The 56,393-nt window shown below is 64.0% G+C and carries 54 protein-coding genes and 1 pseudogene (1 of these 55 running past the window's edge); 23 read left to right on the top strand and 32 right to left on the bottom strand.

All coding sequences use genetic code 11. The features are described 5' to 3' along the window. The 3 genes from H512_RS0111265 to H512_RS0111255 form a co-directional block, all read right to left on the bottom strand. Positions 1 to 654: the 5' portion of a Gfo/Idh/MocA family protein gene (locus H512_RS0111265; RefSeq protein WP_026783541.1), read on the bottom strand. 339 nt of this gene lie to the left of the window's left edge; only the first 654 of its 993 coding nucleotides appear in the window; it begins with the start codon at positions 652 to 654; its stop codon lies beyond the left edge, outside the window. Positions 655 to 783: 129 nt separating this feature from the next. After that, positions 784 to 1,203: a VOC family protein gene (locus tag H512_RS0111260; protein WP_026783540.1), complete on the bottom strand. Its 420-nt coding sequence runs from the start codon at positions 1,201 to 1,203 to the stop codon at positions 784 to 786. A 91-nt stretch (positions 1,204 to 1,294) separates the two neighbouring features. Beyond that, positions 1,295 to 1,636: a hypothetical protein gene (locus tag H512_RS0111255; protein WP_026783539.1), complete on the bottom strand. Its 342-nt coding sequence runs from the start codon at positions 1,634 to 1,636 to the stop codon at positions 1,295 to 1,297. Positions 1,637 to 2,054: 418 nt separating this feature from the next. Here H512_RS0111255 and H512_RS27760 point away from each other — a divergent pair, with 418 nt between their 5' ends. The 9 genes from H512_RS27760 to H512_RS0111205 all read left to right on the top strand — a co-directional run bounded on the left by H512_RS27760 (position 2,055) and on the right by H512_RS0111205 (position 11,919). Next, on the top strand, positions 2,055 to 3,740 hold the full coding sequence (locus H512_RS27760; RefSeq protein WP_026783538.1) for a methyl-accepting chemotaxis protein: 1,686 nt from the start codon (positions 2,055 to 2,057) through the stop codon (positions 3,738 to 3,740). Between the two features lie 812 nt (positions 3,741 to 4,552). After that, positions 4,553 to 5,344 carry a transporter substrate-binding domain-containing protein gene (locus H512_RS0111240; RefSeq protein ID WP_210162681.1) on the top strand — a complete coding sequence of 264 codons (792 nt, stop codon included), beginning with the start codon at positions 4,553 to 4,555 and terminating at the stop codon, positions 5,342 to 5,344. Next, on the top strand, positions 5,334 to 6,176 hold the full coding sequence (locus tag H512_RS23620; RefSeq protein WP_084798429.1) for an amino acid ABC transporter permease: 843 nt from the start codon (positions 5,334 to 5,336) through the stop codon (positions 6,174 to 6,176). The genes H512_RS0111240 and H512_RS23620 overlap by 11 nt, the downstream gene beginning before the upstream one ends. Positions 6,177 to 6,192: 16 nt before the next feature. Next, positions 6,193 to 7,113, top strand: coding sequence for a homocysteine S-methyltransferase family protein (locus H512_RS0111230; RefSeq protein ID WP_026783536.1), 921 nt, complete (start codon positions 6,193 to 6,195; stop codon positions 7,111 to 7,113). 321 nt (positions 7,114 to 7,434) lie between these two features. Beyond that, on the top strand, positions 7,435 to 8,481 hold the full coding sequence (locus H512_RS23615; RefSeq protein WP_053239774.1) for an ABC transporter substrate-binding protein: 1,047 nt from the start codon (positions 7,435 to 7,437) through the stop codon (positions 8,479 to 8,481). A 49-nt stretch (positions 8,482 to 8,530) separates the two neighbouring features. Beyond that, positions 8,531 to 9,529, top strand: a complete 999-nt coding sequence (locus H512_RS0111220; protein WP_036791292.1) for an ABC transporter permease — start codon at positions 8,531 to 8,533, stop codon at positions 9,527 to 9,529. After that, the gene (locus H512_RS0111215) at positions 9,529 to 10,314 is read left to right on the top strand and encodes an ABC transporter ATP-binding protein (protein ID WP_026783534.1); all 786 of its coding nucleotides are present in this window, start codon (positions 9,529 to 9,531) and stop codon (positions 10,312 to 10,314) included. The genes H512_RS0111220 and H512_RS0111215 overlap by 1 nt, the downstream gene beginning before the upstream one ends. Next, positions 10,307 to 10,612, top strand: a complete 306-nt coding sequence (locus H512_RS0111210) for a hypothetical protein (protein WP_026783533.1) — start codon at positions 10,307 to 10,309, stop codon at positions 10,610 to 10,612. The genes H512_RS0111215 and H512_RS0111210 overlap by 8 nt, the downstream gene beginning before the upstream one ends. Then, positions 10,609 to 11,919, top strand: coding sequence for an O-acetylhomoserine aminocarboxypropyltransferase/cysteine synthase family protein (locus H512_RS0111205; protein WP_036791289.1), 1,311 nt, complete (start codon positions 10,609 to 10,611; stop codon positions 11,917 to 11,919). Before H512_RS0111210 ends, H512_RS0111205 begins: the two co-directional genes overlap by 4 nt. 66 nt (positions 11,920 to 11,985) lie before the next feature. On the opposite strand, the pseudogene H512_RS23610 reads toward H512_RS0111205, so the two are convergent. Continuing rightward, positions 11,986 to 12,333 (bottom strand): annotated as a pseudogene (locus H512_RS23610) (ABC transporter permease subunit); the annotation flags it as partial. A 218-nt stretch (positions 12,334 to 12,551) separates the two neighbouring features. On the opposite strand from H512_RS23610, the gene H512_RS23605 reads away from it, so the two are divergent. Both H512_RS23605 and H512_RS0111190 read left to right on the top strand, forming a co-directional pair. Next, the gene (locus H512_RS23605) at positions 12,552 to 13,169 is read left to right on the top strand and encodes an RBBP9/YdeN family alpha/beta hydrolase (RefSeq protein ID WP_084798427.1); all 618 of its coding nucleotides are present in this window, start codon (positions 12,552 to 12,554) and stop codon (positions 13,167 to 13,169) included. Positions 13,170 to 13,279: 110 nt separating this feature from the next. Continuing rightward, a complete protein-coding gene (locus tag H512_RS0111190) occupies positions 13,280 to 14,335 on the top strand; it encodes an isopenicillin N synthase family dioxygenase (RefSeq protein WP_026783531.1) in 1,056 nt (351 codons plus the stop codon). 4 nt (positions 14,336 to 14,339) lie between these two features. On the opposite strand, the gene H512_RS0111185 is transcribed toward H512_RS0111190, so the two are convergent. Beyond that, positions 14,340 to 14,783: an RrF2 family transcriptional regulator gene (locus H512_RS0111185; RefSeq protein ID WP_026783530.1), complete on the bottom strand. Its 444-nt coding sequence runs from the start codon at positions 14,781 to 14,783 to the stop codon at positions 14,340 to 14,342. A gap of 287 nt (positions 14,784 to 15,070) precedes the next feature. On the opposite strand from H512_RS0111185, the gene H512_RS0111180 reads away from it, so the two are divergent. From H512_RS0111180 to H512_RS0111160, 5 genes are all read left to right on the top strand, one after another. After that, positions 15,071 to 16,108, top strand: a complete 1,038-nt coding sequence (locus tag H512_RS0111180; protein ID WP_026783529.1) for an amino acid ABC transporter substrate-binding protein — start codon at positions 15,071 to 15,073, stop codon at positions 16,106 to 16,108. Between the two features lie 12 nt (positions 16,109 to 16,120). Continuing rightward, a complete protein-coding gene (locus H512_RS0111175; RefSeq protein WP_036791286.1) occupies positions 16,121 to 17,332 on the top strand; it encodes an amino acid ABC transporter permease in 1,212 nt (403 codons plus the stop codon). Further along, complete coding sequence (locus H512_RS23600; RefSeq protein ID WP_036791282.1) at positions 17,329 to 18,384, top strand: amino acid ABC transporter permease; 1,056 nt, start codon at positions 17,329 to 17,331, stop codon at positions 18,382 to 18,384. Before H512_RS0111175 ends, H512_RS23600 begins: the two co-directional genes overlap by 4 nt. A gap of 473 nt (positions 18,385 to 18,857) precedes the next feature. Then, positions 18,858 to 20,243: a pyridoxal-phosphate dependent enzyme gene (locus tag H512_RS0111165; protein ID WP_036791279.1), complete on the top strand. Its 1,386-nt coding sequence runs from the start codon at positions 18,858 to 18,860 to the stop codon at positions 20,241 to 20,243. Beyond that, a complete protein-coding gene (locus H512_RS0111160; protein ID WP_026783526.1) occupies positions 20,240 to 21,418 on the top strand; it encodes a trans-sulfuration enzyme family protein in 1,179 nt (392 codons plus the stop codon). Before H512_RS0111165 ends, H512_RS0111160 begins: the two co-directional genes overlap by 4 nt. A 73-nt stretch (positions 21,419 to 21,491) precedes the next feature. Here the strand turns inward: H512_RS0111160 and nifH (H512_RS0111155) are convergent, their stop codons facing one another. The 5 genes from nifH (H512_RS0111155) to H512_RS0111135 are packed head-to-tail and all read right to left on the bottom strand — an operon-like array spanning position 21,492 to position 26,652. After that, on the bottom strand, positions 21,492 to 22,361 hold the full coding sequence (gene nifH / locus H512_RS0111155; RefSeq protein ID WP_026783525.1) for a nitrogenase iron protein: 870 nt from the start codon (positions 22,359 to 22,361) through the stop codon (positions 21,492 to 21,494). 32 nt (positions 22,362 to 22,393) lie between these two features. Continuing rightward, positions 22,394 to 23,335 (bottom strand): radical SAM protein, encoded by a 942-nt coding sequence (locus H512_RS0111150; protein WP_084798426.1) that lies wholly within the window; start codon positions 23,333 to 23,335, stop codon positions 22,394 to 22,396. Then, entirely contained in the window at positions 23,332 to 23,724 is a 393-nt protein-coding gene (locus tag H512_RS23595; RefSeq protein WP_053239773.1) for a NifB/NifX family molybdenum-iron cluster-binding protein, read from the bottom strand. Before H512_RS23595 ends, H512_RS0111150 begins: the two co-directional genes overlap by 4 nt. Beyond that, positions 23,721 to 25,124, bottom strand: coding sequence for a nitrogenase component 1 (locus tag H512_RS0111140; protein WP_036791276.1), 1,404 nt, complete (start codon positions 25,122 to 25,124; stop codon positions 23,721 to 23,723). Before H512_RS0111140 ends, H512_RS23595 begins: the two co-directional genes overlap by 4 nt. A 13-nt stretch (positions 25,125 to 25,137) precedes the next feature. Next, the gene (locus tag H512_RS0111135; protein WP_026783522.1) at positions 25,138 to 26,652 is read right to left on the bottom strand and encodes a nitrogenase component 1; all 1,515 of its coding nucleotides are present in this window, start codon (positions 26,650 to 26,652) and stop codon (positions 25,138 to 25,140) included. A gap of 465 nt (positions 26,653 to 27,117) precedes the next feature. Between H512_RS0111135 and H512_RS0111130 the strand changes: the two genes are divergently transcribed. From H512_RS0111130 to H512_RS0111110, 5 genes are all read left to right on the top strand, one after another. Further along, a complete protein-coding gene (locus H512_RS0111130) occupies positions 27,118 to 28,503 on the top strand; it encodes an aminotransferase family protein (protein ID WP_026783521.1) in 1,386 nt (461 codons plus the stop codon). A gap of 18 nt (positions 28,504 to 28,521) precedes the next feature. Continuing rightward, a complete protein-coding gene (gene xsc / locus H512_RS0111125; protein ID WP_026783520.1) occupies positions 28,522 to 30,291 on the top strand; it encodes a sulfoacetaldehyde acetyltransferase in 1,770 nt (589 codons plus the stop codon). Between the two features lie 265 nt (positions 30,292 to 30,556). Then, positions 30,557 to 31,516 (top strand): taurine ABC transporter substrate-binding protein, encoded by a 960-nt coding sequence (tauA, locus tag H512_RS0111120; protein WP_245585399.1) that lies wholly within the window; start codon positions 30,557 to 30,559, stop codon positions 31,514 to 31,516. A gap of 108 nt (positions 31,517 to 31,624) precedes the next feature. Then, positions 31,625 to 32,401 (top strand): taurine ABC transporter ATP-binding protein, encoded by a 777-nt coding sequence (locus H512_RS0111115; protein ID WP_026783518.1) that lies wholly within the window; start codon positions 31,625 to 31,627, stop codon positions 32,399 to 32,401. Positions 32,402 to 32,403: 2 nt separating this feature from the next. Continuing rightward, complete coding sequence (locus H512_RS0111110) at positions 32,404 to 33,234, top strand: ABC transporter permease subunit (RefSeq protein ID WP_026783517.1); 831 nt, start codon at positions 32,404 to 32,406, stop codon at positions 33,232 to 33,234. A 438-nt stretch (positions 33,235 to 33,672) separates the two neighbouring features. Here H512_RS0111110 and draG read toward each other — a convergent pair whose 3' ends face one another. From draG to H512_RS0111075, 7 genes are all read right to left on the bottom strand, one after another. After that, a complete protein-coding gene (gene draG / locus H512_RS0111105; protein ID WP_026783516.1) occupies positions 33,673 to 34,551 on the bottom strand; it encodes an ADP-ribosyl-[dinitrogen reductase] hydrolase in 879 nt (292 codons plus the stop codon). Beyond that, the gene (locus tag H512_RS0111100) at positions 34,548 to 35,381 is read right to left on the bottom strand and encodes an NAD(+)--dinitrogen-reductase ADP-D-ribosyltransferase (RefSeq protein ID WP_053239772.1); all 834 of its coding nucleotides are present in this window, start codon (positions 35,379 to 35,381) and stop codon (positions 34,548 to 34,550) included. Before H512_RS0111100 ends, draG begins: the two co-directional genes overlap by 4 nt. Before the next feature lie 10 nt (positions 35,382 to 35,391). Continuing rightward, positions 35,392 to 36,912 (bottom strand): homocitrate synthase, encoded by a 1,521-nt coding sequence (nifV, locus tag H512_RS23590; protein ID WP_084798425.1) that lies wholly within the window; start codon positions 36,910 to 36,912, stop codon positions 35,392 to 35,394. After that, complete coding sequence (locus tag H512_RS0111090) at positions 36,909 to 38,066, bottom strand: cysteine desulfurase family protein (RefSeq protein ID WP_026783514.1); 1,158 nt, start codon at positions 38,064 to 38,066, stop codon at positions 36,909 to 36,911. Before H512_RS0111090 ends, nifV begins: the two co-directional genes overlap by 4 nt. Before the next feature lie 9 nt (positions 38,067 to 38,075). Continuing rightward, the gene (locus tag H512_RS0111085; protein ID WP_026783513.1) at positions 38,076 to 38,396 is read right to left on the bottom strand and encodes a HesB/IscA family protein; all 321 of its coding nucleotides are present in this window, start codon (positions 38,394 to 38,396) and stop codon (positions 38,076 to 38,078) included. Positions 38,397 to 38,528: 132 nt separating this feature from the next. Further along, the gene (locus H512_RS23585) at positions 38,529 to 39,158 is read right to left on the bottom strand and encodes a nitrogen fixation protein NifQ (RefSeq protein WP_084798424.1); all 630 of its coding nucleotides are present in this window, start codon (positions 39,156 to 39,158) and stop codon (positions 38,529 to 38,531) included. Positions 39,159 to 39,262: 104 nt separating this feature from the next. Next, positions 39,263 to 39,475 (bottom strand): TOBE domain-containing protein, encoded by a 213-nt coding sequence (locus tag H512_RS0111075; RefSeq protein ID WP_026783512.1) that lies wholly within the window; start codon positions 39,473 to 39,475, stop codon positions 39,263 to 39,265. A gap of 123 nt (positions 39,476 to 39,598) precedes the next feature. Between H512_RS0111075 and H512_RS0111070 the strand changes: the two genes are divergently transcribed. Further along, positions 39,599 to 40,204, top strand: a complete 606-nt coding sequence (locus tag H512_RS0111070; protein ID WP_026783511.1) for a DUF2478 domain-containing protein — start codon at positions 39,599 to 39,601, stop codon at positions 40,202 to 40,204. A gap of 16 nt (positions 40,205 to 40,220) precedes the next feature. Here the strand turns inward: H512_RS0111070 and fdxB are convergent, their stop codons facing one another. The 15 genes from fdxB to H512_RS0110995 all read right to left on the bottom strand — a co-directional run bounded on the left by fdxB (position 40,221) and on the right by H512_RS0110995 (position 55,598). Then, complete coding sequence (gene fdxB, locus H512_RS0111065) at positions 40,221 to 40,538, bottom strand: ferredoxin III, nif-specific (protein ID WP_026783510.1); 318 nt, start codon at positions 40,536 to 40,538, stop codon at positions 40,221 to 40,223. Positions 40,539 to 40,570: 32 nt separating this feature from the next. Further along, entirely contained in the window at positions 40,571 to 41,032 is a 462-nt protein-coding gene (locus tag H512_RS0111060) for a NifX-associated nitrogen fixation protein (RefSeq protein WP_026783509.1), read from the bottom strand. A 2-nt stretch (positions 41,033 to 41,034) separates the two neighbouring features. Then, positions 41,035 to 41,523 (bottom strand): nitrogen fixation protein NifX, encoded by a 489-nt coding sequence (gene nifX, locus H512_RS0111055; RefSeq protein WP_026783508.1) that lies wholly within the window; start codon positions 41,521 to 41,523, stop codon positions 41,035 to 41,037. Continuing rightward, on the bottom strand, positions 41,486 to 42,862 hold the full coding sequence (gene nifN, locus H512_RS0111050) for a nitrogenase iron-molybdenum cofactor biosynthesis protein NifN (protein ID WP_026783507.1): 1,377 nt from the start codon (positions 42,860 to 42,862) through the stop codon (positions 41,486 to 41,488). The genes nifX and nifN overlap by 38 nt, the downstream gene beginning before the upstream one ends. Before the next feature lie 10 nt (positions 42,863 to 42,872). After that, entirely contained in the window at positions 42,873 to 44,351 is a 1,479-nt protein-coding gene (nifE, locus tag H512_RS0111045) for a nitrogenase iron-molybdenum cofactor biosynthesis protein NifE (RefSeq protein ID WP_026783506.1), read from the bottom strand. Positions 44,352 to 44,591: 240 nt separating this feature from the next. Then, a complete protein-coding gene (nifK, locus tag H512_RS0111040; protein WP_026783505.1) occupies positions 44,592 to 46,133 on the bottom strand; it encodes a nitrogenase molybdenum-iron protein subunit beta in 1,542 nt (513 codons plus the stop codon). A 137-nt stretch (positions 46,134 to 46,270) separates the two neighbouring features. Beyond that, positions 46,271 to 47,785, bottom strand: coding sequence for a nitrogenase molybdenum-iron protein alpha chain (nifD, locus tag H512_RS0111035; RefSeq protein ID WP_026783504.1), 1,515 nt, complete (start codon positions 47,783 to 47,785; stop codon positions 46,271 to 46,273). A 79-nt stretch (positions 47,786 to 47,864) separates the two neighbouring features. Further along, on the bottom strand, positions 47,865 to 48,764 hold the full coding sequence (nifH, locus tag H512_RS0111030) for a nitrogenase iron protein (RefSeq protein ID WP_026783503.1): 900 nt from the start codon (positions 48,762 to 48,764) through the stop codon (positions 47,865 to 47,867). 316 nt (positions 48,765 to 49,080) lie between these two features. Then, entirely contained in the window at positions 49,081 to 49,950 is an 870-nt protein-coding gene (locus H512_RS0111025; protein WP_026783502.1) for an SIR2 family protein, read from the bottom strand. Between the two features lies 1 nt (position 49,951). Further along, positions 49,952 to 50,164, bottom strand: a complete 213-nt coding sequence (gene nifT / locus H512_RS0111020) for a putative nitrogen fixation protein NifT (RefSeq protein WP_026783501.1) — start codon at positions 50,162 to 50,164, stop codon at positions 49,952 to 49,954. Then, on the bottom strand, positions 50,161 to 50,460 hold the full coding sequence (locus H512_RS0111015) for a nitrogen fixation protein NifZ (protein ID WP_036791272.1): 300 nt from the start codon (positions 50,458 to 50,460) through the stop codon (positions 50,161 to 50,163). The genes nifT and H512_RS0111015 overlap by 4 nt, the downstream gene beginning before the upstream one ends. 1 nt (position 50,461) lies before the next feature. Then, positions 50,462 to 50,656 carry a 4Fe-4S binding protein gene (locus H512_RS0111010; RefSeq protein ID WP_026783499.1) on the bottom strand — a complete coding sequence of 65 codons (195 nt, stop codon included), beginning with the start codon at positions 50,654 to 50,656 and terminating at the stop codon, positions 50,462 to 50,464. A 19-nt stretch (positions 50,657 to 50,675) separates the two neighbouring features. After that, positions 50,676 to 52,124 (bottom strand): nitrogenase cofactor biosynthesis protein NifB, encoded by a 1,449-nt coding sequence (nifB, locus tag H512_RS0111005; protein WP_026783498.1) that lies wholly within the window; start codon positions 52,122 to 52,124, stop codon positions 50,676 to 50,678. Between the two features lie 222 nt (positions 52,125 to 52,346). Continuing rightward, complete coding sequence (gene nifA / locus H512_RS23580) at positions 52,347 to 54,116, bottom strand: nif-specific transcriptional activator NifA (protein WP_084798423.1); 1,770 nt, start codon at positions 54,114 to 54,116, stop codon at positions 52,347 to 52,349. A 465-nt stretch (positions 54,117 to 54,581) separates the two neighbouring features. After that, positions 54,582 to 55,598: a LacI family DNA-binding transcriptional regulator gene (locus H512_RS0110995; protein ID WP_026783497.1), complete on the bottom strand. Its 1,017-nt coding sequence runs from the start codon at positions 55,596 to 55,598 to the stop codon at positions 54,582 to 54,584. Between the two features lie 274 nt (positions 55,599 to 55,872). Between H512_RS0110995 and H512_RS23575 the strand changes: the two genes are divergently transcribed. Continuing rightward, positions 55,873 to 56,393: extracellular solute-binding protein (locus H512_RS23575; RefSeq protein ID WP_156899461.1), on the top strand; the 521-nt coding region annotated here is incomplete at its 3' end.

Below are 56,393 nucleotides of genomic sequence, written 5' to 3'. Positions count from 1 at the left end.
ATTGGCATAGCGGAAGATGGTGGACACCTCGGCATCGGCGCCGGTCGCCTTCAGGCGGCCCGAAGCGAGGACCTCTGTCGGCTCTCCTAGAATGTCGAAGGCAAAGGAGATCGGATAGATGCCAAGATCGAGCAGCGCGCCGCCGCCGAGTTCCAGCGCGTTGAGGCGGTGGCCGGGATCGTCCGGCAGATCCTGGGTATGGGTGGCCACCAGGGTGCGGATTTCGCCGATCATGCCGCTGGCCAGCGCCTCGCGCAGCCGGACCATATGCGGCAGAAAGCGCGTCCACATGGCCTCGAGGACGACGACATCATGCTTGCGGGACAGATCCAGGAGACGCCGGGCTTCCGCCCCGTTCAGCGTGAAGGACTTTTCGACGAGGACGTGCTTGCCGGCGGCGATGCAAAGCTCCGCGGCGGCGGCGTGGAACGGGTGCGGCGTCGCGATATAGACGACGTCGACCTCGGGATCGTCGGCAAGCGCCTGATAGCTGCCGTGTGCCCGCGCAATGCCGTGCCTGGCGGCAAAGTCGACCGCCTTGTCGATCGACCGCGAGGCGACGGCGGTCACCGTCATGCCGTTGTCCAGCAGATCCTGCACAAAGAGGTCGGCGATCCATCCGGTCGCCAGAATGCCCCAACGCAGCTTAGTCATCGGCAGTCCTCTCCCCCTGGCCATTCGGGCGTTGCCCGTCCGATAGCAGTAGTCGATTTCCCGGCGCGCGGCCACCGATGATCCGGCATTCCCGATGAAGCTGGCCCGATGAAGCCGGCACGGCCGGTTTCATGCCACGCCGGTGTCGATGACCACCGACGGCGCCGAGCGGCGCGCCGGGCCGTGGAAAACGGCCTCGATGTTGCTGCCATCAGGATCGAACAGAAAGGCCGCGTAATAGCCGGGATGATAGGATCGCTCGCCGGGGGCGCCATTGTCCCGGCCGCCGGCGGCCAGTCCCGCCTGATGGAACCGCCGGACCGCCTCGCGGTCCTGGGCCTGGAACGCCAGGTGAACATGCGTCGCCGCACCGCTGTCCTCTCCCAGTGCATCGATCCAGAGTTCATCGCAGGCAAGATGCTGCTCGTCGTCCGCCAGCAGCGGAATGCCGAGCGCTCCGAGCACCGCCCGGTAGAATGCTGCGGTGGCGGCAAGATCCTTCGACCTGAGGTGGATATGGTCGATCAGACGGCCTTGATGCAGTTTCATGTGCAACTCCTCCTGGTCTCCACCGGCCGTCCAGCGGGCGAGGCGCTCGTCCGTCAGGACGCATGCTGCCGCATCATCCTGACGGCGTCTCTCACCCGTTGAGCATCGTCACGCGCCATGCCGACGAACGGAGCCGCACGGCCAGGAGATATGTTTCATCCGAGCATGCAGGGCGAAGCCGACGCTTTCGATACGGTTGGCCGATGACCTGGAGGTCGTTCTTGATCGGCCGGCTGGGCTCGTGAACGGCCGGCATACCCGCGAACAGCGGATCGGCGGCGGTATCCTGCACCACCAGCGAGGTCTGGGTCGCGACAACGCGGTCGTGGACGACCTGCGGCAGGCTGTCGATCGGCCTGCCCTTCACCTCGCCGGTCCAACCGGCGGTCGCGACAACCTCCGGCTCGCCATAAAGCGGAACGTCATTGATCAAAGCAGCATGGGCACTAAGTATTATTATCCATGTCATAGATGCTACCCGGGACGCGATCATTCAACGCCCGTCCCAGAGTGCAACTTCGCGTCGGACAGAATTGAATTATTGATAAAAAGAAATAATCGCCTCCATGTACGAGATGGCCGGAAGTAAGCCGATTATTCTATCCAGCATATCCGGCATTTGATTTAAATAATTTTCAATATCAATTATTGAATATATTTGCCCCCGCTTTTCCCTAGATACACCAAGTTCCAACAAGTTCTCAATATTTATTATCTAAGAGAAAGTTTATACGTGAGTTCAGCATATTGAAATGCATGATCTACACATTGATGGAGCGCGATACACCTCAATATTAACGACACATCAACACCAGAATAATTAGCATATGCGGAATTTATGGGGGAACGACATGCTTCTTGCCAACCTTTCGCTTCTCAAGAAAGTTACGGCACTCATCGTCCTGGCGGCTGTCGTGGCCATCGCCGGCGCCGTCTATTCGGCGTTGCAGATGAAGCAGATCGAGACACGCTTCGAGGTGCTGCTCGACGGCAAGTCGCAGGCGGCGCTCAACATCATCAAGGCCAATCGTCGCATGTCCGATATTGCGGCCTCGTTATACATGACCGCCGGCGCCGAGACCGGGGATCTCAGAGAGACCGCCGCAGGCGCGCGCGAAACATCGCTGATCGAGTTCGAGCAGTTCAACATGATGGCCGCCGAGGCGGACCCCACGTACGCAGAGGTGATCGCTTCGTCCCAGGCCGAGTTCAAGGCGCTGCTGGACGGCGTTTGCAGCGAGGTGGTGACGCTGGCCAGCGCCGGCGAGGCCGGCCGGGCGATGGAGGTCATGAACGGCGCCTGCAAGCCGGCCATCTCCGAGGTCCAGGAGAAGGGTGCCGAGTTCAACGACACGATCGTGATGGAGCTCGACGATGCCAAGACGCTCATCAAGAACTCCACCGATCGGACCATCTACATGACCTTCGGCATGATGGTTCTGGCCAGCGTCCTGATCGTCATCCTTTCGGTGATCGTGACGCGGAAGACTGTCACCAATCCGCTGTCCCGACTGCTCGGTCAGATGCAGGAGCTGCGCGAGGGCCACTATCAGATCGACATCGCCGGCAAGGATCGCACCGAGGAGATCGGCCGTCTGGCGGTCGGACTCGAGGAGTTCAGGAAGAGCCTCGACGCGGCCGAGCGGATGCGCCTCGCCGCCGACGAGGCCAAGAGCGCCGAAGAAGCCGGGATTCGCCGCCGCCTGACCGTCACCGAGGCATTCGCGTCCGACATGGAATCGCTGGCCGAAAGCTTCGGCCGCTCCTCCGGCGAGGTCGCCGACAGCGCCAGGAATTTCTCGGCCACGGCCGAGGAGACATCCCGCCAGGCACAATCGGTTGCCTCTGCCGCTGGAGAGGCCGCTGCCAACGTGCAGACGGTGGCCGCCGGCGCCGAGGAGCTGACGGCGTCCATCCAGGAAATCGCGCAGCAGGTCGCCCATTCCTCGCGCATCGCCCGCGAGGCGGCCGAGGAGGCTTCGGCCAGCAGCCGCCACATCCAGTCGCTGTCCTCCTCTGCCCAGCATATCGGCGAAGGGGTCGAACTGATCAACAACATCGCCGACCAGACCAACCTCCTGGCGCTCAACGCCACCATCGAGGCCGCCCGCGCCGGCGAGGCCGGCAAGGGCTTCGCCGTCGTCGCCGCCGAGGTCAAGCAGCTGGCCGACCAAACGTCGAGGGCAACCGGCGAGATCGGCCGCAAGATCAACGACGTACAAACGGCGACCGGCCTTGTCGTCGATTCCATCACCAGGATCGTCCGAACCATCGATACGATCCAGCACGCCTCCGAGGCGATCGCCGGCGCCGTCGAGGAGCAAGGCGCCGCCACCGGGGAAATCGCCGCCAACACCCAGAAGGCTTCGCAGGGCACCGCCGACGTCACGCAGAACATCGCCGGCGTCGGTACGTCCGCCGAGATGACCGGATCGGCCTCCACGCAGCTGCTGAAGCTCTCCGACCATCTCAATGCGCAGTCTCTCACCCTGCAGGACCGGGTGCGTCGGTTCGTTCAGGACCTGGACGTCGCCTGACCCTGCTTCTCTTCCTGCCGGATCGAATACGGCCGGCTCCTTCGATAGAATGCCGGGAATGCCAATTGGGCAGGCGAAGGACTTGGCCCGCATTTTCGAGTGGCCCAGCGCTTCAAGCCGGGGCTCGAACCGCGCACGCTTGGTGGCGCTGCCAGCACCGGCCCAACAACGGCCCAAGGGCCGCGCATCAGTTCGGTGACGTCGTACCCAGTCGCCATGAGAGCCAAGGCGCGCTGGATCCGCCTCAAGCTCCGCCGCCCACCGCCGATCGTGCCGGAAATGGCGCCACCCGCGAGCCACAATGAGACGCGCCCCCGCCTCACGCGGCGCAGACCCGGCAAAGCCCGATGAGAGCCCACAATCGGAAAGTAGCGCCGTCCGAGCACAGGCGGCCGGATGGAGTTTCAAGGAGAGCTGCATGCGAGGCACCAGATTCAAACACACCACGCTGGCCGCATCGGCCGTCCGGCTGATGGGGGCTGTCCGGAGCAAGACTTGCCAATCGAAATAGCTGTCGCCGAGGCGACGGCTGACAGGACAAGAGGAAGAATCCCAACGTCCGGAAACGAGTGCCAATCTAGTTGATGGCTCTCAAGGTCCTGGCAGGGTTCGCCACCCTCTCCTAGACCTTAGTGACGACGCAAATCCCGGAAAATACTGCCGTTCTGCCGCTGGCCGATAGCAAGATATTTCCGCGGCGGGCCAGGAATTGAACCGCCTGATGTCGGCGGCGGCACGAGAAAGCTGCATCATGGGAACATACCAATGACACTGGACCGACCGCCATGATGACGCCGCGCATACTTATTCTGATGACCGCTCTTGCCTTTCCCGCCGTGGCCTTTGCCGGAGAAACGTTCGACCGCGTCCACTCCAAGGGCGAAGTCGTCGATGTGCTGGTCAACGACTACCCACCTTTCGGCTTCATCAACGACAAGAACGAACTCGACGGCTTCGACGTCGATGTCGCCCGTGCCTTCGCCGAGAAGCTCGGCGTCAAGCTGAAGCTGGAAACGCCCGGTTGGGAAACCATCATCGGCGGCAAGTGGGCTGGACGCTGGGATCTCGCCATCTCCTCGGCAACGCCGACCGAAGAGCGGGCCAAGGTCGTGAACTTCCCGGCAATCTACTACAGCCTGCCAGCCGTGCTGGTGGTCAACAAGAACGAGACGGCCATCCAGTCCGCCAGGGACCTCACCGGCAAGAAGGTGGGCGTCGGCACCGGCTCGTCCTATGAAGCCTATCTCAACCGCAACTTCGTCATTCCCGGTCAGACGGCCATCGACTTCCCCTTCAGCAATGTCGAAGTGGTACCGGGCGATGAGACGGTCAACTTCCAGAACCTCGCCCTCGGCGCCGGCGTGCGGCTCGACGCCATCGTCGCCTCGGCCGGCACGGCGCAAGGTCAGATCGAGGCGACCGGCAAGCTGAAGGTGGTCGGCAAACCGCTGTTCGCCGAGCCGAATGCCGTGGTCACCGACAAGGGCGACTCCGAGTGGGACGCCGAGGTCGCCCGCGTCATCAAAGAGCTGAAGGCCGACGGCACGATCGCACGCATTTCCCAGAAGTGGTTCCATACGGACATCACCCAAGATGCCCAGTGACATCACGGAAATCTTGGTACCCGTCGTTGCGCGGCCGGTGAAAACTCACCGGCTGCGTTTCGATTTCCGGCTACGGGTCTGGTTGACCTGGGCGCTGCTGTTCATCGTCCTCATCGGCGGGCTGCAGCATCTCGGCCTCGACTTCGGGCTGATCCAGGCCAAGCTGCCCTTCATGCTGGGCCTTCATCTGTCACCCAACGGTTTCGTTCAGGGCGTGGTGCTGACCCTCTTGGTGACGGCGATGTCGATGGTGTTCGCGGTGGGGCTGGCGATCCTGACGGCGCTCGGCCGGCTGTCGCGCAATCCGGTCGCCTTTGCCATCGCTACCTTCTACGCGTCTTTCTTTCGCGGCACGCCACTTCTGGTGCAGGTGCTGCTGATCTACCTCGCCCTGCCGCAGTTCGGCATCATCCTGTCGGCGCTGACCTCGGGCGTGATGGCGCTGTCGCTCAATTACGCCGCCTACCTGGCCGAGACCATCCGCGCCGGCATCACGGCGGTGCCACGAGGGCAGCGCGAGGCGGCCATGGCCCTCGGCTTGCCACCACTGCTGATCGCCTTCAAGATCATCGCGCCACAGGCGGCACGGGTGATCATTCCGCCAGCCGGCGCCCAGTTCGTCTCGATGCTGAAGGATTCGTCGCTGGTGTCGCTGATGGGGCTCTGGGAGCTTAACTTCCTCGCCCAGTCCTATGGCCGGTCGACCTATCACTACATGGAAATGCTGCTGACGGCGGCCTTCATCTATTGGCTGCTGTCCATCCTGTTCGAGATCGTTCAGCATCGTCTGGAGGTGCGCTTCGGCCGCGCCTACGGTGCTGCCCGCGGATGACAAGAAAGAGAATGCTATGACTGTCAAAACGCCTGTCACCATCCTTGACGGCGGCATGGGCCGCCTGCTCGAGCAGCTGGGCGCGCCGTTTCGCCTGCCTGAATGGTCGGCGCTGTCGCTGATCGAGGCGCCCGATTACGTGCGTCGCGCCCATCAAGCCTATGTCGATGCCGGTGCCGAGATCCTCACCACCAACTCCTATGGCCTGGTGCCGCACATGATCGGCGAGGAGCGCTTCTGGAAGGAGGGCCGCGTGCTCGCTGACCGCGCCGGTTCGATCGCCCGCGCCGTCGCCGACGCGGCGCCGCACAAGGTGATCGTTGCCGGATCATTGCCGCCGATCTTCGAGAGCTATCGTCCGGACAAGTTCATCGAGGAACAGGCGCCGCCGATCCTCGCCGAACTGGTGGCGGGACTTTCGCCGCATGTCGACGTCTGGCTCATTGAGACGCAGAGTTCCACGGCCGAGGCGCTGACCGCCTTCGCCGCGGCGAAGGTGACCGGCAAGCCGATCTACATCTCCTACACGCTGCGTGACGAGCGTGGCCGCACGGGCCCTGCCGAGCTGCGGTCTTGGGAGCCGGTCGGAGAGGCCGTGCTGAAGACGCTGGTCGCCGGCGCTTCAGCCATTCTGTTCAACTGCAGCCAGCCCGAGGTGATGAGCGCGGCGCTGAAGGCAGCCCGCGTCGCCATCGACTCCTTCGGCAAGCCGGGCATCGGCCTTGGCGTCTACGCCAACGCCTTCGTGCCGGAACCGCCGTCGGACGAACCCTACGCCGGAATCTCCGAACTCAGGCCCGATCTCGATCCGCCCAACTATCTCAAGTGGATCGACCGCTGGATCGACGATGGCGCCACCATCGTCGGCGGCTGCTGCGGCATCGGGCCGGAGCATATCGAGGCCATCGCCAAGAGCCGGGCAAAAAAGGCGGCCTGACAAGCAGGCCGGACACGGCCATTCACAGAAGGGCTCGACACCGCTTCGCGGCTGGCGAGCCCAGGGGGCGATGGTGTCCGATCACCATTCCCACGCCGAGTCCCCTGTTACCTGAGAAGCAAGGCAAGCTGCTCCCAAAGGCATATTTCCCCGGATTCCAGCCTATTTTTCCAACCCGAGCCTTTCGCAGCACGGCCTCACAACAGAGCCAACGTAATTAGAATACTATTTTAGTAGTCTATATGGACAACCATCCCCTCGAGATTATCCTTCTGGTTGATGGGCCGCAGCGTGACGCGGCCGCAAACGGGAGCATGGGGCATGGCAGATACCTCACATCAATCGTCTTCGACGGCGCCGGGGCCATCGCGGCGCGACATCCTGAAGCGGACGGCGCTCGGCGCCGGTGTGGTGGCGCTCGGCGCGACCGCCGGCAGCCGCCTTTTCACGCCGGCCGTCGCTGCACCGGCGACCAAGGTGCGTCTTGCCTGGACGGAAGTGGCGGCATGCCACTCTCCGCTCGGCTTCGGTGTCGCCAAGGGCATCTATGCCAAGCACAATGTCGACGTGGAGCTGTTCTACCAGGGATCCAGTGGCCAGACGCTGATCCAGGCACTTGCCACCGGCAAGGCCGATGCCGGCGCCGGTCTGGTCGGTGACTGGCTGAAACCACTGGAACAGGGCTTCGACGTCAAGCTGTTCGTCGGCTCGCATGGCGGCTGCCTGCGCCTGCTGGCGCCTGAGAAATCGGGCATCAAGACGCTCGCAGACGTCAAAGGCAAGACCATCTCGGTGGCCGGTCTCGGCACCTCGCCGCACCTGCAGTTTCAGGTGGCGCTCGCCAAGGCCGGCGTCGATGTGCAGAACGACATCACCTGGAAGGTCGTCCCCTTCGAGCTGGTCGGCGAGGCGGTCGTCAAGGGTGAGGCCGATGCCGTCGCCCATCTCGATCCCTGGGCCTATTCCATCCAGAAGCAGCATGGCTTCAACCTGATCGCCGACAGCCAGACCGGCTACTTCGAGGGGCGCTCCTGCTGCGTGCTGGGCGCCAACGGTCCGTTCCTCGAGGACAACAAGGACGCCATTCGCCGGCTCGCCGAGGGCAACATCGAGCTGCACGAATATACCTCGGCCCATCCGGACGAGGTCGCCGCCTGGTATCTCGAAAACCTCAAGCCGGCCGGCCTCGACCTCCAGAGCCTCACCGAGATCATCGGCCACCTGACAACGCACAACCATCCGGTCGGTTCGGAACTTGTCGATCAGGTTCGTCGCGGCGCCGAGGACCTGAAGTTCATCAACGTGCTCGATCCCGCCACCGACCCGAAGGAACTGGCCGAGCGGGTGACGATCAACATTCTCGCCTGACGCCGGAGGCGGCCCGGCCGCCTCCCTTCCTTTTCCCAGGAGACATGCCGTGAGCGATCTGGCTCAAACCGCCGATGGCCGCGTGACCGCGACTTCGGTGACATCCCCACCCATATGGTACCAGGGCCTCGTGGCGTCGGTGTTCTGGTTGCTGACCGCCGCCGTCACCTGGGGCTTGCCCGACGTCATTCCCTGGGGCAGCGCCGGGCTGTTCGCGGCGATCACCGCCGCCGGCGGCATCGCGCTCTTGACACTGGGCTTGACCCGTTACCGGCTCGGCGGCCTTGGCGACCGCATCGCTGTCTGGGGACCGTGGCTGATTGCCCTCGGCGTCTGGTTTCTCCTCTGGGAGTTCACCACCGCCAAGACGGGCTGGCTGCCAAAGCCGTTCTTCTCGCCGCCGCACGGTCTGTTGCAGGTCTATGTCGCCGACTGGTCGCGCCTTCTGGTCTGCATCGGCTATTCGCTGCGTCTCTGGGGCCTCGGCTTCTTCTCGGGCATCAGCCTTGGCTTTGTCATCGGTGTGGCACTCGGATGGTCGCACCGCTTCAATTACTGGGGCATGCCGATCCTGAAGCTGATCGGTCCGGTACCAGCAACGGCCTGGATTCCGGCCACCTTCTTCTTCTTTCCGACCACCTTTCACGCCTCGATCTTTCTGGTCGCCCTATCCTGCGGCATTCCCGTCGCCATCCAGACGGCGGCCGGCGTCTCGCAGGTCAACCGCGCCTATTACGACGTGGCCAGAACGCTCGGCGCCAACGAACGTTTCCTGGTGCTGAAGGTGGCCGTTCCCGCCTCCCTCAACCACGTGTTCGTCGGTCTGTTCATGGGACTCTACTACTCCTTCGCCGTGCTGGTTGTGGCTGAGATGCTAGGCGCCAAATACGGCCTCGGCTGGTACATCGCTTTCCAGAGCGCCTACTCGGCCTATGCCAACGTCTACGCCACCATCGTCATCATGGCGGTCCTCTGTTCGGGTATCGTCAAACTGCTGTTCGTGGCGCGCGACAGACTGCTCCTCTGGCAGGAAAGGGGGCTGATCTGATGTCCGTCCTCGCTGCAACCGATGGTACGACACGCGCCCTGTCGCTCGACATTCGTTCCGTCTCCCACCACTACGACATCGCCGGCACGCGCTTCGATGTGCTCGATGACATCAGCCTGTCGGTGGCGCCGGGCGAGTTCGTCGCCCTGCTCGGCCCGTCGGGCTGCGGCAAATCGACGCTGCTGCGCCTGGCGGCCGGTCTTGAAGCACCACGCCGCGGCGTGCTGCTCGAAGATGGCGACCAGATCGTGACACCCGATCCGTCACGTCTCCTGGTCTTTCAGGATCCGACGCTGTTTCCCTGGCGCACGGTTCGCAAGAACATTGCCACTGGACTTGAGGCGCGCGGGCTGCTGCCGCAGAAGGCGCACCGCATCGACGAGGCGCTGTCGCTTGTCCGCCTCGAGGATTTCGCTGACGCTTATCCGCGCCAGCTGTCCGGCGGCATGGCCCAACGCGTGGCACTCGCCCGGGCACTGGTCAACGATCCCGGCCTGCTCTTGCTCGACGAACCCTTCGGCAAGCTCGACTCGCTGACACGCCTGTCCTTGCAGAACGAGCTTTTGAAGCTCTGGCAGACGACCGGCTTCACGGCGCTCTTGGTCACCCACGACGTCGAGGAAGCGCTGCTGCTCGCCAACCGCGTGGTGGTGTTGTCCGACCGGCCAGCCCGCATCCTCGCCGAGTTCAACATTGTGGCGGACTACCCGCGCCATCGCGACGACCCAGACTTCATTCGGCTGCGCCGAGAAATCCTGCATGAACTGGGGGTGCAGAATGTCTAGACGTCTACCCGTCGCGCTCGCCGGCAGCGGCCTGATCGCCGGTCTTCTGACAACCGCCTGGTGGTGGATCGTCTACAGCCGCCAGATCGACGCCGGCAGTATGCCAATCGCCAACGCCCTGCCCTGCCTCGCCCGCAAGACCGACGTCTGCTCGCTGGCCGAGGCGCTGTGCGCTCAAACCCACTTTCTCGGCATCACCCGCTATGCGCCGGCCGCCTTCTGGCTGTCGGCCGCCCTCCTCGCCGCCGGTCTCATCCTCATCGGCCGGCGCTCCCTATCTCAGGAGACGCAGACATGAACGCTCCCACCCCGATCAAACCGCCGCTGGCCAGCGATACGCTGGTGCTGCACGGCGGCAGCTTCCGCACCGATCCGGCAACTTCCGCTGTCGCGGTACCCATCTACCAGACCACATCCTTCGCCTTCGAAAGCACGGCCAAGGCCAAGCGCATCTCCGCCTTCGAGGAGATCGCCTACACCTACTCTCGCGTCGCCAATCCGACTGTCGATGCCTTCGAACAGCGGCTGGCCGAGCTTGACGGCGGCGTCGCGGCGCTGGGCGTCGCCTCCGGTCAGGCAGCCACGGCGGTTGCTGTGCTGTCGCTGGTCAAGGCGGGAGACAACATCGTCGCCTCGCGCGGGCTTTACGGTGGCACGGTCAACTTCTTCCGCGAGCGGCTGAAGCAATTCGGCGTCGAAGCGCGCTTCGTCGACAGCGATGACCCCGAGAATTTCCGTCGGGCGACCGATGATCGCACGCGCCTCTATTTCGGCGAGACGCTGCCCAATCCCCGGCTGACCGTGTTTCCGATCCGCGAGGTGGCCGATATCGGCCGGCCGCTCGGCATTCCGCTCATCATCGACAACACGGCCTCGCCGCTCGCCGCCCGACCGCTCGATCACGGCGCGGCCATCGTCGTCTACTCGGCCACCAAATACATCGGCGGCCACGGCACCACCATCGGCGGCGCCATTGTCGACGGCGGTTTCCCCTGGGCCGACTTCCCGGACCGGCAGCCGCTGATCAACAGCCCAGACCCGGCCTATGACAACCGCTCCTACATCGATCTCGCCAACGCGCTCGGCGGACCGATCGCCTTCATCGTCCGTGCCCGCGCCGCCATCGTCCGCGATCTCGGCCCGTCGCTGTCGCCGCAGAATGCCTTTCAATTGATCCAAGGATTGGAAACCCTGCCTCTGCGCCTCGAACGCCATTTCAGCAATGCCGCCAGGGTGGCCGAGTTTCTGTCGCAGCACCCCAAGGTCGAGCGCACCGTCTATCCCGGTCTTCAGAGCGGCGAGGATCGGCGACGCGCCGACACCTATCTCAAGGGCGGCTACGGCGCGCTGATCGGCTTCGAGCCCAAGGGCGGCGAGGACGCGGCGCTCGCCTTCATCGATCGGCTGAAGCTGATTTATCATCTCGCCAACATCGGCGACGCCCGCACGCTGGCCATCCATCCCCACTCGACGACGCATGGCCAGTTGTCGGAGGAGGAGAAGCTGGCGGCCGGCGTGACGCCGTCTTTCGTCCGGCTCTCCATCGGCATCGAAAACCCGGCCGACATCATCGCCGACATCGATCAGGCCCTCACTGGACTGTAGCGAACATGAACGCCCCTCGGGTCGGTCCTGCCGGCCCGAGGGCAAAATCGTCCGGATCGTCCGTCTTCAGGACAGGCGACGCCGGCGCGCCGGGCGATGGTTGACCGCGAAGGCGGCACGATCGCCGGCAAATTGGATCACCCGAACCAGCACCACCAGAATGACGACGACGATCAGCATCACCTCCGGCATGAAGCGCTGGTAACCGTAGCGGATGCCGAGATCACCGAGCCCGCCGCCACCCACCGTACCGGCCGTGGTGGAATAGCCGACCAGGCCGACCAGCGTCACCGTAACGCCGGCGACGACGCCCGGCAGCGCCTCGGGACTGATTACCTTGACGATGATCTGAAAGGGCGTGGCGCCGATCGCCTCGGCCGCCTCGATCAGCCCGTGGTCGACCTCGCGCATCGCCGTTCCAGCCATGGCCTTCGACGGAACCATTTCGGAACCTCCTGGCCCGGATCACGCCTTCGTCTTCCCGAGCGCCGTACGCTGCAACAGCGATCCCCCTTCTGCGCCGAAAACGAAAAATCCGACCACTACAAGAACCGGTGCCTCACCTACCCTTCGGTGGCATGCGGCGGATGCCTTCCGGCCTCCGCCCCCGTTCTGGCAAAGGGAGATACGCGATGACGACGCTCATCCTTCCGGGCTGGCAGGGCTCCGGACCGGAACATTGGCAAGCGCACTGGCTGGACCTGATGGAAAAGACGGTGCTGGTGCGGCAACGCGACTGGCAGCATCCCGATCTCGGCGACTGGCTCGCTGCGGCGATCGAAGCAATCGAGCGCCATCCCAACGCCATCCTGGTGGGCCACAGTCTCGGCGCCGCTCTGATCGCGCACCTTGCGAACCGCCGCCCTGATCTGCCGATGGCCGGCGCGCTGCTGGTGGCACCGGCCGACGTGGACAATCGGGCGGCGCAAGTGCTGGAAATCGCTTCCTTTGCTCCGCTTCCTACGGCGCCGTTCGGCTTTCCCGCCATCGTCGTCGGCAGTCGCAACGATCCCTGGATGCCGCCGGCCCGCGCCCGCATTCTCGCGCGCATGTGGGAAGCCGAGTATGTCGACGCCGGCTATGCCGGCCATATCAACGCCGCTGCCGACCTTGGCGCCTGGCCCGAAGGCCAGAGGTTGCTCGCTCGGCTGGCCACGGTGGCGCAGGGAAAACCGCTGCCTCACGGCAGCGGATTCTCCGGCGGCGCGCTGCGCAAGCCGATTTTCCCGGTGGCCGCGATAGCGAACTGAAAATGCGACGTAGGGGCGATCTAAAGAATACTAAATCTGTCGTCTATGCGGAGGTCGTGCTCGAATAAAGCAAGACGCCGGTGCGGCGCCGATCTTCGAGGAGCATATCCATGACCTATCAGCCGACCTCCGTCACCCTGCCCTTCGTGGACATTTCCCGATTCCGCGGGCCGGCCGAGGAACGGGGCCGCTTCATTGACGAGCTTCGGCGCATTCTCTACGACCATGGCTTCTTCTACCTGACGGGCCATGGCGTGCCGCAGTCGCTGATCGACGACGTTCTCGCCCAATCCCAGCGCTTCTTCGCCCAGCCCATCGAGGAGAAGCTGAAGGTCGAAATGGCCAACTCGCCGCATTTTCGTGGCTACAACCGGCCGGGCTGGGAGCTGACACGCGGCGAAAAGGACTGGCGCGAACAGATCGATATCGCCACCGAAGCGGAACGGCTGCCGGAAGATCCCGAGAAGCCCTGGAACCGGCTGACCGGCCCCAACCAGTGGCCGGAGGCGCTTCCCGACTTCAAGCCGCTGATCCTGCGCTACCAGGCGGAAGTGACGCGCATCGGCCTCGAGGTTCTCAAGGCAATCTCCGTAGCGCTCGGTCAGGACGAAGATGTCTTCTCCGATATTTACACGCCACTGCCGACGCAGCTCCTGAAGCTGATCCGCTATCCGGGCCGGGATGTCGCCGAGAGTTCACAGGGCGTCGGCGCTCACAAGGACGGCGGCTTCGTCACCGTGCTCCTGCAGGACAAGGTGGGCGGACTGCGCGTCCGTACCGAAGACGGCGAGTGGATCGAGGCGCCGCCGGTACCGGGTACCTTCATCATCAACACCGGTGAAGTGCTGGAGTTGGCAACGCAGGGCTATGTTCGCGCCGATGTGCATGATGTCGTAGCGCCGCCTGCTGGCAGTGAGCGCTATTCGGTAGCCTTCTTCCTGGGCGCCCGCATCGACTCGACGGTGCCGGTCATCGAGCTGCCCGAAGAGATCAAGGACAAGCGGCGCGGCGTGACGGTCGATGCACTCAATCCGATCTTCCAGCAGGTGGGCCGCAACGCGCTAAAGAGCCGGCTCCGCTCTCACCCTGATGTCGCCAAGCGGCATCACGCCGACCTCCTGACCGAGGCCGAGCGTGCCGCGTCCGGCCCCGGCTCGGCTTACTGAGGCTTCAGCTGGCGAGCATCGTGGCCGCTGCGCTGGATTTGGCGACCATATCCGCGAGCGTTGTGCGGTCGAGCACTTCGGCCATGGCATCTCTCACCTCGGTCATGACGATGCGGACCGAGCAGGTCGAGAGGTCGCCACAGTCATCGCAAGGCTGGAAGGCGGTACGGCTGGCGCAGGCGATCGGCGCCAGCGGACCGTCGAGCGCGCGAACGACCGGACCAATGACGATCTCGGCGGCCGGCCGGCTCAAAGCGAAGCCGCCACCAGGGCCTTTCCAGGACCGAACGAAGCCGGCGTTCTTGAGATCGCGCATGATGGCGTCGAGAAACTTCTTGGAGATGTTCTCCTGCGTCGCGATTTCGGCGACCTGAACCGCCTTGCCCGGCTCCGATCGGGCAAGGTGGACCAGTGCCTTGAGCCCGTATTTGCCCTTCTTGGTCAGCATCGATCGCCTCCGGACGCGTCAAGCCGGGATAGCGGCCCGCATTAAGGGCGTCAATCGACCGAGAGCCGGCGCAGCGCTTCTCATGCGGAAAACTGGCAATCTCGACGGCCTTCCAGCCCGAATGGAACGAATTTCGCCATTATGCTATAATTTTGATAGTTTATATTTTGGCACCGTCGGCCGGACCTGCTCAATTTGGCGCCAGAGCCCGCCTCGGTCGGAAGGTTCTCTCCCCTCTTCGACCCCCAGCGTTTTGGCGGGCTCGTTCTTCTTCGATAGGTGCTCTCATGTCATTTCATTTCGGGTTCGCCCAGGGCCTGCGCGCGGCGACCGTGGCCCTCGCCATCAGCGGTGCGTTTCTTACGGCGGCCAAGGCCGGCCCCACCCTCGACGCCATTCAGCAGCGCGGTGTCATCAAGGTCGGCGTCGGCACGTCGCCGGGCTTCTTCGCCCCCGATTCCGGCGGCAAGTGGCAGGGCTTCTTCGTCGACTTCGGACGGGCGCTGGCGGTGACCGTATTCAACGATCCCAGCAAGGTGGAGTTTACTTCGTCGTCGCCTCAGCAGCGCCTGCCGGCGCTTCAGGCCGGCGAGTTCGACATCCTTCTGTCCGGCGTGACGCAGACCATCACACGCGCCTTCAAGCTCGGCTTCCACTTCGGTCCGGTGCTTTTCTATGATGGCCAGGGCATCCTGGTGAAAAAGTCGCTCGGCGTCGAGAAGGCCGTCGACCTCGATGGCGCAACCATTGGCGTGCAGTCCGGCACCACCGGCGAGCTCAACATCGCCGACTTCTTCCGCAAGACGGGAAAGAAGTACACCCCGGTGGTCATCGAGGACTCCAAGGAGTTCGTCGCGGCCCTCGAATCCGGCCGTGTCGATGCCCTGACACAGGACAGCTCCGACCTCGCCATCCGCCGCAGCCAGCTCGCCAAGCCCGACGACTACGTGGTACTGCCAGAACGCCTCTCCAAGGAACCGCTGGTTCCCGCCGTTCGCGCTGGCGACGATCGCTGGCTGGAGATCGTCAACTGGACGGTCTACGCCACCATTCAGGCCGAGGAATTCGGCATCACGCAAGCCAACGTCGACGAGTTCCTGAAGAGCGACGATCCCTCGATCAAGCGCTTCCTTGGCGTCGATACCTCGCTCGGCGAAGCCATCGGCCTCGATCCGAAGTTCGCCTACAACATCATCAAGGCGGTGGGCAATTACGGCGAAATCTTCGAGCGCAACATCGGCCCGAAGACGCCTGTGGCCTTCGAGCGTGGTTACAACCAGCTCTGGACCAAGGGTGGCCTGATCTACTCGCCGCCGTTCCGCTGAGAGGCGCGAACCATGGTCGACGGCGTCATCAACGCCTCTGCCGCAGACGAGGAACCGGGCCGCACGCGGCCCGGAGTTCCCGCGTTCATTCGCCTGTGGTTGGGCGGCTGGCCGCTGGCCCAGCTCGCCCTTTACCTCGGAACGCTGCTCGTCTTCATCTGGCTTGGCCGAAATCTCCTCGCCAACATGGCCCGGCTCGGCCTCACGCCCGGCTTCGCGTTCATGGGGCACACCGCCAACTATGAGATTGGCGAGAGCTTCATCGCCTATGCCGCCGGCGACAGTTATGCCCGCGCCGCGCTGGTCGGCCTCCTCAACACCATCGCCGTCTCGGCGCTGGGCTGCCTCGTCGCGACGGGGCTCGGGGTCAGCCTCGGCATTGCCCGCCTGTCGCCCAATCCGCTGATTTCCCGCCTCGTGCAGGCCTATGTCGAGCTGTTGCGCAACACGCCCCTGCTGCTGCAGCTGTTCGCCTGGAACACGGTGATCCATCTCTTGCCCGTGCCCAAGCAGGCGCTGTCGCCGCTCCCTGGCATCCTCCTCAGCAATCGCGGCCTGTTCCTGCCGGCCATCGATACCGGAGGCCACGGCCTGCCCATGCTGGCCGTAGTATCGGCAAGCCTCATCGCGACGTGGGCGATATTGCGCCGCCGCCGCAGGCTGGCCGGCCCCTCTCCGCGTCGTGTGGTTGCTCTGGCCTATCTGGCTGCTCTCTCGGTTCCCCTTGCCGTCGCAGCCGGTTTTGGAATTGCCTTCACCCCCGACATCCCAGCGCTCAAGGGCTTCAACATTCGCGGCGGCGCTTCCATGACACCGGAATTCGCCGCGCTGATGCTGGGGCTGGCCGTCAATGCCTCCGCCTCGATTGCCGAAACGGTCCGTGCCGGCATCCTCGCCATACCCAACGGTCAATGGGAAGCCGCCCGATCCCTGGGTCTCCGCCCGCTTGCGGTGATGCGCCTCGTCATCCTGCCGCAGGCACTCAGGATCATCATCCCGGTGATGACGTCGAGTTATCTGAGCCTCACCAAGAATTCGTCGCTCGCCGTCGCCATCGGCTTTCCGGACCTCGTCAGCATCCTCAACACCACGGCCAACGTCTCGGGACAGGCGCTGGAGGTGATTGCACTGATGCTCGGCGCCTATCTGACGCTCAGCCTCGCGACTTCCGCCGTCATGAACGCCTACAACCGAAGCCATGTCCTGCGGAGCGAGCGGCGATGAGCACATTGCGCCCGCCATCCCTCCTCGACAGATCGCCCTTCCTGAAGGCGACCGTCGGCAGTGGCGGCAACCTCATCCTGTCGGTTGCCGTGCTGATCGTCGCGGCCTTGCTGGCACCGCCGCTGATCCGCTGGCTGCTGATCGACGCCACCTTCACCGGCACGGCCGAAAGCTGCAAGGCGGCGTCGGGCGCTTGCTGGGCCTTCGTCGGCGAGAAGCTGAAGTTCATCGTCCTGGGCTTCTATCCGCAGGATCAGGCGTCGCGCGCCTATGCGGCCAGCGCGCTTCTCATGGCACTCCTGGCGCTGTCGGCCGCGCCGCGCCTCTGGGGGCGCTGGCTGGCCGGCGGCTGGATCGCGGGCCTTCTCGCCGCCATCTGGATGCTCGGCGGCGGCGGACCGCTTTCGCCGATCCCGACCGAGAAGTGGGGCGGCCTGCCGGTGACGTTGCTGCTGTCGCTCGGCAGCTTCGTCCTCGCCTTCCCGCTCGCCATTTTACTGGCGCTCGCCCGCCGCTCGAAGCTCGGCGGCATCCGCCTCTACGCGGTGGTGTTGATCGAGACGGTGCGCGGCGTACCGTTCATCGCCATCCTCTACGCGGCAACGCTCTTGTTCCCGCTGATGCTGCCGGCTGGAGCTGCCATCGACAAGTTCGCGCGCGCCGCCGTGGCGCTGTCCATCTTCGTTTCGGCCTACCTGGCGGAAATCATTCGCGCCGGCCTGCAGGCCGTGCCAAGCGGCCAGGCGGAGGCGGCGGCATCGCTCGGCCTCACGCAGTGGCAGACGTTGCGCCTCGTGGTGTTGCCACAAGCCCTGAAGCAGGTGATCGCCCCCATCGTCAACTTGGCGGTCGGCATCTTCCAGGACACGACGCTGGTGGCGATCATCGGCATGTTCGACCTGCTCAACGCGGCACGCGCCGCCGCCACCGATCCCAACTGGATCGGCTTCTACGCTGAAGCCTATGTGTTCGCGGCGGCCATCTACTTCGCCTTCTGCTTTGTCGCCGCGCGCTACAGCCTGTGGCTGGAGCGACATCTCAGAACACCGTGAGGGAGCAGGCAAACTCCGTGCAATAAAACCGGCCTGTCGCGGCATATCGTTCCGTCTTCTTCCCACAAAAGGAAAACAAAAGCCTGATGGCGGGGAAGAATATTGGCTAGCATTCTTCACGAAAGCTGGCCAAGCCGGCGTCATTGATCGATCCGGAGCATTCAGAATGTCCGAAGGCCGAATGCCGAGCGCCCTGTCGACGATCAGCGCAGCGGCGCGGTCGTGGGCGGGGCGGGGCGTTGGCAGCCTTGACCGCAGCCGCGTGAGCGAACTCTGCGAGACGAACCGGAACCACTTCCGGCGTTCTGTGAAAACCGGCATCTCCCTCTACGCTCGATGTCGTGACTGCACCCACACCGGCGCAGCCATTCGTTTGCGCTGCCTGCCGACACGGCGTGTCGATCTCCGCGCCATTCGTCGTTCCAATCGGTTCGCCAGGGCCGCGTAGCCTGCCATTTTCCAAGGATAATCCCATGTCCGCTCTTCGGAAGCCCGCCCGCTCGGCGCTCGACCTGATCGGCGCCACGCCGGTGGTTGAACTTACCCGCTTCAACACCGGCCTCTGCCGCCTGTTCGTCAAACTCGAAAGTGCCAATCCGGGCGGCTCGATCAAGGATCGCGTCGCCCTGTCGATGATCTCGGCCGCCGAGGCGGACGGCCGGCTCAAGCCGGGCGGTACGATCATCGAGGCAACGGCCGGCAATACCGGTCTTGGCCTCGCCCAGGTCGGCCTGCCCAAGGGCTACAAGGTGATCCTTGTGGTGCCCGACAAGATGTCGCGCGAGAAGATCGCCCACCTGCGCGCACTCGGCACCGATGTGCGTCTCACCCGCTCGGATGTCGGCAAGGGCCATCCCGCCTACTACCAGGACATGGCGGAGCGTCTCGCCGGCGAGCTTGGCGCCTTCTATGTCAACCAATTCGCCAACCCCGCCAATCCGGCCGCCCACGAGACGACCACCGCGCCGGAAATTCACAGCCAGCTCGACGGCGACGTCGACGCCATCGTGGTCGGCGTCGGTTCGGGCGGCACGCTCTCGGGCATCGGACGCTACTTCAAGCGCGTATCGCCGAAGACTGGGATGGTGCTCGCCGATCCCGAGGGGTCGGTGCTGGCGCCGCTCGTCAACACAGGCAAGCTGATCGAGGCCGGGTCCTGGGCTGTCGAGGGTATTGGCGAGGACTTCGTGCCGGACAACTGCGACCTGTCGCTGGTGTCGTCGGCCTACACCGTCACCGATGCCGAAAGCTTTGCCGCCGCCCGCGAACTCCTCGCCAAGGAAGGCATCCTGGCCGGCTCGTCGTCGGGCACGCTGCTCGCTGCCGCACTCAAGTACTGCCGGGCTCAGACGATGCCGAAGCGCGTCGTCACGCTGGTCTGCGACACCGGCGCCAAGTATCTCTCCAAGGTCTACGACGACGGCTGGCTGGCCGAGCAGGGCCTCGCCGACCGTCCGGTTCGCGGCAACCTCTCGGATCTGGTCATCCGTCGCCAGCAGGACGGCTCCACCGTCACCGTCGCTCCCGACGATACGCTCGCCACCGCCTACAAGCGGATGCGTCAGGCCGACGTGTCGCAACTGCCGGTCGTCGCCGGCGGCCGTCTCGTCGGCATCATCGACGAGGGCGATCTCTATGTCGCGCTGGGGCGCGGGACCGCGGCCGGCCAAGCCCGTTTCGGCGAAACGGTCGGCGAGCACATGATCACCGACCTGCACACGCTGCAATCCATCGATCCCGTCAGCGCCGCCCTCCCCCTGTTCGAGCGCGGCGAAGTCGCCCTGGTGCTCGACGGCAGCGACTTCCTCGGCGTGGTCACCCGCGTCGATCTCATCAATCACCTGAGGCTTCATTCGTGACCTATCAGCCCCCGCGCATCAATCATCGGCTCGCCTTCTCGACCCGCACCATCCACGGCGGCCAGAGCCATGATCCGACCACCGGCGCCGTCATGGTGCCGATCTACGCCACCTCCACCTTCGCCCAGTCGAGCCCCGGCGTTCACAAGGGCTGGGAATATGGCCGCACCCACAACCCGACCAGGCAGGCCTTCGAGCGGGCCATTGCCGACCTCGAAAGCGGCACCGCCGGCTTTGCCTTCGCCTCGGGCCTTGCCGCCATCGCCAACATCCTGGAAACGCTGGACCACGGCACCCACATCGTCGCCTCCGACGATCTCTATGGCGGCACCTTCCGGCTGATCGACAAGGTACGCCGCCGCTCGGCCGGCCTCGACGTTTCCTTTGCCGATTTCCGCGACCCGACGGCCATCGAGGCGGCCATCCGGCCTGAGACGAAGCTGATCTGGGTGGAAACGCCCACCAACCCGATGCTGAAGATCGTCGATCTCCAGACGATCGCCGTCATCGGGCGCAAGCACGGCATCGTCACCGTGGCCGACAACACCTTTGCCAGCCCCGCCATCCAGCGACCGCTGGAGCTTGGCATCGACCTCGTCGTCCACTCGACGACCAAGTATCTCAACGGCCACTCCGACATGATCGGCGGCGCCGTGGTGGTGGGCGACAACGCCGAGTTGCGCGAACGGCTGACCTTCCTGCAGAATGCCGTCGGCGCCGTCTCCGGCCCGTTCGACAGCTTCCTGGCGTTGCGCGGCCTCAAGACGCTGGCGCTCAGGATCGAGCGGCATTCTTCCAATGCGCTGGCGATCGCTCGCTATCTCGAAGGGCGCAAGGACGTGCGGCGGGTGATCTATCCCGGCCTCGAAAGCCATCCGCAGCACGCGCTCGCCAAATCGCAGATGTCGGTCTTCGGCGGCATCATCAGCGTCGAGCTCGACCGTGATCTTCAGGGCACCAAGCGCTTCCTTGAGAACACGCGGCTGTTCACGCTGGCCGAAAGCCTCGGCGGCGTCGAGAGCCTGATCGAGCATCCGGCCATCATGACCCACGCCTCGATCCCGGCCGAACAGCGCGCCGCCCTCGGCATTTCCGATGGTCTGGTGCGGCTCTCGGCCGGCATCGAGAACGGCAACGACCTGATCGAGGATCTGAAAGTCGCCCTCGACGTCTGAGCGGGCCGGCATCAAATGCAGCGGGGCCGGAGGTCATCCCTCCGGCCCCGCACTTTTGCGCCATAGCGCCCGATCAGGCCACGGCGCGTGCCCGTTCAACCCGTTCCATCTGGACAATGTGCTCGGCCCAGCGCGCCGACCAATCGCGCAGTTCGGACTGGCTGAGCGGCGTCGGCACCTTCGATTGTTCGTGGCCGGCGATGTGGCGGGCGAGCGCACGGTAGACGTCGGCCTGCTCGGAGTGCGGCGCCGCTTCGATGGTCGTCTTGCCCGAGAGTTCGGCCTGGGTGACGGTCAGCGAGCGCGGCACGAACTGGACGATCGGTGTCGAGGTCTTGGCGGAGAAGTCCTCGATGATCTCGCGCTGGAAGTCGGTGTTGATCGAATTGGCGATGATGCCGCCCAACAGCGCGCCGCCGCTCGATGAGAATTTCTCGATGCCGCGGAACAGGTTGTTGGCGGCGTAGATGGCCATGAAGTCCGCCGAGGAGACGGTGAACACATGTTCGGCGATGCCCTCGCGCACCGGCACGGCAAAGCCGCCACACACGACGTCGCCCAGCACATCGAAGATGACGAAGTCGAGATCGAGATCCTCGAACACCCGCTGCTGCTTCAGGAGCTCGACGGCGGTGATGATGCCGCGACCGGCACAGCCGACGCCCGGCGCCGGGCCGCCGGCTTCCACACAATAGATGCCGGCAAAGCCCTTGAACACGGCATCGCGGGCATCGACCCGGCGCTTCTCGGCCAGAAGGTCGAGCACCGAGGGAATGTACTCGCCGCCGCGCAGCGTCGTCGTGGAGTCGGCCTTGGGATCGCAGCCGAACTGCATCACCTTGTAGCCCGCCTCGGCGAGGGCGGCGGAAATGTTGGAGGTGGTGGTCGACTTGCCGATGCCGCCCTTGCCGTAAATGGCGATCTGCTTGGGTTTGCGGGACATGAAATACTCCTTGAGGGATGAAAAGCGGGCGGTCAGCCGTGTGAGAACGTCGGCTCAGCGACTAGATCGTCGCCGTAGAGGTCGCGCGCGTAATCGGTGAGGCCGGGCACGCCGGCGGCATCCGCCCGGCAGCGCTGGCAGTGGGTGAACACCTTGAGGTGGCGGGCGGCAGCGGCGCGCGCCTTGTGCCGCTCGATGAAGGTCGGTTCCTTCAAATGGGCGAGCTGATGCTCGGGAATGAGCGGGATGACGTTGATCATCCGGGCGCCGGCCACCGCCACCATTTCCGCCACCGCGCCGATGTGGTGATCGTTGATGGTGGGGATCAGCACCGTGTTGATCTTGATGGTGAAGCCCAGTTCGGCGGCGCGGGCGATGCCCTTGAGCTGGTTGTCGATCAGACGTCGGGCCGCCACGACGCCATCGAGCCGCTTGCGCTCCCAGGCGAGCTTCGGCGTGATCATCGCCTGGATCTCAGGATCGACCGCATTGACCGTTACGGTCAGCGTGGTCACACCGGCCGCATGAAGGTCATCGACGCGCGCCGGAAGTTGCAGACCGTTGGTGGAGACGCAGAGCGTCAGATCGGGCCAGCGGGCGTGGATTGCGGCGAAGGCCTCGATCGCATGGTCGGAGGCGAGCGGATCGCCGGGACCGGCAATGCCGACGACGGCGAGATTGGGGATCAGCCGCAGCGCCCGCTCGACAACCGCCACGGCTTCCTTGGGCTTGAGCAATCGGGCCGCGACGCCGGGCCGCTGCTCGATGCGGTTGAAGTCGCGACGACAGAAGGCGCAGGCGATGTTGCAGAGCGGCGAGACGGGAAGATGCAGGCGCGCCGCCCTGGCATGGCCCTCCGCCGTGGTCGAAAAGCAAGGATGCTTGCCTTCGAGATCGGGGAACGCCGGCTGCATGGCGGCCTGCCGCATGCCGTGCGCCGTGCAGGCCGGGGAGGCCATGCCGGATACGCTCATGCCATGGCCTCCGCGCTGAACAGGCCGTCGAAAGCGGCGAGCTGACGAACGGTGTCGTCCACCGTGTCGTCGGTCTCGAAGGCGAGAATACCCAGTCTGGTCAGCCTGTTGATGGCGCACTCGCCGAGCCGCGACACCACCACGGCCTTGCAGTCGGCGATCAGCGTCACCGAGGCATCCATCACCTCCTCGGCCCGATCACCGCAGCCGGAGCCGCAGGCGGGGCGGTTGCTGCGCGATTCGAGATAGCGGGAGCCGGCGGGACTGACTTCCCAGATCTCGAAGCGGGTGGCGTGGCCGAAATGCTCGCTCACCCTGGCACCGGTCGAGGTGCCGATGGCCACGCGCACCGCGCCGGGGGAAAGGCTTGGATCGGAGGGGGCCGTCATGGTGCGGCGACCTCCGGATTCTCCTCGGTCGACTGGCGGACGACCGTCGTATAGGTGCGCTCGATGAGCTGCAACGCGCCACGATAGCCGATGTAGGAGCGCGACAGGACCACTTCGTCGGTCACCGGATAGCTGATCTCGACGAGCGGCGCGTCGATCTCGCCGGCAAGCCCCGCCTCCCAGGTCGAACCGAAGACGATTGGCAGTTCGCCGATCCTGGCGTGGGCGCGAATTGCCACATGCGCCTTGTGCCCGTCGGACTCGAACAGCGGATCGGCGTCGATGCCGGGCGCTAGGTTGCGGAAGGCGGCACGGATCGCCTCGCGCTCGGTCTCCGGCGGATTCTCGGTGATGACGATGACGCCGGGATTGAGGCCGAGATCGCCAACCAGAAACTTGGTGATGGCCAACCCATAGGCGCTGTCGGCGACGACGTTCACTTCGGACGGCAGCCGATACTGACTGGTACAGCCGGCGTAGAAAGTCGCGAAGTCGCGCAGGTAATGATAGTAGGTCCTCTCTTCGCGGGCGATGAAGGCGTCCACCTTCTTCCGGTCGATGCCCGCATAATCGCCGACCTTGCGCAGAAAGGCCGCCGTCTGGCGCGCGCCCACCGGCAGGGCCGGGATGTGCAGCGTGCTCTGGCCGTAGGCGGCCTCGAGATCGCGGGCGATTGAAAGGCCGAGCCAGGGGCCGAGCACGAGGTTGAACGCGGCGGCGGGGATGGCGCGCCACTCCGAAAGGCCGGCCGAGGCCGGGCCGAACAGGATGTTCACCTCAAGGCCGATGCCCTCGAGGATGCGCCTGAGTTCGGTAAGATCGCCGCGCCAGAACGGGTTCTGGTAGGGCAGCAGCGCCCAGACGTTGACGAGGCCGGCCTGCTTTGGCTTTTCCGGTTGCTTTGCCACATATTGTTCGATGATGGCTTTCACCACCGTCTCGTGGCCGGTGAAGTTGGTGCCGCGATAGCCAAGGGTTTCGGCGAACACGATGGGCACGCCGCGCCGCCGGTAGCCCTTCACCAGGTTCTCGACGTCGTCGCCGACGAGGCCGGGAATGCATCCGGACTGCACGACGTAGAGCTTGGCCTCCATCACCTTCAGCGTCGAGGAGATCAGCTCGTCGAGCCGGTCGGCGCCGCCGAAGATCACCTCCTTGTTGCCGATATTGCTGGAGGGGACGTGGAACTCCCCGCCCTGATAGCCGGAGATGCCGGATAATGCCTGAAACTGCTTGGAAGCGCAGCCGGGACCGCAATGGGTGATGGGTATCGCCTCTTCGATGGCGATCACCGAGGTGAGCGCGCCGAGGGCGCAAGCATAGCGCACCTGCTCGATCGGCCCCGGCGGAGCCGCGAAGGAGCCGGAGGTGTCGGTGGTGATGGGGCTGACGACGTTCATCGATCTCTCCGGCTCACTCGGCGGCTTCGGCGGTGTCGAGGGCGTAGGGGTTGGTCTCTTCCAGCCACCATTTCTGGTAGGGGAAGGACGAGTGCGCGGCGACGTCCTCGTAGAAGCGTCGGCGCGGCAACACGCGCAGGATGGCGCGGCCGATGGTGAGGAGGCCCTCGTAGCCGAGGCCGTCGTTGGAATAGAAGATCGGCAGCACCGGAATGCCCAGCCGGCCGGCCAGCGTCGCCGTGGTGCCGGAATGGCGGCAGATGACGAAGTCCGGATTGGAGCGCTTCAGCGCCGCGTGCGTCTGGAAATGCTGGTCGGGGCTGACGGTAAAGTTCTCGATGTCGCCGGTGGCCTGAATGAGATGGCCGAGTGAGTCCTGCTCCGGATCGCGGCTGTCGGTCGAGGGATCGTGGTGGAAGGAATAGGCGTCGTCGACGGTGACGCCGAGCTCGCGCAGGTCGGCGATCAGGCCATGGGCAAAGGCGGCGCCGGCGGCGACGAAGCCCTTCTTGCCCTTCAGCAGACCGCGCAACCGTTCCAGCTCCGGCGCGATGCGGGCGCGCTCGGAGGCAATCACCGCTTCGACCAGATGCGTCCGTCCGGTGACGCGGGCGATGTCGCGCAGCCAGTTGTCGGTGGCGTCCTGCCCGTAGGGCAGCGGCGCGCGGATTTCCGGCACGCCGTACTCCTGCTCAAGCCCCGTCGCGAGATAGCTGAGCACGAAGCACATGGTCACCGTTGCCGCCGCCGTGGAGAGATCGGCGAGGCGTTCGAGCGAATTGCCGCCCATGATCAGGTTGACCTTGAGGCCCAGGGGCCCGACCAGCGGCGTGAACACATCCGGCCCGCCGAGGTGGATGACGTTGAGAAGATCGGGGTTCTTCTCGTGCGTCCAGTCCGGCACCAGGCGGCGCAGGATGCCGTGTTCGATGACGTCCCAGCCCGACGACCAGTGCCGCGACTTGAAGCCCTCGCAGTGCAGGGCGACCACGGGAATGCCCAGCTCGTCTTCGAGCTGGCGGACCGTACCGTCGACGTCGTCGCCGATAATGCCGGTGGCGCAGGAGGTGGCGACGAAGATGACGCGCGGCTTATGCCGCTGATAGGCGTCGCGGATGGTTTCGGCGAGGCGGTCGACGCCGCCAAACACCATGTCCTGCTCGCCGAGGTTGGTGCAGATCGACTTGGGATCCTCGGGCTTCCAGCCGCGCCGGGCGGCAAGGTCGCGGGAATAGCGCGAGGTGAACGACTGGCTTGAGGCGCAGCCGATCGGCGAATGCTGGATGACCACCGTGTCCTTGATAATGGTGGCGTTGGTGACCGCGATCTGCTCGGCGCACATCGAGGCCTGCGAATAGGGGCTGTTCAACTCGCAGAGCCGCTTGCCGCCGGGACCGCAGTCGCGACCGCAGCCGAAGGTGAAGGCCGAGTCCTTCGCGAGCTGGGAGGCGCGACCATCCCACTGGGTGATGGTGCCGAGGCGCTGATCGCGCGTCTCGGCCTGCGGAGTACGTAGATTGATCGGCATGTGGCGCTATCCCCTGTCGGCGGGCCGCTTGGAATGGAAGCGGTCGCGAAGGGATGTGCTCAATGCTCTCTCGCGACCTCTGACATTCAGGAGATCACGGGTGAAGAATAGATGATAGATTTAGTATTTTAAATAGCGCAAAACGAGAGCAGTTTTTGCCCTGAAACCGCGCGAAGGCGAGAACGCATTTTCATGATAATTATTTAATATCAATTACTTAAGTTATTTTACATAGCCATCGACACAGGAAAGCCGCCGGATTCACTCTGCCCGTGCCCGCCGAAGCCCGGAGAAAAAGCGCATCGTCTTCGCCGGCAATTTTGGAAAGCAAAACCTGTCGCCGCCCATGGCGAACCACCATGATCACGCGCCGTCACCGCTTGCCGCCAAATAGGGGCAAACGGCACGGGGGGAACAGGTGGCTTCGGCACTTTGTCCGGCTAGCCAAGGGAAAGATGGACATCCATGCAGCTCAACTCAGCGCTCGCGTCGAACGATCCGCAGGCGATCATCGATGCTGATCGCGCCCATGTCTGGCACCACCTCATTCAACACAAGGCCTTCGAGACGGCGGCGCCCCGCATCATCGTCGAGGGCAAGGGCATGCGGGTGTGGGATATTGCCGGCCAGGAATATCTTGATGCCGTTTCCGGCGGAGTCTGGACCGTCAACGTCGGCTACGGCCGCACCTCGATCGCCGACGCCGTGCGCGACCAGCTCGTCCGCCTCAACTATTTCGCCAATACCGCCGGCTCCATTCCGGGAGCCCTGTTCGCGGAGAAACTCATCTCCAGGATGCCCGGCCTGTCCCGCGTCTATTTCTCGAACTCCGGCTCGGAAGCCAACGAGAAGGTGTTCAAGATGGTGCGGCAGGTCGCCCACAGGCACCATGGCGGCCGCAAGTCGAAGATCCTCTACCGCGAGCGCGACTATCACGGCACCACCTTCGGCGCCCTGTCTGCCAGCGGCCAGAACGAGCGCACCGCTCAATACGGCCCGCTGCTCTCCGGCTTCGTCGCCGTGCCGCACGCCCTCGAATACCGCAGCGAACAGCGCGGCGCCCGCTATGGCGAAGCCGCCGCCGATGCCATAGAAGAGGTCATTCTTCGCGAGGGGCCCGATACCATCGGCGCCATCTGCCTCGAGCCGATCACGGCCGGCGGCGGCGTCATCGTACCGCCCGACGGCTACTGGCAGCGCGTCGAGGACATCTGCCGCCGCCACGATATCCTGATCCACATCGATGAAGTGGTGTGCGGCCTCGGACGCACCGGCGCCTGGTTCGGCTATCAGCATTACGGCGTCAGGCCGGATTTCGTCACCATGGCCAAGGGCGTTGCCTCGGGCTATGCCGCCATCTCCTGCACCGTCACCACGGAGGCAGTGTTCGATCTGTTCAAGGACGCACCGGACGATCCGCTCAGCCATTTTCGCGACATCTCGACCTTCGGCGGCTGCGCGTCCGGTCCGGCGGCGGCGCTCGAAAACCTTCGCATCATCGAGGAGGAGGCGCTCGTTGAGAACTCGGCGCTTCAGGGCGGGCGGCTGATCGCCAACCTCGGAGCACTTCAGGACAAGCATCCCGCCATCGGCGACGTGCGCGGCAAGGGATTGTTCGCCGGCGTCGAGCTGGTCGCCGACCGGCAGAGCCGCGAACCGGCCGCCGAGAAGCAGGTCCAGGCCGTCGTCGCCGAGTGCGGCACCCAAGGGGTGATCATTGGTTCCACCAACCGCTCGATCACCGGCTTCAACAACACGCTCTGTCTCGCGCCGGCGCTGATCGCCACGCCTGACGACATCGACACCATCACCGATACGATCGGCCGCGCCATCGAGCGCGTCTTCGGCTGATCGCAGGAGAGATCCGAAATGCGGATGACCACCGAGGAAGCCTTCGTCAAAGTCCTGCAGCGCCACGGCATCCGCCATGCCTTCGGCATCATCGGCTCGGCCTTCATGCCGATCTCCGACCTGTTCCCCAAAGCCGGCATCACCTTCTGGGACGTGGCGCACGAGGGCTCGGGCGCCATGATGGCAGACGGCTACAGCCGTGCCACCGGCAAGGTGTCTCTCGTCATCGCCCAGAATGGCCCTGGCGTCACCAACCTCGTGACGGCCGTGAAGACCGCCTACTGGAACCATACGCCGCTGCTGGTGATTACGCCGCAATCGGCCAACAAGACCCTCGGCCAGGGCGGCTTCCAGGAAGTGCCGCAGATGGCGCTGTTCCAGGACATCGTTGCCTATCAGGAGGAGGTGCGCGACCCCTCGCGCGTCGCCGAAGTGCTCAACCGGGTGATCCTACAGGCCAAGCGCGCCTCGGGACCTGCTCAGATCAACATTCCCCGTGACATCTTCACCCAGGTGATCGACATCGAGCTGCCGCCGATCGTCGAATTCGAGCGTCCCTCGGGCGGCGAAGAAGCGCTCGCCAAGGCCGCGGATCTCTTGTCGAACGCCCGCTTCCCGGTGATCCTCAATGGCGCCGGCGTGGTGCTGGCCGGTGCGATCGCTGACAGCGTCGCCCTTGCCGAAAAGCTCGATGCGCCGGTCGCCTGCGGCTACCAGCACAACGACGCCTTCCCCGGCAACCATCCGCTCGCCGTGGGGCCGCTCGGCTACAACGGTTCCAAGGCGGCGATGCAGATCATCGCCAAGGCCGACGTCATCCTGGCGCTCGGCACCCGCCTCAATCCCTTCTCGACGCTGCCGGGCTATGGCGTCGACTACTGGCCGAAGGACGCCGGCGTCATTCAGGTGGACATCAACCCCAACCGCATCGGCCTCACCAAGAGGATCGCCGTCGGCATCGTTGGCGACGCTGGCAAGGTGGCGCGCGCGCTCACCGACAAGGTGACCTCACGCCTGACACCGGCCGGACGACAGGAGCGGCGCGGCCTTGTCGCCGCCACCCGATCGGCCTGGGCGCAGGAGCTCACCTCGCTCGATCACGAGGACGACGATCCCGGTACCAACTGGAATGCGCGGGCGCGCGCCGCCAAGCCCGACTGGCTCAGCCCCCGCAAGGCGTGGCGGGCGATTCAAGCCGCCCTGCCGCGCGAGGCGATCATCTCGTCCGACATCGGCAACAACTGCGCCATCGGCAATGCCTACCCGTCCTTCGACGACGGACGGAAATACCTGGCGCCGGGCCTGTTCGGCCCCTGCGGTTACGGCCTGCCATCCATCGTCGGTGCCAAGATCGGCCGCCCGGACCTGCCGGTGGTCGGCTTCTCCGGCGACGGCGCCTTCGGCATCGCGGTCAACGAGCTGACGGCCATCGGCCGATCCGAATGGCCGGCCATCACTCAGATCGTTTTCCGCAATTATCAGTGGGGCGCCGAGAAGCGGAATTCCACGCTTTGGTACGACGACAACTTCGTCGGCACCGAACTCGACACCAACGTCTCCTATGCGGCCATTGCCCGCGCCTGCGGCCTGAAGGGTGTCGTGGCGCGGACGGCCGACGAGTTGAGCGACCTTCTGCGGCAGGCCATCGTCGATCAGCAGGACAATGGCAAGACGACGCTGATCGAAGTTCTGATCAACCAGGAACTCGGGGAGCCCTTCCGTCGCGACGCGATGAAGAAGCCGGTGGTCATCGCCGGCATCGACCCTGCCGACACGATCGAGGCATGAACGGGAATTTTGCAACAGCAAGGAACTTGGCGCGCCGTAAAGACTATTGGAATAGTATTTTATAGTTCGTCAAACCGTAGCATGGCGTTTCTTCTAGGCAGAGCTAACCACCTGTAGCTTAGCAATATTTTCGGCAGGCCCGATCCGATCCCATGTGGAACACCCGTTCCCCCGGTCGGGAGTTCTTTGCTGACCGAGGGAGATATTGATGACGCCAGTTGCCCAGTTCATGACCCAGATCGGCAAGACGGCCGCATTCGTCGCCATGGTGGCGACCGGCCTTTCCGCCGGCTCGGCCGTAGCCGAGACGACGCTCAACATAGGCTGGCAGCAGATCGTCGAGCCGTCGCGCGTGCCGCAGGCCGATGGCGCCTATGAGAAGGCGACCGGTGCCAAGATCAACTGGCAGAAGTTCGACGGCGGCGCCGACGTGATCGCCGCCATCGCTTCCGGCTCGCTCGACATCGGTTATGTCGGCTCGTCGCCGCTCACTGCGGCGGCCAGCCGCGAAGTGCCGATCGAGACCATCTTCGTCGTCGGCCTGATCGGCCCCTCGGAAGCGCTGGCCGCCAAGGGCGTCGACAAGCCCGAGGATCTCGTCGGCAAGAAGATTGCCACGCCCTTCGTTTCCACGGCGCACTACAGCCTTCTGACCGCGCTGAAGCATTGGAACATCGATCCCAAGCAGCTCCAGATCCTCAACCTGCGCCCGCCGGAAATCGCCGCCGCCTGGGAACGCGGCGATATCGACGGCGCCTATGTCTGGGATCCGGTGCTGGCCGAGATCAAGAAGACCGGCAAGGTGGTCGCGACCTCCAGCGACGTCGCCAAGTGGGGCGGCCCGACCTTCGACGCCTGGATCGTCCGCAAGGAATATGCGGAACAGCACCCCGACGTGGTGAAGGCCTTCGTCAAGGTGACCGGCGAGGCCTACGCCTCCTACCGTGCCGACCCGAAGACGTGGGATGCCAAGTCGCCCGAGGCCGAGAAGATCGCCCGCCTGACCGGCGCCAAGCAGGACGAGGTTCCCGAACTGCTGACCGGCTATTACTTCCCGACCCTTGAAGAACAGCCGAGCGAAGCGCTGCTGGGCGGCGGCACCACGAAGGCCGTTGCCGCCACGGCCGCCTTCCTCAAGGAACAGGGCAAGATCCCCGACGTGCTCGCCGACTATTCGCCATATGTCTCCGACCGCTGGGTGAAGGACGTCGTCGCGTCCAAGTGACCGGCCGCCGCAGGCTGCCAGGCCTTGAAAGCCGCCCGTCCGCCCCTTGAGGCGGGCGGGTTTCGTTCGATCCGGTCCGGTGGAAACGCAAGGGAGACGAGACGCTCCGTGTACAAGCTTCATATCGACAAGGTCACCTTCGCCTACGGTCCGTTGCAGCCACCGGTGCTGGCTGACATCGGCCTCTCGATCGGCAGCGACGAATTCGTTGCCGTGGTCGGCCGCTCCGGCTCGGGCAAGACAAGCCTCCTGAGCCTTGCCGCCGGCTTCCTGAAGCCGACAAAAGGCCGGGTTCACATCGATGGCCGCACCGTCGAGGGACCGAGTGCCGAGCGCGCCGTGGTGTTTCAGGACGACGCCCTGTTTCCCTGGCTGACGGCGCGGCAGAATGTCGGCTTCGCCCTGAAGCTGAAGGGGATTCCGAAAGCGGAGCGCGAACGACGCGTTGCCGAACTCCTGGCCCATGTCGATCTGGCGGCTTGCGCCGACAAGGCAATCTGGGAGCTGTCTGGCGGTATGCGCCAGCGGGTCGGCATTGCCAGGGCGCTCGCCGCCGATCCGGAGTTCCTGCTGATGGACGAGCCGCTCGGTGCGCTTGACGCGCTGACGCGTGAGCGCATGCAGGAGTTCCTGCTCCATCTCTGGCAGGACAGCGGTGCCGGCGTGCTGCTGATTACCCACAGCATTGAGGAAGCGCTGTTCCTCGCCACGCGCGTCGTGGTTCTGGCCCCCTCCCCCCGTCGGATCGTGGCCGACATTCCCGTCACCTTCGGCCGCCGGCTTCTGCAGGGCGACACATCGCGCGCCATCAAGTCCGACCCGGCCTTCGTCGCGGCGCGCGAAAGGCTGCGCGACCTGATCGAATTGCAGGATTTCGAGGTTTAGCCATGAGCACGATCGAAGATATCGCCGGCCAAGACGAGCCGACCGCACCAGCTCCCATTTCGCCCGGCTTTGACTGGGTTCGCCTCGTCCCTCTGCTGACGGTCTTCGCCATCATCACGCTTTGGTCCCTGGCGGCAAGTCGCGGCTGGGTGTCGAAGGTGTTCCTGCCGTCGCCGCTCGCTGTGCTGAAGAGCGCCTATCAGGTCAGCGTCTCCGGCTTTGCCGATTCCACCCTGCTCCAGCACCTCCTCGCCAGCCTCGGCCGCGTGTTTGGTGCGCTGGCGGCGTCGATCGTCGTCGCGGTACCGATCGGCGCCATCATCGCGTCATCACGGATCGGGCGCGGCATCTTCGATCCTATCGTCGAGTTCCTGCGGCCGCTGCCGCCGCTCGCCTATCTGCCGCTGATCATCATCTGGTTCGGCATCGGCGAGGCTTCCAAGGTGCTGGTGATCGGCCTGGCCATGGCGCCGCCAATCATCATCGCCACAGCAGCCGGCGTCAGGTCGGTCTCGCGTGACCGGCTCAACGCCGCCCGCTCGCTGGGTGCCACGCGATCGCAACTTCTTCGCTTCGTGGTGCTGCCGAGTGCCCTGCCCTCGATCGTCACCGGCATTCGCATCGCGCTGGGCGCCGGCTGGTCGACGCTTGTCGCCGCCGAGCTGGTGGCTGCGAGCCGTGGCCTGGGCTTCATGATCCAATCGGCCGCTACCTTCCTCGGTACCGACGTGGTAATCCTCGGCATTGCCGTGATCGGCATCGTCGCCATCCTGCTGGAACTCTTGATGCGGGCACTGGAGCGACGCTTCGTGCCCTGGTCGACGCATCTGTAAGCTTGGTGGAAGGCGCTCGTGATACCGCCACTTTCGAGACGGTCCGCTGTCCTCTTGGTTTCATCAATGCGCCTAGGAAGGTAGACCATCGTCTGGAGCGCTGCGCATCTTCCTTAGAAGATTGACCCAAATAGCCTTCCGAGCGCCAAGGTCGAGCGCATGGAAGATTTGCTTGAACGTCATGCCTTGGTTGACATGGTGGGTTGCGCCTGCTGCGCCGGCACTGTTTTTCAAACAGTACCTCTATCAGTCCAACCCGCGAACTGGCTTTGGCCAGACCTCCCTGGACAAGGCGAGATGGTTGCGGGGGCGGGTTGCCCGGCACGGAGGAGCATGTCGGGCTTTTTCGCAGTACCGCGTAGGAGATGGTTGGTCAGTCCGTGGTGAAAGCTGGAACATCTGAGCCGGCATGGAAGGCATGAAGCCAAACGTTGGAGTCTATGAGCGATCCGGGATTGCCAGCAGCCTTGGCACCAGTGCGCGGATTGCCGCCGCCACATCTCGATCCAGAGACTTCAGCCAGCGCTTCGGAATCGCGTCGAGACCGTAGGTGGCGCCGGCGAGAGCCCCGGCAATGGCCCCGGTGGTGTCCGCGTCGCCGCCATGGTTGACCACGCGGATCAGACAATCCTCGAAAGAAGTCGTCGAGAAATAGCCGTCGAACGCCGTCTGTATCGTATCGACGACATAGGCTGAGGATATGCCAGGATAGGGTACGAAGCGGAAAGTCGGGTGGCGTGAGACCAGCTCGTCGGCACGTTCGGCCGCCGCTCCTTTGCCATTGCCACCAAGCAAGGCCACGACCATGGTCGCCAGTGTCTCGCAGGCGGCATCGGACAAGGGGTGGTTGTGAGTGGTATGCGCCTGCTCTACCGCCCAGCGCCTTGCGCGTTCAGCATTGTGATGGCTGGCAATGGCAACCGGCAGAAAGCGCATTGCAGCGCCGTTACCGGCATCTCCCTCATTCATCGGCCCTGTGACAAGGCCGCGCTGGATATAGCGGCGGATGCCGCGCCGACAGGTATTGCCAACATCGAGCGGCCCCGACCGGAGCCAGGCGGCAAATTCTTCGCAGACATCGGTGAGATCAAGACCGTTCCTGCGGACGAGCGACTTGCCGAGCGCGAGCGCCATGGCCGTATCGTCGGTTACCGCGCCGGCCTTGAGGCGGAGCCAGCCGCCACCGACGATGTCGCGCAGCACGCCATGTTCCGCAGCAATTTCGCCCCGGGTCATGAACTCGGCGGCGGCACCGAGCGCATCGCCGATGGCAAGTCCCAGAAAAGAGGCGAGCGCCCGGTCCTGCAGCCCTGTCATGGCATCACGCAAAGCTCATAATCGCCGCCGATCACCAGGAACTCGCCCTCCCCCTTCAATGGATGAGAAGCCAAGATCGTATTGAAAAACAGGATCTTCTCGCGCGGCACCCGCGCCATCAGGATAACGTCACCAAAACAGTCGGCGATCTGCCGCTCGGCTGTGAAAGAGGAGATGCTGTTGAGGCGCATCACCACGTTTCGTCGGTCGAGTTTCGCTTTGATCGGGTGCTCGTCGAAATCATTGACGCCACGGTAAAGCGTGACGTGGCTTTCTTGCGGAAAGGCAAAGCGGCGAAGCGCCCACTGGCAGAACTCATAGAGCAGATCGAGTTGCGCCAGGATCGAGTTGTTATGGAAGCGGCTGGACATTTTCTCGGCGACATAGGTCGCCCAGGCGTTGGGCGCCTGCCGTACCAGACGCGCCTTGTGGAAAGTCGGGAAGATGCCGAAGCGGCTCTCCACCCATCCCTTCAGCACCGCACCTTCCGGGCTGTTGCTGTCGTAACCCCAGCCCTTGATGAGGCGCAGATAGGACGAACGGAAGCGACGGCGTCCGGTCCGGTCGCCAGGCTCGCGCTGCTCAAGGTCGATGCCGAACATGGCCATCATGTAGTTCGTGAAGGCCTCGCCCGCCTCGCCGAGATCGGAGGCGAGATCGAGCATTTCGAACAGGCCGCCGTTCATCTCGAGAACGCCAGAGATGTGGATGGGTCGCGGCCGCGCATTGAACGCAACATCGGCCAGGATTCGCGTCGGCAGCCCGACGAGGTTGGTCGAATGGCCGATCAGGTCATCAGCCGGCACCGTGTCGATTTCCTCGCTCGCCATGGCGAGTTACTCAGGCGCCGTCCGTCGGTCGGATTATATCGGCGAGCGCAACGAAAGGACGACGCGGCGGGGCGGCCGGCCGGTTGGGATCGCGGTCCTTCAACACCTTGAACAGCCGCGTTTCGAGCGGCGAGGCGCCAACCATGTCCCGATAGGCACGCTCAAGCATGGAGCGGGCACGAGCTGCGGCGACACTGTCGGGAAGACCTTCGAGATCGTCGCCCACGAGCATTTCTCCCATCCGTCGCAGGACGTGCAGGCGACAGACGGCGAGGCGTTCGGGCTCGAAGCGGACGCCGAGAGCCTCGAAGAAGTCTTCGGCAGAGGAGAGTTGCTTCAGGCGGGCGAGAATGTTGGTCGCATCCGGCACGGGCCGATCGATCGGGCAAGCCATGGAGTGATCCTTTACGTGGGGGGTGACGAGGGCGGCGTGCAGGTGTTCAAGTTCGCCAGGGGTGAGGGCCCGCTTGTGCTCGACGGCGGCCTGTCGCACGGCGGCGACAAGCGGAGCCGCAAGATGCGGATCGAGGGTGACGCCGTTACGGGCGAGGATGTGGGCCAGCGCCTGCCCTCCTGAATGCTTGCCGACGACGATCGAATGGCAGCGACCGAGCAGCGCCGGATCGAGCCCTTGGTAGGTCTCGGCGTTCCGGAGGAGACCGGCGACATGCAGGCCGCTTTCATGGGCGAAGACGTCGCTGCCGACGATGGCCTTGGCGGGCGGCACGCTGCGCCCGGCGGCCGCGGCCACAAGATTGGCGAGAGGCATCAGCGCCGGCAGGTGGATACCGGCGCTCCTCCCGTCGAGACGTAGGAGTGCCACGGCGATTTCCTCGAGTGCCGCGTTGCCGGCCCGCTCGCCGAGACCGAGCACAGTCACGGAAGCGTCCGTGCAGCCGGCACGCAGGGCAGCAAGCGTGTTGGCCGTAGCGAGCCCCAGATCGTTGTGTCCGTGGAATTCGAGCGCAAGCGAGCTATGAGACCGAAGCGACCTCACCAGCGCCTCCGTCGAGGTGGGATCGAGAACGCCCACAGTATCGGCGATCCGAAACCTTGTGCCGCCAGCCGCTTCCACCGCTTCGGCCATGGCGGCGAGATGGTTGGGAGCGGCTCGCGAGGCGTCCTCTGCCCCCACCGATACGGCAAAGCCGAGGTCGAGGGCCATGGGGACATAACGACGAATGCGGGCAAGCGCCTGGCGTTGGTCGATGCCGAGCTTGGCGGCGAGTTGCAGTTCGGAGGCAGGAATGGAAAGGTTGATGGCCGGTGCGCCCGTCCGGGCGGCGGCCGCAAGATCAGCATCGCACATGCGGCACCAAACGGCGATGCGAGACGGCAGTGACAAACCGACCACGGCCGCGATCGCGGCGATCTCATCCTCGCCCATGGCCGGTGTTCCAACCTCGATCTCGGCGACGCCCGCCTTGGCGAGGGCCTCGGCGATGGCCAGCTTCTCCGCGACGGTGAATGCCACCCCCGGCGCCTGTTCGCCGTCGCGCAACGTCGTGTCGTTGAGGCGCACATCGGTCATGCCGGAACCTCCACGCGTGTGCCGCGCGTTTGCCTCAGGATGGATGGCAGCGCCATCAGCAGACGGTCGATGTCGGTCTTGTCATTGAAGCGGGAAAGGGAGAAACGGATCGCCGAGCCGGAAAGGTTGCCGTGCCCCATGGCGACGAGCACGCGGCCAGGCTGCCGTCCCCCTGCGGCGCAGGCGGATCCTGCCGAGGCGGCGATGCCGCTGCGGTCCAGGCGATCGAGCATCATCTCGGCGTCGAAACCTGGAAAGGCGAGACAGGACGTGTTGACCAGGCGGTGTTGCGGATCGCCGAGAACACTGGTCTCCGGCAGAATGGCGGCAACGGCCGATTCCAGACGATCGCGCAGCATCGCGACACGGCCCATATCCGATTGGGTGCGGGCGAGACCGGCGGCTACGCCGAAGCCGACAATACCCGGCACGTTTTCGGTGCCAGCCCGGCGGCCACGCTCCTGGCCACCGCCGGTCACGAGGCCGTGGAACGGAATGTCGCGCCGGACGTAAAGCGCTCCGACACCCTTGGGACCGTGCAGTTTGTGGGCGGACAGCGACAGCATGTCGACGCCGCTTTGGGCCACGTCGATCTCCGCGCGACCGGCCGCCTGCACGGCATCGGTATGAAAGAGCGCGCCGACGGCATGGGCGGCGGGAACGAGATCGGGAATCGGAAACAACGTGCCGGTCTCGTTATTCGCGGCCATCAGCGTGACGAGGGCAACGTTGGCGTCGAGGGCAGCCTGATAGGCGTTGATATCCAGCCGGCCGCTGCCATCGACGGGCACCTCGCGTACGACAATGCCGTCCGTTACCGCCAAGCGGTCGAGCGTGGCATGGATCGATGCGTGCTCGACGGCGGAGGTTACCACCGTGCGCCGACCGGGACGGGCGGCCAGCACAGCGCGAAGGGCAGTAACGTTGCTCTCGCTGCCACCGGACGTGAAGATGATTTCTCCGGAACGACCGGCACCGATTAATGCCGCGACCTCGCGCCGGGCGGACTCAACGGCGCGCCGCGCCGCTCGACCGGCCGAATGTCCAGAAGAGGGATTGCCCGGAAGCTCGATCAATGCCGCCAGCATCGCCTCGGCAACGCGCGGCTCGACCGGCGTCGTGGCATTCGCGTCGAGATAGACGGGCTCCGGCATGCATGTCTCTCAGCAGAAGGACTTGCCGCAGGAGCAGCGCGAGGCGGCGTTGGGATTGTCGAAGACGAAGCCGGACTGCTCGATGCCTTCGACGAAATCGACGACGAGGCCACCGACGTGGCGCTGGGTCAGTGCATCGAGATAAAGGCGGATACCATCCTGATCGAACACGAGATCACCGGGGCGCTCGTCCTTCTCAAGGCCCATGCGATACTTGAGACCAGCGCAGCCACCGGCTTCGACGACGATCCGCAGACCTTCCGCGCGACCGCCAGAGCCGGCGAGCACAGAGCGAACGGCATCAACGGCGCTTTCTGTGAGTTCGATCATGGTTCTGTCCTTCTTGCTTCAGGAGGATGAAGCGGGGCGACAGACGCTCTGCACACGGCATGCCACTAGCTAACCGTTTGAAATTAAAAGGCTCGTAATTCGCTTTGTTGGAAACCCGACATGCCCCGCAGATCAGGCCGCCATTTCGATCCGTCGCCGCAGCCCGGCGAGCCGGCTAAGGCCATCCTCGACACCAAAGCAATCGTTGAAATCGGTGCAGACGGTGCAGGAGGGAGCCGTGCAAAGCGAGAAGCCTTCGGCCTCGCAAAGCACGCGATAGAAGTACTTCTTCCAGCGCATGTTGCCGGTGTTGCCGGCATGCAATGTACGGAAATGGCGAGCGAGCAGGCGATTGAGCTCACCGCGGTCATTGAGGCCAAGGTCCTGCCAGAGATGATCGGGCCGCATCGCCCGGCGGGCCATCAGCACGGCGAGCCAACCGGCGATCGGTTCCGGACCGGACCGGTGGGCCAGCAGCAAGTCGGCAAGAAGAGCTTCGTCTTCCGAGGGCGGGCTCGACGCGAGGTCTTCAACGCCGGTCATGGGATAATGGGGAAAGTAAAGGCCAATCAGGCCGCCGATTTCCTCGGGAGAAAGACCCAGTCCATCGGCAAGGCCGATTCCAGACTTCTCCGCTTCGGTCAGGGCCGCCGCGAGAACGGCGGCGAGCACGTGGCTGTCAAAAGCCTCGGTTTGGTCACGAGATGGACCCGCTGCGATGCGGAGCTGCGCGTAGTGACGGGCAAAGGTTGATGCCGGCATGTGTCACCTCCTTCAATTTTGTCGGAAACCCGACAGACGAGAGACGCCTGACGGATTTCCGGGCACTTGAAAGAAGGCAGCGCAAAGACCGTGCCGGGATCACGTCACAGGTCGACGCCGATCATCACATCCGACGCCTTGATGATCGCGGCGGCGTCGACGCCGACGGCCAATCCCAGGTCATCGGCTGCTTCGTTGGTGATCGAGGCGGTAACAACCATGCCCTCGACGATCTCCACTTTGACGTGGGTTGTCGTGGCGCCTCGAGTCAATGCCACGATCTTGCCCCTCAATATGTTACGTGCCGAAAGCCGCATGATCGTCTCCTTTGGGTTGTGAAGCCTGGTTTGTTATATAGTAATTCTCACTACGCTTGAAGCAATTGGCCCAGCCCTTGCGAGGCACCGGTGGTCACCGTCCCGCACCGCCAGGAGCCCCCCATGACGCGCCGCTTGCTCGATCGCTTTCCGGCTCTCGACCCCGCCGGGATCAACGCTTCCGAACTCGCGGCGATCATCTTCGACGAGGGTGCGTCGATCGACCACCTGCTTGCCTTCTTCGCGGAAGAACTCCAGATGACCGGGCGCCGGATCGGAGGCATTGTCCATCTCCCTGACGACAGCGAGCCGCCGAGCCGAGAGGTGACGGTGGCTGACCTCCTGGCGGGCGACAGCTGGCAGCGGCCACGCGTCCCCCTCGCCCCGGTCGAGATTGCCGCAACGACGCGGCGCATCCGCATGGCCATCGAAGCGCAGGCCGATCTCGCCTTCATCCCCCGCTTCGGCGCGGTCGAGATTGCCGGAGGCGGCCATGCCGACGCCTTCGGAACCCTGGCCGCTTTCGGCCTGCCCGTTCTGACAGCCGTCCGCCGGGAGGACGTCGAGGCCTGGCTGCGGTTTACCGGCGGCATCGGCACCCTCCTCGCCTGCCGCCTGCGCGTCGTACGTGCCTGGTGGCAGGAGACGGATCGGCGGCGCCAGAAGATGCTTGCCCGGATGGAAACGGAGAGCGGCAACGTCGTGCCGCTTCTTCCGACCTTCGGGTGACGTAGACCAGGTTATTTCAGGCGGCCAGCTTGTCGGGCGCGACATGGCTCTGGCAGTTCTTCGGACAAACACGGGCGCAGGCGTTGCAACCGATGCAGGCACCGTCGTTGTCGGCGACCATGATCTTGCGGTTGAGTTCGCCGTCGAAATCGTCGTCGTCATCCTCGACCACCTTGCCGAGGATCTCACCTTCGTCGTCGACACCGTAGAGGTGCATGACGTCGCGATCGCAGACCTTGAAGCAGCGAGCGCAGCCGATGCAAGCGCCGCCATCGATCGAAACGAGGAAGAGCGGCGTCCAGGAACTGCCGTCGCGGGTCGTGTAGTCGGCCATGTAAATCTCCAGCTCGGATGGTTCGGGTAGGATCAGAGGTCGGCAACCTCGGGAAAGCGGCTGATCATGGTTGCGGCTTCATCGACCAGCTTGCCGCCGGCCGCAGCCAGCGCAGCGAAGTCGTCGAAGCCGAAGCGGTGGACGTCACGCAGCGTCCTGGAGACCACCACCAGCCGACCGGCAGTGAGCAACACACGACCAAAGCCCTCGTGGTTCAGCTTCAGTATTGGCGACGCCAGCCGGCCGGTCGCGGCTTCAGCGGCGAGGCCGACCGCGCCGTAGAAGGCCTCGACGCGATCGACGATGTCGGGATCGGGATCGTCGATGATCGGCCGCGAACGCCGTTCCTCGCGACTGACCACGAAGTCGGCCAGCACCTCGGCGTCAGACTTGCGATCCCAGACGCCGTTTGTATCGGCGGCCCGGACAAGACGGGCCAGCATTTTCACGAAGGGATGGTCGAGGGCCGCGGGTGGAGCCTCTATCTCACTCATGGTCATTCGTCCTCGAAATCAGGTCGGGGGGCAGCGACGCCAGCGGCCTGCAACACCTTGCGGAGCCAGGGGGGCGGCGCTCCGGTCAACATGACGCGCACCTTCTCGAGCACATCGTCGATGGTCGCGGCCTGCGCCTTGATCGGGTGGATGCGGTTCGCCACCGCCCTGGCCGCTGCCGGCCCGCCGATCGCCAGGCAGAACAGCAAATGACAGCCGGTAAGCGCGTCGACCTTCGGTGTGATGCGGTCGTCGCCATCGCTGCGATGGGCCCCATCCCCCTCCGTATTGCCTTCGAACTCGACGGCCTCGACGAAGCTCCAGCCGGCAGGCGTCACATCGTAGATGGCAAACTTGGGCGCGGAACCGAAGTGAGCGTTCAGCCCTTTGAGATCGGTAGACGCGATGGCCACACGCACCGCACCGGGCGGCGGCGTGGCTTCGGTTGCCGCGTCAGTGTCGACGAGGCTCAGGCGACGGACGGCTGTCATGGAACATCTCCCGGTTACGGAGCGGATCGAGGCTTTCAGGGGGGACGGGGTGATGGTCGGTGGCGATCAGCGTGTTCGCTACCTCGAAGATCAGGTCACGCGTTCCCTCGTAGAGGGCGCTGCGGCGGTGCTGGGCACCGAGACGGTCGAAAATTGGAAAGCCCACCCGGAAGAGCGGAATGCCGAGCCGTTCTGACGCCTGCCGGCCGTGGGCATGGCTGACCAGGAGATCGGCGCCCATCGCACGCTCCTCAAGGTCGCCGAGATCGCCAACCGTGACCTCGGCTGGAACGGCTTCCAGGATGGGACTGTCGGGCGTCGACGCGATGGCAACCGGGACTTCCGCCCCCATCTCCGCAAAGAAGCTGGCCATCTGGTAGAGGAGATCGGGCTCGGCGGCGATGGCGATCCGGCGTCCGCCGAAATGGAAATGGCCATCCAGCATGGCGTCCTGCAACTGTGAGCGGCGGCGGCGGATCGAGGCAGGGACGGGACGGCCGGACAGACGGGCGAGCAGTGTTATCAGGCGATCGGCAGCCGCCAACCCGGTCAACGTCGGCAGCAAGGTATAGGCAAGGCCGGTCTTCCGGCTGAGAGCTTTGGCGGGACGGCGCATATGCTCGCCAATGGCGATGCAGTGACAGGCGGCGCCCAGGCTCTCGATATCGGCAACCGACGTGCCGCCATAGGTAGAGGGTATCCAGCGGTCGGGTATCGTGCCATCGAGCGAGCTGGAAATGTCCGGCAGAATGACCGGCACGAGCCCGAAGGCTTCCACCGTCTGACGCAAGGTTTCGATGTCGCCGACCGTGAAGTGGCTGGGTGCGAGGATGACGATCCGCTCGGGATCGCGTCGGGTCGAGGGTTGGCTCAGTGCCTCGATCATCGACGTGACCGCAGCACTCCAGCCCTCCTCGATCGAGCCGCGGAAATCAGGGGTCTCGGCCAACACCACGCGACAATCGCCAAGCGTTTCAGCGCGGCGATTGATGATCGAGGCGACATCGGCGGCAAAGTCCTCACCGCGTGTTTCAACCAGCGCCGTCGTGCAGATGCCGATCAGCTGGGGGTTGGCGCGGGTTCGGATGTTGAGAATGGCCTCTTCCAGGTGATCGGCACCGCCAAGCACCGTCGACACCTCGTTCATCGCCGTCGTCTGGATGGGGATGGTTTCCTTGAAATGCCGGACGAACAACACGAGCGCGAAGGCCGTGCATCCCTGGCTGCCGTGCAGGAGCGGCATGGCCCCTTCGATACCAAGGAAGGCATAGGCGGCGCCGAGTGGTTGCGACGACTTGAGCGGATTGGTGGAGAGCGAGCGGACTTCGTTCACAGGCATGGCCGTCTCCTCAGCAATCGTCGGCATCTTCGAGAACGCCACGCGCGAACTTGCGGAAGCTGTGGGCAACTTCGTCTGGAATGTCGGGCTGAGCCATCAACTCCCCTGCCTCGTCCCATGGCGCTGGCGTCCGCAAAGCCGGGAACACCGGACTATTGACGGCGAGATCGATCCGCTTGAGCAGTTCGACGAAGCCTTCGTAGCCGGCGTAGGGGTGATGGCGTTCCTGGTTGACGTCGAGCCACGGTGTCTTTGCCTTGAGGGCAATGAACTGGGTTCGGCTGCCCGACAGCATGATGTCGGCTTCGCCCTCTACGAGCATCCGGTAGATCTCGCGCGGCGCCAGCCGATCGAACAGATGCTTTTCGTTCTTGAGCGCGGCGAGCGCTCGCGCCTTGTCTTCTTCCGTCGACTTCTTGATCGAGGTGCGGATCACCTCCATGCCGGCTTCCTGGAGGGCATCGACCATCGACCAGCTCTTGACGCCGCCGGTGTTGAGCAGCACCCGCTTGCCGACAAGACGAGGCTTCAGCGGAGCAACGCGCCGCCAGGCAATCGCCTCTTCGCGGGCGATCAGCGCGTCGGCCCGATCAAGAAGGGCGGCAGGCGCCCCCTGCTCGACCAGCAGCCCGCATATGCCGCGAATGGCCGCCGAAGTGTCGGCGATGCCGTAGAAGGAGCCTTCGAAATAGGGGATGCCCCAGCGTTCCTGCATGCCGCGCGCGAGATTGATCAGCGCCGACGAGCAGACCATCATGTTCGCCTTGGCGCGATGGGCAGCAGCGATATCGCGATAGCGGGCGTCGCCGGGGATGACGGCGCGCAAGCGGATGCCGAGTTCTTCGAGCAGCGGCTTCACGAACCAGAATTCGCCGACGAGATTGTATTCGCCGAGGATGTTGACGTCGTAAGGCGTGACATCGTCGGGCTCGATGGTGCCGATGACGTGGTCGAGAAGCGTCTGTCCGGCCAGGCGATTGCCGAGATTCTTGGAACCGACGAAGCCGGGGGCGTCAACGGGGACGACCGGACGGCCGAAACGTTCGCCCGCGCGCTTGCAGACGGCGGCAATGTCGTCGCCGATCAATGCGGTCACACAGGTGGAGTAGACGAAGACAGCGGGCGGATCGTGCCGTTCGATGATCGTCCGGATCGCCTTGAACAGCTTCTTCTCGCCATTGCCCATGACGATGTCGAGTTCGGTGAGATCGGTAGTAAACGACTTCCGCCAGAGATCGGAACCGGACGACGCGGCATGGCGGTTGTCCCAGGAGTTGCCTTCGCAGGCGAGCGGACCGTGGATCAGGTGGGCGACATCCGTCACCGGCTGCAGCACGATCTTGGCACCGTCGAAGGCACAGCCACCGGCCGCGGCGCCCGGCGTCAGCGGCTTGGAGCATCCCTTCTTGCGCGCCGTCTCAGACTTCTCCCGATTGGTCGGGCAAGCCGGTTCGTCAAACGCGTTGGCAATTCTGGCCTTGAGGGACATGGGCGCCTCTCGAGTGTTGTGGTTATTTTTGAAATCGCAAGCGCCATGCCAGGGGAGATATCAGCGCCAAGCCTTTGAAATAGTATTAGTTTTATACGCCGCCGCTATTCTTCCCAACCCTAACGCCCGAGCATGTATGGGGACCCGACACGCCATTGTCGGGTTTGCGACGCACCACGCTGAAATGAAAAAGACCGGCCCCGCTGCCAGGGCCGGCCCTTGGTCCGCGCTCGGTAGACGTCAGCGGGTCAGATCGAAGGAGATGTCGGTATCGCCGGCAATGCTTGTCTCGGCGTCGAGTTTGTCGAACAGCTTGTCGAGAATGGCGGTCAGAACCCTGAGGCCGCCCTGGTAGCCGATCACCGGGAAGCGGTGATGGTGGTGACGATCGAAGATCGGGAAAGTCAGGCGGATGAGCGGCGTTCCGGTATCGCGTTCAAGATACTTGCCGTAGCTGTTGCCGATCAGGAAATCGACCGGTTCGGTGAACAGCAGCGACCGCAGGTGCCAGAGATCCTTGTGAGCGTGCGCCTTGCAGGCCTTGCCGAAGGGCGAGCTGTCGAACAGCGCCTGCATGTCCTTCGCCCATTCCTTGCCGCCGTTGGTGGACAGGCAATGGACGGGCTCGCCGCCGGTCTCCAGGGTGAACCGCGCCATCGCCTGGACGAAATCGGGATCGCCGAAGATGGCGTAGCGCTTGCCGTGCAGATGGGCCTGGCTGTCGGCCATGGCATCGACGAGACGGCCACGCTCCAGGCGGAGAGCTTCCGGAATGGCCTTGCCGCTCAAGGCGGAGACCTTGATGAGGAGATCGTCGGTGGCCCTGATGCCGAGCGGGTAGTGGAAGCTGGCGGTCTGCTGGCCAACGCTCTCCGCATATTCCAGCGTCTTGCGGCTGTTCCACTGCTGCAGAGCGATGGTCGCCTTGGCGCCCTTGGCAGCCTTCAGCTCGTCGATGGTGGTGCCGCCATCATACATGCGATATTCGCCATCCGATGGAGTGTCGAACTGATCGGCGGCATCGCCAATGAAGGTGTAGCTGACGCCTATCAGACCGAGGATGCGGGCAAGCTCGCGGTTGTTGCCGACGCAGAAGCCATCGAAGCCCGGAACGATATTGATGGTATCGGACGAGCCGGCGGCGGCCGCATTGTCCTTCCAGAAGTGCTCCAGAATGCCCTTGATGGCGTTGTCGTAGCCATCGATGTGACTGCCGACGAAGGACGGCGTATGCGCGAAGGGCACGTCGAAGTCTTCCGGCACCGAGCCCTTGGCCTTGGCGTTGCCGATGAAGCCAAAGAGGTCGTCACCGATGACTTCGGCCATGCAGGTGGTAGAGACGGTGATCATCTTCGGCTGATAGAGCGAATAGCAGTTGGCCAAGCCGTCGATCATGTTGTTGAGACCGCCGAATACCGCCGCATCCTCGGTCATCGACGAGGAGACCGCCGTGCAGGGCTCCTTGAAGTGGCGGGAGAGATGCGAGCGGAAGTAGGCGGCGCAACCCTGCGAGCCATGGACGAAGCTCATGGTCTTCTCGAAGCCGGCGGCCGCGAACACGGCGCCGAGCGGTTGGCAGGCCTTGGCCGGGTTGATCACCAGCGCCTCACGGGCGAAGTTCTTCTCCCGGTATTCCCAGCCCTTGGTGTACTCGGACTGAAGGGCCGTCGCATCGACACTGGCGGCACCATCGCAGGCCTTCTTGCGGGCGAACATCTCCTGATATTCCGGCTCGCGGAACAGGGGACCATGGTCGAGGATCTTTTCGGCTGACTGGGGCATTGTCTGACCTCATCGCCCGCGCCGCGCCATACGGCGGCCAGACGGGCATAGGAGTATCGGTCACGCGACAGGCGCGCGGTGAAGGGAAGCAGTCTTCGAGGAGCCCCTTTCCTCGGGGGAAGGAGCAACGCATCGGGTCACTCGGCAGCGGCGAGGAGTTCACCACCGTCGGTCCAGGGAGCATCGAACAGGTCCCAGACCGGATTGTTGATGGCGAGGTCCATGTCGCGGGCGAAAATGGCGAAGCCATCATAGCCGTGGTAGGGGCCCGAATAGTCCCAGGAATGCATCTGACGGAAGGGGATGCCCATCTTCTGGACGGGATACTTTTCCTTGATGCCTGAACCGACGAGATCCGGCCGGATCTTCTCGACGAACTTCTCAAGCTCGTAGCCGGTGACGTCGTCATAGATCAGGGTGCCCGGCTTGGCGTAGTGGCCGGTGCGCTGGTAGTCGTCGTTGTGAGCGAACTCGTAGCCCGTGCCGGCGATCTCCATGCCGAGATCTTCGTAGGCGGTCATGACGTGGCGCGGCCGGAGACCGCCGACGTAAAGCATGACCTTCTTGCCCGCGAGGCGCGGGGTATACTTTTCCAGAATGCCATCCACTAGCGGCTTGTATTTGGCGATGACTTCCTCGGCCTTGGCCTCGATCTCCGGACCGAAATGCTTGGCGATCTTGCGCAGGCTGGCGGCGATCTGCGACGGGCCGAAGAAATTGTATTCCATCCACGGAACACCGTACTTCTCCTCCATGTGCCGGCAGATATAGTTCATCGAGCGGTAGCAGTGGATGAGGTTGAGCTTGGCCTTGGGCGCGCGCTCCATCTCGGCGAGCGTGGCATCGCCCGACCAGTTGCCGCAGATGCGCAGCCCCATCTCTTCGAGCAGGCGGCGCGAAGCCCAGGCGTCGCCGCCGATGTTGTAGTCGCCGACGATGTTGACGTCGTAGGGACCGGCCTCCCATTCCGCCTCGGCGCTCTTGTCGAGCACCCAGTCGCGGATGGCGTCGTTGGCGATGTGGTGACCGAGCGACTGAGACACGCCACGGAAGCCTTCGCAACGGACGGGAACGATGGTCTTGCCGATCTCCTTGCCCTTGCGGCGGGAGACGGCTTCGATGTCATCGCCGATCAAGCCGATCGGGCATTCGGACTGCACGGAGATGCCGCCGTTGAGCGGGAACATCTCTTCGATTTCGTCGATCACCTTGTCGAGCTTCTTGTCGCCGCCAAAGACGATGTCCTTCTCCTGGAAGTCGGAGGTGATCTGCATGGTGCCGAAAGCGTCGATACCAGTGGTGCCGACGTAGTAGTTGCGGCGCTGCGACCAGGAATACTGACCGCAACCGACCGGACCATGGCTGATGTGGACCATGTCCTTGACCGGTCCCCACACCACGCCCTTCGAGCCGGCATAGGCGCAGCCACGGATGGTCATGACACCGGGGATCGACTTGATGTTCGACTTGACGTCGCACTCGGTCAGCAGCGGGCCTTCCTCGCCAACCGGCGCATCCGGCTCGGCTTCCACTGCCTTAGCAACGGAGAGGTGCTTCTTGCGCCGTTTGGCAAACTTTTCCGGATACTGGGCGAGGACCTCGGTGATGTACTGCTCGTGGGCCTTGCCGTCGTTTTCGTAACTGTCGCTCATGGATTTGTCCTCGCGGAAGGTGAAGGGAAAAGCGCGGCTACCGGGGTCAAGGCCCGGAGCCACGCGCCCTCCCCAGGGATCAGGCAGGCACGGCGGCCTGGCGGGCGGCTTCCTTGGCGGCAAGCTCGGCGATCATCTGCTCGTCAGTCTTCATGATGCCGAAGGCGAGCAGCATGTCCTCAAGCTCTTCCATGGTGATCGGCGTCGGAATGGTACCCTTGCCGCCGTTCTCGTGGATCTTGGTGGCGAGCTGACGGTATTCGTCGGCCTGCTTCGAATCCGGCGCATACTGGATGACCGTCTGCTTGCGGAGTTCGGCATGCTGGACGATGTTGTCGCGCGGCACGAAGTGGATCAGCTTGGTATTGATACGCTTGGCAAGCGCCTCGGCCAGGTCGAGCTCGCGGTCGGTCTGGCGCTCGTTGCAGATCAGACCGCCGAGGCGGACGCCGCCGGTGTTGGCGTACTTCAGGATGCCGCGTGAAATATTGTTGGCCGCGTAGAGCGCCATCATCTCGCCGGACATGACGATGTAGATTTCCTGCGCCTTGTTTTCGCGGATCGGCATGGCGAAGCCACCGCAGACGACGTCGCCGAGCACGTCGTAGGAGACGTAGTCGACGTCATCGTAGGCGCCGTTTTCCTCGAGGAAATTGATCGAGGTGATGACGCCGCGGCCGGCGCAGCCGACGCCCGGCTCCGGGCCACCGGATTCGACGCACTTGATGCCCTTGTAGCCGATCTTCAGCACGTCCTCGAGCTCGAGGTCTTCAACCGAACCTTTTTCAGCGGCGAGGTGAAGGACGGTGTCCTGAGCCTTGGCGTTGAGGATGAGACGAGTCGAGTCGGCCTTGGGGTCGCAGCCGACGATCAGGATCTTCTGGCCCATCTCGACGAGAGCGGCGAGCGTGTTCTGAGAGGTGGTCGACTTGCCGATGCCACCCTTGCCGTAAAAGGCAATCTGGCGGAGTGCTGCCATGGTCATGGTTCCTTATCTTCTCGAAAGCACCGGGAGGGGATGCCAATTCGGTCGGCAGCGACGGGCCGCCTCACGACGTCCTAATTTCAAGGGGCGTGCCAATTGATCCACGCAGAATAAAATATAATATTATCAATTATTTAATCGCATCACACAGACAAACTGGCCAGCAACAGCGGCTGTCGTGGGTCCGACAAAAGGCGACAGTCGATGTCGGAACACGGTGTGTCGGCGCCATGAAAAAATCCGCCCCGAAGGGCGGCCAGATGGGGTGGACATAGGGGGGGCGGAACACGAACTGTCCACCCGGGGAAGGTCATCCGGCGAGGTGGCGTACCGCCTCCACAAGCGGCATGTCGATCAGCACGATGTTCCCGGCAGCCAGGAAGCGTTGCTCGTTGGATGTCAGCGTCGCCGCGTCTGCCACGCAGGCATGAGGACCAGCCGAGCGCTTGATGATCTGCCGGGCGTAGGTTCGGAGCATCTGGTCATGGAAACGACAGCCCAGGAAAAGGAAGCCCCGCGTCGCCCGACGCTCTCGAACCGCTTCCGGAATGGGCGTCTGGATATCGATCTCGGTCAAAGCCTCGACATAGTCGCTGTCGGAAACCAGCACATCACCGACGGGCTGGATGCCGCCATGCGGTCTGTAGAGCAGCGTGCCGGTAGCGCTCGGCTCGGTGACGGAGCCGGTCAGATCGAAGGCATTGTACCAACGGTCCTCGCCGATGGCGGCGCGTGACATACCCTGAAGGTCGGCGACATCATCCCGGCCAGCTTCCACCATGGCAGCCGCGAGCGTGCCGTCATACCAGCTGTCGACAACCAGACTGAGCGATAGCTGCGCAAGGAAGCGATGGAAAGCGGATGGGCGCGGTTCGCCAGCGAACACCTCGGCCATCAGCTTTTTCAGGGTACGGCGATGGCGACGGCTCTCGATATACTGAGCCACTGCCCACATGTTGCCGCGGATACGTCCGGGAACCGGCACCCGCTTCTGCAGCGCGGCGGCGATCTCTTCCGGTGAGGCCGGCACGGAGGGCTTTCCCTCCAGCGCCAGTAACTCCGGCCCCAGATAGGGAACGAGCCGATCAGCCAGAAGCTCGGTCCGCAGGCCGGCGAGCGCTTCAACTGCGGCCTCTCCGGACAGCGTCTCAAGTGGTCCGCCGGCGAGAAGCGCGCTCATCTCAGTCATCCTCGCCACGCCGGCGGGCGACGACGGTTACCGGCAGCCGGGTTTCCGAGGGCATCTCCGGCAGATCGAGCACCCAGCCATTCTTGAGGGTCACACTGCCACCCCAGAGGGCCTCTCTCTCCTGAGAGACGATCGCCTCCTCGATATCCTTCTTGGCAACGTAAGCCGACAAACCTTTTGCCGATTGGCGGATTATCACCTTCATTTCACGGCGCCTTCCGTCTTCTCGACAGCATCGAGGGCATTGAGTTCGCGCGCCCGCATGCCGACCAGGATGCCGCGATCGACCCATTCGACCGCGTAGATGTAGAACTGCTGCAGGAAGGTTCCGATGTCGCGCACATAGCCGACATCACCCTTGTGAACGAGGCGCTCGCCGATGTCGCGGCCGGGGTAAGTGCCATCGTTCTTCACGTTGAGGCGTGCGACGACCTTGTCACCGGGCTGGAAGCGTGGCGGCCCGTCGATCTCGACATCCGGCTCGCGGTCGGCAAAGACCATGTCAGGCCGCCTTGGCAATCGCGCCGGACGGGCAGACCTCGTCGCATTGTGGCGCATCGGCCGCGCCCTGGCACTCCGTGCACTTCTTGGGGTCGATCACATACACCGCGCCCTGGAAGCGAATGGCCTTGGAGGGGCATTCGCTTTCGCAGGCACCACAGGCTGTGCAGTCGTCGGCATTGATGGACATGGCCATGATCGGGTCTCCTTGAAGTTCAGGCGACGGCGGCGGAGCGACCGAAACGCTCGGCGTAAAGCTTGCCGATGGCGGTCTCGATGTAGTCATAAGCGTGGGCATCGGTGACGGTTATGCCGGCCTCGGCCAATGCGTCGCGCGGGCAATCGCCGATCTTGGCGCAGAGCACGGTGTCGATGCCATCGAGGGCGGCGATGGTGGGCCCGAGCGTCGCATCCTCGCCGAAGCCGCCCATGCAATAGGCGTCGACCTTGCGGTGGCCGACGAGTGTGATGCCCTTCGGCCCGGCCTCGTAGATCTGAAATTCGCGCGTGTGACCGAAGTGTTCGTTGATGCGGGCGCCGCCCTTGGTGGCAACGGCGACGAGGAGGACGTCGTCGGCCACGGCGCTGACACTCCTGAGGGCATCGGCGCGGGCGGCGCCCCGGTCGCCGCGCTCGGCGGCGACGAAGGCGCGGTAGGCTTGACGGGGAGCGGGATCGCAGGTCGCGAACTCCGGCAGACGATCGAGCGTGAACTCCTGGCCGCGGTCCTCACCGAGCAGACCGATGGCGTCGGCGCGGCACTGGCGGCAGTGACGCATCAGCTTGGCACCGCCGTCGAGTTGGTCTTGCAGGGTTTTCAGCTCGGCCGGCGTCGGTCCGCGCTGGCCGGTGAGGCCGAAATGGGTGCCATGCGCCGGATCGGAAATCAGCGGCATGATGTTGTGCAGGAAGGCGCCACGCTGCCGCACTGCGCGGTTGACCTTCGGCAGATGAGCATCGTTGATGCCGGGGATCATCACCGAATTGATTTTGACGAGGATGCCGCGCGCGACCAGCATTTCGAGGCCACGCATCTGCCTTTCGAGGAAGATGGTCGCAGCTTCGAGTCCTGTGCGGCGTTTGTGGTCGAAGAAGATCCACGGGTAGATTTTGGCGCCGATCTCCGGATCGACGGCGTTGATGGTGATCGTCACGTGGTCGATAGCCATGCCGGCGATCTCATCGGCATAGTCGGGCAGCGCAAGTCCATTGGTAGATAAGCAGAATTTGACGTCGGGGATGACTTTGCGCACCGCATCGAACGTGGCGCGGGTCTGCTTCCAGTTGGCGAGTGCATCGCCCGGACCGGCGATACCCAGCACCGACAGCTCGGGGACGGCGGCCGCCACGGCCACCACTTTCCGGACCGCCTCTTCGGGTGTCAGCCGCTCGGAAACGACGCCGGGTCGGCTCTCGTTGGAGCAGTCGTATTTGCGGTTGCAGTAATTGCATTGGATGTTGCAGGCCGGCGCCACAGCCACATGCATACGGGCGAAATAGTGATGCGCCTCTTCCGAATAGCAGGGATGATCCTTAATCTTCTCCCAGACGTCGGGATCGACATCCGCAGGACGGGCAGAGGAACCACAGGACGATGAGGCGCAGCCACGCACTGGGCTCGGCGAGGCCACGAAGCTGTCGAGGGAGACGATCTGCGAGGACATGGCGGGCTCCGGAGATGAAAGGGTCACCCTCCACAGCGCAAACGACATGCCAAGAATATAAGCGATATATTTCAAACAGTTATTCGATCGCACGGTAAGCGTGATCGGGAAAGCTACACAAACTTGTCGGACTTGCGACAGGCTCTTTCCGTGCCAGGGACCCCAAAATGCAAGCAGCGCCGAAAATCGGCGCTGCGTAGGTCAGTGCGAGATGACAGAGCTTCAGAAGCGCTTCAGCTCGACATGATGTTTCTTGAGGGCATAACCAATCTGGCGCGGCGTCAGGCCGAGGATGCGGGCGGCCTTGGCCTGCACCCAACCGGACTTTTCCATGGCGTCGATCAAGCGTTCCTTCTCGCCGGCCCGATGGCCGAGGGCGGGACAATCGGCGCCGGCATGCTCACAGACGTGACCATCGACCGGCGCCTCGTCTGGCGCAGGATCGGGCTGCGGCGCCCTCGCCGGTTGAAGCGGCGGGCGCAGGCCCGGCACCAATGCCTCGCCGCGCTTCAGGGCGGTGAGCTGCTCATCGGCGGTGACATGATGGGCACCGGTCCAGAGCGTCGCCGACAGACATTCGCCATGGGCGCAGGCGAAATCCGCACGACGGATGGTGTCGCTCCGGCTCAGCGTCGCCGTGCGGCGAACGCAGTTCTCAAGCTCGCGTACATTTCCGGGAAAGTAGCACTTGCCCAAGAGGTCGAGGGCCTTGTCGGAGATCGACAAGCGACGGGCGTTCTCTCGATTGAAGCGGTCGAGGAAGGCGCGGGCGAGCAGCGGAATGTCGCCGGGCCGGTCGCGTAATGGCGGCAGGAACACCGGCACGACATTGATGCGATAATAAAGATCGGCGCGAAAATCGCCGCGCGCCACGGCTGCCTCAAGGTTCCGATTCGTTGCGCAGATCAGCCGGATGTCCACCTTCAGGGTCCGCGTACCGCCGACCCGTTCGAACTCGCCTTCCTGAAGAACGCGCAATAGCTTGGATTGGAAAGCCGGCGATATCTCGCCGATCTCGTCGAGCAGCAGCGTCCCGCCGTTCGCCAGTTCGAAACGGCCGGGCTTCAACGCGACGGCGCCTGTAAAGGCACCCTTCTCGTGGCCGAACAGCTCGGACTCCAACACGCTCTCGGAGACGGCGGCGCAGTTGAGTTTGATAAAGGGCTTATTCTTCCGACCAGACAGATCGTGAATGGCCCGGGCGAACAATTCCTTGCCTGTACCGCTCTCGCCGCGCAGCAGCACTGTGGTGTTGGACGGCGCAACGATGGCAATGGTTTCCATCACCCGGCGCACGGAAGGACTGTCACCGACAATGCCACCAGCGCCGATCCGCACACGGTTCGGCTTGGGCTTTTCGTCCAGCGCCTTCTCGAGCCGAGACCTTTCGTCGATCAGCCGCTTGCGATCGGCGGCGACAACGCGATGCAGTCGCACGGCCTGCCCGACCAGATTGGCGACCATGACGAGAAAGCGCAGGTCTTCGTCGATGCGGATATCGGCCGAGCCATCCCACACACGATCGATGCTGAGCGTGCCGATGACCTTGAGGTCGTCCTTGATCGGCACGCCGACGAAGGACACGCGGCTCGGATCATGAGCGGCGGCCGTTCCCACGAAAAGCGGATCGACGGCGGTGTCCTGCACCACGAGCGAGGTCTGGGTTGCGACGATGCGGTCGATGACGACCTGCGGCAGACTGTCAATCGGCCTGCCCTTCACCTCGCCGGCCCAACCGGCGGTGGCGACGATCTCCGGCTCACCGGCGTCATCGATCACCACGATCATGCCGCGTCGCATGGCGAGAAAGGACGTCAGGATGTTGACGACGTTTGCCAACATGCTCTCAAGGCGGATGGGAGCATTCAGAATTTTCGAAATCTCATAGATTCCGAACAGCGCCATTTCGGCGCTTTGCCGATTGTCACGCCGGGGACGGGAGGTTGGTTCCACCGGTGCGAGGCGCGGCTTTTCGCGAACTGCCAGGATCATGCCGTGGCTCCTCAGATCAGGCGCCGGTGGGAGGGGCCGGCTTCTGATCGATAAATCGTCCTGGCAAAGACGAGTTTTGTCACGCCCGAATTGCGGTCATTTCGCCGCCTGCTTGCATAAGTCGACGGCATTCAAGGAGGGCGGGCCACTCTCATTATTACAAGAACTGGTCCGTAGAATGCGCGATCGACAGCGGCCAACTGAGGGGACCAGGAAAAAAGATCCTTCCTCGTAAAACCTACGGTACAAACGGGAGCTTTCTTCTGAACAAACAAAACCCCAGCAACTCGTTGAGTTACTGGGGCTTATTTGGTTGCGGGGGCGCGCAACCTACGAGACCGACATTTGCTGCGGGTATCCATCTAGATGGATGCGACAGCCTGTTTATGGGCAACATCACACCCGATAAAAGGTCGCTTGAACTTTCGGTGGACCTTCAACTTTAACCAGCTCACTACGACACATTCACGCGGGCGGCGAACCTGTCGACTGTCGAATGATCAACGGCCCTTCTATCAACTTTACTTCCGGCGCCGACAGGTGAGTCTTCTCGTCGAGAAGCACACCGACAGCGACGTTGCCCATCTGGACATAGGGTAGCGCGACGGTTGTCAACGCCGGCCGTAGTCCCTCTGAGAACAGGCGATGATCGTCGAATCCGACGACAGAGATATCACGCGGGATAGCTAGGCCGAGTTCGGCGGCGGCATGATAGACTTGCATCGCCATTTCGTCGTTGCCACAGAAGATGGCTGTCGGCCGGTCGTGCCGGTCGAGTAGTCGGCGGGCCGCGACAAACGCCTCCTCCCGGTCGAAGGTGCCGGCGCGCGACTGGCCGGGCACTGCGAGATCGGGCGGCTCGTCGAGACCAGCCTCGCGCAGGGCCCGCTTCAGGCCGGCAAGGCGCAGTTGCGTCGCCTCGATGTTGGGCGACAGGGTCAGATAGGCGATCCGGCGATGGCCGAGGCCGATGAGATGAACGCCGACGCTGAAACCGCCCCCTTCCTCATCGGGGATGACGGTCGGCAGATCGCGGCTGTGCGAAAAGCAGTTGACCATGACGCTCGGCAACCGAAGCGGCGCGAAGTCATGGATCTCGCGGTGATAGGTCGCCGCGTAGATGACCCCCTCGACGCGAACCGCGCGAAAGCTGCGCAAGATGGAATCGGAGCTTTCCGCCCGGTTCTCCATGCTGCCGATCAGCAACGACATGTCTCGCTCGGCCAGCGCTTCCTCGACCCCCCGCACGATGTCGATGGAACACGGCGTCGACGCCGCGACATCGGTCAGGAGACCTATCACGCCCGAGCGTCCGGAGCGCATGGCCTGGGCGCGTCGGTCGGGAATGAAGTCGAGTTCCGCGGCAGCTTGCAGAACGCGCGAGCGCATCGCCTCCGACACCGTGTCCGGAGCGCTGAACACGCGCGACACCGTTTTCAGGGAAACGCCGGCGCGCTCGGCCACGGTCTTGATCGTCGACATCACCACTCCAACTGATTTCGCCACGGCATCCACTTTTGTCCATCGATAGACAATTTACGTTGACCATCGATGGACATCGAGGGTATATAGCCACTCGGGACGGAGATGGAAACCATCCAGTTGTGTCGCGTGCGCGATGCAAACAGGATCATCGCCCCCACACCACGTCACGTCGCACTCGTCGATGTTTGGGCCGGCATGCCTATGGAGCCGGAACCCTTCGCTGTGCCTGCCTTCAAGCGGCCATCGGGGCGACGATCAAGGGAGGGATACAATGTCGGCTTCACCCAGAACTCTCGTTTTCAGCGCCCTGCTGGCCGCTTCGGCGCTTGCGACGCCCGCTCATGCTGATCCGGCAATGCCGCAGGAACTGACGGATGCGCTCGCCGGCAAATACAAGGGAACGGTCGTCACGGCCTTCGGCGCTTTCGCCGACGCCGACGAGGTCAAGTTCAACCAGAACATCAAGGCTTTCGAGGAGCAGACCGGGATCGACATCCAGTACGCCAGCTCCAAGCAGTTCGAGGCGACCATCGCCACCCGCGTCGATGCCGGCAACACCCCGGACCTCGTGGACTTTCCGCAGCCCGGCCTGATGGGCAACTTCTCCAAGACCGGCAAGCTCGTCGATCTCGCGAGCGTCCTGGGCGCCGATTATCTCAAGGCGCAGTATCAGCCGAGCTGGCTCGACATGGGCACCAAGCCCGGTCCGGACGGCAAGCCGACCCTCGTCGGCATCTGGGAGCGCGTCAACGTCAAGAGCCTGGTCTGGTATCCCAAGAAGCCTTTCGAAGA

The sequence above is a fragment of the Pleomorphomonas koreensis DSM 23070 genome, from assembly GCF_000425185.1.
In the GTDB taxonomy this organism is placed as follows: domain Bacteria; phylum Pseudomonadota; class Alphaproteobacteria; order Rhizobiales; family Pleomorphomonadaceae; genus Pleomorphomonas; species Pleomorphomonas koreensis.
Note: the sequence above shows the minus strand (reverse complement) of the source record. Positions and strands in the feature narration are given on the sequence as shown.

Excerpts from the sequence above, each read along its gene's own strand:
- H512_RS0111260 (WP_026783540.1), bottom strand. The coding sequence starts at position 1,203 with ATGAAACTGCATCAAGGCCGTCTGATCGACCATATCCACCTCAGGTCG.
- H512_RS27760 (WP_026783538.1), top strand. The coding sequence starts at position 2,055 with ATGCTTCTTGCCAACCTTTCGCTTCTCAAGAAAGTTACGGCACTCATC.
- H512_RS0111240 (WP_210162681.1), top strand. The coding sequence starts at position 4,553 with ATGACCGCTCTTGCCTTTCCCGCCGTGGCCTTTGCCGGAGAAACGTTC.
- H512_RS23620 (WP_084798429.1), top strand. The coding sequence starts at position 5,334 with ATGCCCAGTGACATCACGGAAATCTTGGTACCCGTCGTTGCGCGGCCG.
- H512_RS0111230 (WP_026783536.1), top strand. The coding sequence starts at position 6,193 with ATGACTGTCAAAACGCCTGTCACCATCCTTGACGGCGGCATGGGCCGC.
- H512_RS23615 (WP_053239774.1), top strand. The coding sequence starts at position 7,435 with ATGGCAGATACCTCACATCAATCGTCTTCGACGGCGCCGGGGCCATCG.
- H512_RS0111215 (WP_026783534.1), top strand. The coding sequence starts at position 9,529 with ATGTCCGTCCTCGCTGCAACCGATGGTACGACACGCGCCCTGTCGCTC.
- H512_RS0111210 (WP_026783533.1), top strand. The coding sequence starts at position 10,307 with ATGTCTAGACGTCTACCCGTCGCGCTCGCCGGCAGCGGCCTGATCGCC.
- H512_RS0111205 (WP_036791289.1), top strand. The coding sequence starts at position 10,609 with ATGAACGCTCCCACCCCGATCAAACCGCCGCTGGCCAGCGATACGCTG.
- H512_RS23605 (WP_084798427.1), top strand. The coding sequence starts at position 12,552 with ATGACGACGCTCATCCTTCCGGGCTGGCAGGGCTCCGGACCGGAACAT.
- H512_RS0111190 (WP_026783531.1), top strand. The coding sequence starts at position 13,280 with ATGACCTATCAGCCGACCTCCGTCACCCTGCCCTTCGTGGACATTTCC.
- H512_RS0111185 (WP_026783530.1), bottom strand. The coding sequence starts at position 14,783 with ATGCTGACCAAGAAGGGCAAATACGGGCTCAAGGCACTGGTCCACCTT.
- H512_RS0111180 (WP_026783529.1), top strand. The coding sequence starts at position 15,071 with ATGTCATTTCATTTCGGGTTCGCCCAGGGCCTGCGCGCGGCGACCGTG.
- H512_RS0111175 (WP_036791286.1), top strand. The coding sequence starts at position 16,121 with ATGGTCGACGGCGTCATCAACGCCTCTGCCGCAGACGAGGAACCGGGC.
- H512_RS23600 (WP_036791282.1), top strand. The coding sequence starts at position 17,329 with ATGAGCACATTGCGCCCGCCATCCCTCCTCGACAGATCGCCCTTCCTG.
- H512_RS0111165 (WP_036791279.1), top strand. The coding sequence starts at position 18,858 with ATGTCCGCTCTTCGGAAGCCCGCCCGCTCGGCGCTCGACCTGATCGGC.
- nifH (WP_026783525.1), bottom strand. The coding sequence starts at position 22,361 with ATGTCCCGCAAACCCAAGCAGATCGCCATTTACGGCAAGGGCGGCATC.
- H512_RS0111150 (WP_084798426.1), bottom strand. The coding sequence starts at position 23,335 with ATGAGCGTATCCGGCATGGCCTCCCCGGCCTGCACGGCGCACGGCATG.
- H512_RS23595 (WP_053239773.1), bottom strand. The coding sequence starts at position 23,724 with ATGACGGCCCCCTCCGATCCAAGCCTTTCCCCCGGCGCGGTGCGCGTG.
- H512_RS0111140 (WP_036791276.1), bottom strand. The coding sequence starts at position 25,124 with ATGAACGTCGTCAGCCCCATCACCACCGACACCTCCGGCTCCTTCGCG.
- H512_RS0111135 (WP_026783522.1), bottom strand. The coding sequence starts at position 26,652 with ATGCCGATCAATCTACGTACTCCGCAGGCCGAGACGCGCGATCAGCGC.
- H512_RS0111130 (WP_026783521.1), top strand. The coding sequence starts at position 27,118 with ATGCAGCTCAACTCAGCGCTCGCGTCGAACGATCCGCAGGCGATCATC.
- xsc (WP_026783520.1), top strand. The coding sequence starts at position 28,522 with ATGCGGATGACCACCGAGGAAGCCTTCGTCAAAGTCCTGCAGCGCCAC.
- tauA (WP_245585399.1), top strand. The coding sequence starts at position 30,557 with ATGGTGGCGACCGGCCTTTCCGCCGGCTCGGCCGTAGCCGAGACGACG.
- H512_RS0111110 (WP_026783517.1), top strand. The coding sequence starts at position 32,404 with ATGAGCACGATCGAAGATATCGCCGGCCAAGACGAGCCGACCGCACCA.
- draG (WP_026783516.1), bottom strand. The coding sequence starts at position 34,551 with ATGACAGGGCTGCAGGACCGGGCGCTCGCCTCTTTTCTGGGACTTGCC.
- H512_RS0111100 (WP_053239772.1), bottom strand. The coding sequence starts at position 35,381 with ATGGCGAGCGAGGAAATCGACACGGTGCCGGCTGATGACCTGATCGGC.
- nifV (WP_084798425.1), bottom strand. The coding sequence starts at position 36,912 with ATGACCGATGTGCGCCTCAACGACACGACGTTGCGCGACGGCGAACAG.
- H512_RS0111090 (WP_026783514.1), bottom strand. The coding sequence starts at position 38,066 with ATGCCGGAGCCCGTCTATCTCGACGCGAATGCCACGACGCCGGTCGAG.
- H512_RS0111085 (WP_026783513.1), bottom strand. The coding sequence starts at position 38,396 with ATGATCGAACTCACAGAAAGCGCCGTTGATGCCGTTCGCTCTGTGCTC.
- H512_RS23585 (WP_084798424.1), bottom strand. The coding sequence starts at position 39,158 with ATGCCGGCATCAACCTTTGCCCGTCACTACGCGCAGCTCCGCATCGCA.
- H512_RS0111075 (WP_026783512.1), bottom strand. The coding sequence starts at position 39,475 with ATGCGGCTTTCGGCACGTAACATATTGAGGGGCAAGATCGTGGCATTG.
- H512_RS0111070 (WP_026783511.1), top strand. The coding sequence starts at position 39,599 with ATGACGCGCCGCTTGCTCGATCGCTTTCCGGCTCTCGACCCCGCCGGG.
- fdxB (WP_026783510.1), bottom strand. The coding sequence starts at position 40,538 with ATGGCCGACTACACGACCCGCGACGGCAGTTCCTGGACGCCGCTCTTC.
- H512_RS0111060 (WP_026783509.1), bottom strand. The coding sequence starts at position 41,032 with ATGAGTGAGATAGAGGCTCCACCCGCGGCCCTCGACCATCCCTTCGTG.
- nifX (WP_026783508.1), bottom strand. The coding sequence starts at position 41,523 with ATGACAGCCGTCCGTCGCCTGAGCCTCGTCGACACTGACGCGGCAACC.
- nifN (WP_026783507.1), bottom strand. The coding sequence starts at position 42,862 with ATGCCTGTGAACGAAGTCCGCTCGCTCTCCACCAATCCGCTCAAGTCG.
- nifE (WP_026783506.1), bottom strand. The coding sequence starts at position 44,351 with ATGTCCCTCAAGGCCAGAATTGCCAACGCGTTTGACGAACCGGCTTGC.
- nifK (WP_026783505.1), bottom strand. The coding sequence starts at position 46,133 with ATGCCCCAGTCAGCCGAAAAGATCCTCGACCATGGTCCCCTGTTCCGC.
- nifD (WP_026783504.1), bottom strand. The coding sequence starts at position 47,785 with ATGAGCGACAGTTACGAAAACGACGGCAAGGCCCACGAGCAGTACATC.
- nifH (WP_026783503.1), bottom strand. The coding sequence starts at position 48,764 with ATGGCAGCACTCCGCCAGATTGCCTTTTACGGCAAGGGTGGCATCGGC.
- H512_RS0111025 (WP_026783502.1), bottom strand. The coding sequence starts at position 49,950 with ATGAGCGCGCTTCTCGCCGGCGGACCACTTGAGACGCTGTCCGGAGAG.
- nifT (WP_026783501.1), bottom strand. The coding sequence starts at position 50,164 with ATGAAGGTGATAATCCGCCAATCGGCAAAAGGTTTGTCGGCTTACGTT.
- H512_RS0111015 (WP_036791272.1), bottom strand. The coding sequence starts at position 50,460 with ATGGTCTTTGCCGACCGCGAGCCGGATGTCGAGATCGACGGGCCGCCA.
- H512_RS0111010 (WP_026783499.1), bottom strand. The coding sequence starts at position 50,656 with ATGGCCATGTCCATCAATGCCGACGACTGCACAGCCTGTGGTGCCTGC.
- nifB (WP_026783498.1), bottom strand. The coding sequence starts at position 52,124 with ATGTCCTCGCAGATCGTCTCCCTCGACAGCTTCGTGGCCTCGCCGAGC.
- nifA (WP_084798423.1), bottom strand. The coding sequence starts at position 54,116 with ATGATCCTGGCAGTTCGCGAAAAGCCGCGCCTCGCACCGGTGGAACCA.
- H512_RS0110995 (WP_026783497.1), bottom strand. The coding sequence starts at position 55,598 with ATGTCGACGATCAAGACCGTGGCCGAGCGCGCCGGCGTTTCCCTGAAA.